Raw genomic sequence first — 49,127 nt, 5'->3', positions numbered from 1 at the left:
CGGACAGAACAACGCGAAGACAGCCCAGCAGGGCGTCAGTCAGTGCCCGGGTCACGACCACCGGAACCCGAGTATCAGCATCAATGTCAGTGCCCTGTCCTAGAGTTCCCGTCACTTGATCACTGCGGTGCTGGGGAGGCACGTATGGGGTGGGTCCGGGCGGGCGACTACGAGGTCGCCCTCGACGGCGGAAAGGTGGTGTGCCGCAACGCGGCCGGACGGCGGCTGAAGTCCGTCCCCGCCAAGCTCGCCGACGATCCGGCGGTGGTGGGGCTGCGGCAGCTCGCCGAGTGGCTCGAGCGGCACGAGCGGCGGTGCCTGGCCGACGTCGAGCGGTGGATGGTCCGCTCGCTTCCGGTGCCCCTCGCCGTCCTCGCCCGGGTGTGGCCGGACCCCGCCTGGCAGGCCGCCCTGCGCGACCTCGTCGTCACGGGCGCCGACGGCGCGGTCGCGGGATTCCTGCGGGACGCCGACCCAGAACGCGGACTGGGCCTGGTCGACCTCGACGGCGACACCGTGCGCGTGGCCCCCGACCTCGTCCGCATCCCGCACCCGGTACTCCTGGACGACCTGGCGGAGCTGCGGGAGTTCGCCGTCGAACTCGGCCTGGAACAGCGGGCCCAGCAGCTCTTCCGCGAGGTGTTCCCCCGCCCGGCCGCCGTCGACACCGAGGGCACGCAGGTCGAGGAGTACGCGGGCGGCTCGTTCAAGGAGCTGCGCTTCCTGCACGGCCGGGCCACCCAGCTGGGCTACCGCGTGCGCGGGGGCAACTGCGTGTGTTCCGTGCTGGAGGACGGCCGGGGGGTCGAGGCCCGGGTGTGGATCGGCGACTACGAGGGCTACGAGGAGACCGAGACCGGACCGCTGATGTGGACCGACACCGGCGGCAAGGTACTGAAGCTCGGTCAGGTCGGGCCGGTGGCCTGGTCGGAGGGCATGCGCATGGCGGCCGCGCTGTACGCCGGACGCGACATCGAGGACGAGGAGCGGGCGGCATGACGGCCACGACGACGTACGACGAGACCACCGCGGCGGCGCTGCTCGACGCGGGGGCCGTCCTGCCCCCGGGCACCACCGGCCGCGACGACGCCGACACGCTCACCGTCCGCACCTACACCCACCCGGCGCTGGACGACCGGCGCGTGGTCCGGCTCGTGCCGGGCACCCTCGGCGAGGCCGAGGACCTGGCGCTGGAGTTCCTCGGCCTGGAGCGCGAGTCCGAGACTCCCGAGGTCGGGCAGGTGCGCCGGGAGACGCTGGGCTTCCCCGCCTGGGCGCTGGTCAACGACCCGGCGAACGGGCACCACGCGCTGGCCCTGGTCAAGGACGTCGAGCGGCTCGCCCGCCAGGCCAAGGCCCGCCCGGGCAACGCCAAGGACGGCTTCGAGGCGCTCGGCGTGCGGCTGGGCCGGGCCGTGCCGCACTTCCTGCCGACGTTCTACGAACAGGCCGCCCGGGTCTTCCTCCAGCACGAGAACACCACCTACGCCGCCGCCTTCTTCGGCAAGGCCCGGGAGGCCGAGCGGGTGCACGCGCTGGCCGTCGACGAGGAGCGGCAGCGGGCGGTGTTCCTGGAGTTCGCCTTCGCCGGGGCGCTGACGGTCAAAGCCCTCAAGGAGCATGTGAAGGACCTCGCACGGCGCCTCGACCCGGCCGAGGCGTGGGCGCAGTTCCGGCAGCTGACGGTGGAGCGCTGCGCGGCCGGGATGCCGCCGTACGCCTCGCTGCCGCAGGACGCGCGCGGCCTGATCAAGGCGGCCGGTCTGAACCGGGTCACCGAGGAGTGCGCCCTTCTCGCCGACCTGCTCGCCTCCCCCGCGGCCGTCCGCGCGCCCGCATCCTTCTGGACCGCCTACCGCGCCACCCTCGCGGTGCTCGCCGAGGAGCGGCCGGCGGTGCGGGTCCGGCTGCTGGAGATCATGCCGGCCGGGCTGGGCCGCGAGGTGGAGGACGACGAGTTCTGGCTGACGCTGCTCGCGGAGAGCGGCGCGGACCGGCTGCTGACCGGTGAGGACCACGAGGAGCACGGTGTCGACGCCGCCGACTGGCTGAGCCGCTGGGCGCTGCACCGCAAGCACGGCAGTGCCTACTCCAGGCCGTCCGCGGCCACCCTGGCGCTGGTGGAGCGGATGGCGCCGGGGCTGCGCGCCGCCGGCCGGCCCGTAGGCCTCTTCACCGGCCGCTGGCACGCCGGTGCCGACCTCGATCTGCTGGACCTGTGCGTGGCGGAGGGCATCCCGCTGACGGTGCCCGCCCCGGACGTGGACGTGTATCTGGCCCTGGAGCGCTGGCTGCCCGACACCCGGCCGGGCCGGCGCGATCTGGTCGCCACCGCGGCGGACCCGCGCCTGCGGCGCCTGCTGCACCGGGCCATCGGCACGCTGGGGAACGGACAGCGGGTGACGTTCGAGGCACTGGCCGCCCTCGCCGTCCACCCCGTACTCGGCGACGTGCTGCGCGAATGGCTGGACGAGGCGGCCGAGGAGTACATCCGCGCGGTCGGCCTGCCCGGCGCCCGCGCGGCCCTCGACCGGCTGCGCCCCTTCCGTACGATCGCCCGCGAGGTCAACCCCGGTGCCGTCGCCCGGGTCGCGGAGCACGCGGTCGCGCCGCTGCTCGGCCGTACGCTGCGCGCCGGCATCCTGGACGAACTGGGCTGGCCCGCCCTGGAGGAGGCGCTGCGGCTGCTCGACGCCAAGCCCCGCAAGGGCGAGGACAACACGCTGACCGTCACCGAGGCCTGGCCCGCGCTGATCCTCGCCCGGCCGTACAAGGCGGTCGTCGTCGGCCCGGAGGGGATCCTCCTCGAACACGAGCTGCGCCTCCCCGGTGACCTCGACCGCTGGCAGCGCCCCCGGTTCCGCTACACCGACGGGGAACTGCTGGTGATGTGGCGGCAGGGCAGCAAGCAGTTCGGCTACTGGTCCGCCCGGCCGTCCGAGGTCTTCCCCCTCACCGGCGAGCAGCTCCCCGGCTACTGGGCCGGCAACGACACCGGCACGCCCTCGATCCCGCTGCCCGGCGGCGGCCGGGCCACCGGTGGCCGCACGCTGCACGCCGGGGACACCGTCCTGCCGCCCAGCCGTGCCGTCATCGGCGACGGCACGACGTACTGGCGGCAGGGCAGGCAGGGCCGGCAGACGGTGTGGCTCGAGTACGACCCGGCCAGTGGCACGCACGGCCGTGCCTCGCTGCCCGCCTTCCTCCAGTCGGGCATCCGCGAGGACGCTTCCCTGCTGCCCGCGCACTGTGACGTCCTGCCGCTGCAACCCGGTCTGGAGAGCAGCCCGTTCGGCACCGACGGGAGGGTGCTCGGCCGCTGGGTGCGTACCGAAGGGGAGGGCACCGAGGCGGTGATGACCGCGGGGACTCCGGACGGCCGGACCGTCACGCTGCCCGCCGAGCAGGGGCACGGGCGCCGCGTTCCGCTGGGCGCGCTGCGGCTGCCCGGTGGGGCGGAGCCCGTCGTCGCGCAGTCCCATCTGACGGTGTTCCTGTACGCCGGCGAGGGTCCCTCCGCCGCCGGAGTGCTCGGCCGGGTCGTGGTGCACGAGCAGGGCGGCGAGTTCGCCGCCGGCACCCGGTTCGTACCGCCGGTCGCCTTCTGGCACGCCCTGCGGCCCCGCGACGAGGGGTCGTCGGCCGTGCTGCGGGCCCTGACCGACGAGCAGGTCACCGAGGTGCTGCGGGTCACGGCCGGGGCGCTGGCCGAGCGGCAGCGGCAGGAGGCGGCCGCCCGGGCGAGCGGTTCGGGCGGCGCGGGCGGGTCCGGCGCCGACGGCAGGCCCGCCGTGCCGACCGCCGACGAGGTCGCCCGGCTCGCCGTGTCCCGCGCCCTGCCCCGCCTCACCCACGAGCGGCTGCTCACCGGCGTCGCCACCCTCGTCCGTACGGCCCTGCGCGTCGCCGAGTCGGCCGCCGCCTTCGCGGCACCGCCCGCCGAGCGGCCGCGGCCGGACCACCGCCGGACCAAGGGCATGTTCGCCGACTACTGCCCCGAGTCCGGCGAGGACCGCGCGCTGAACACGGCCACCGCCGGGCTCGCCCAGCTGAGCGGATGGTGGGGCGGCGAGCGGTGGAGCGCGCTGCGGCAGATCCGGTCCGTGAACCACGTACTGTCCGGGAAGCCCGCCGACGGCAAGCCGCTGCCCGACTCCGAGCGGCTCGCCGCGCTGGGCGACGGCTGGCGCAGCGACGAGTTCACCATCCCCGGCATCGGCATGGTGTGGCCGCCCCTGCTGTCCGCGGTACGGCAGCTCGCCTACCGCGCCGCCTCGCCCGCCGTACCCGAGGCCGAACGGGAGGCGCTGCTGCTGCTGTTCGAGGCTCTCACCGAAGGGCCGCTCCTCGCTCCGGGAGGCGCGCTCCGCCAGATCGTGCTCAGCGAGCCGCACGACAAGCAGCAGCGGGCGGGTCAGGTGCTGCGCCGCGAGGGCCGCACGGTGGTCGTCCTCGGCTGCCAGCGCATCGACGGCCCGCGCGACCGCGTCGACTGGCTGGCCCTGGACCACGACCCGACCGGAGCCTTCGGCGCGATCGCCCACTTCACACTGGACGAGGAGATCCGGCACACGCCGGACCTGCCCGCCGGCCAACTGGCCGCCCTCACCCGGCTGATCCGGGACAAGGGCGCCGCGCCCTGGCGGCCCGAGGCCCCCGCCGCGCTCACGGCCGCGACCCGGGACGGCCTCGGCCCGGCCCAGGCCGCCGTCCTGCTCGCCGGTCTGCCGCACCACACCGACGCCGGGGCACTCGCCATGATCGGGCTGAAGCCCCGGCAGAAGGACTTCGGCGACGTGATGCTCCGGTCCCTGGACGCGGACGACCGGGCCGCGCTCGCCGGGGCCCTGCTGCCCGCCGACCCGGCCGGCCTGTGGACGACGGGACCGGACACCGAGGCCGCGGGCCGGGTGTGGGCCGAGCGGCTCGGCTCGCTCGTCCGGCTGCCCGAGGACATCGCCGCCGATCTCCCCATGGACGCAGGCGCGGCCGAGGCGGTGCTGAATCCGGGGCGCACGCCCTGGCTCAGCCGCACCAGCGTCCTGCGGCCGGACAAGGACGGCGACCTGGTCTGGGCGGACCCGGCGGCGATACCCGGGCGGCACGACCTGCCCGGCGCCGTCGCCGCCCTGGCCGCGCTCGCCTACAGCCTGCCGTACGGGCATCCGCTGCGCGCCGCCCTGCCGGACGGCCTTGCCGCGCTGCGCCGCCGCCTCACCGACCCGGAACTGCTCCTCGAACTCGACGTGTCCTGGGCGGAGAAGGGCGGTCCGACCGCCGTCGAGGTCCGCAAGGCGTACGGGCTGCCCGCCACCGGCGGGGCCGACGCGCACGGGCTGACGCGGGCCGGCGAGGCGCTCGTCCTGCGTCCCTCGTACGGCGACAGCGAGAACGTCCTGGTCCGCCCGGCCGCGCTCACCGGTCCGGACGACGATGTCCTCCTGCTCCTCGAAGGCCTGGTCGGCCCCCACCGCGGCGACGGCCTGCGGGCCCTGCGGACGATCCTCGGCGACGAGCTCGCCCGGGCCCTCACGACACGCACCGACGCCGAAGGACCGGCGGGCCACGCCCAGGACCCGGCCGTCAGCGTGCCCGCGCTGGTCGCCGAGGTCGCCGCGGCGCACGGCCTGAGCGAGGACGCGGCGGCGCTCTACCTGCAACTGCTGGCCCTCCCCGACCCCACGGACCGCAACCGCGCCCGGTGGACCGGCTGGAAGCCCGCCCGGTCGAAGAAGGCCCGTGCCGAACTGGCCGCGACCGGCCTGGTCGTGGAAGCCAAGCGCCCGCGTGCCGGGCGCACCCTGTTCCTGCCGTGCGGCTGGTACGACCTGAAGGCCCCGGCGCTGCCGGTGGAGACCTGGAAGGAGGGGCTCTACCCCGTTGCCGGCCACCACCGCGCCGTACCGCCGCTGCCGGTGCCCGAACTGTTCACCCGCGCCTGGGACCGGGTACGCGCGGGCGACGCGCCGGCCTACGAGGAGCTGACCACGCGGGCCACGCGGAAGGGACGCCGCCGATGAACACCGCCCGCGTGACGGGCCCGCGTGACTGCGCGGGCCACCGCCGATGACCACCACCCGCACCACCGCACCGAAGGACCACCGCCGATGACCACCACCCTCGTCCCCGACGCCACCCGGCAGATCGTGCCGCCCGAGGACCGGTACGCCACCGAGCTGGCCTTCCTCGCCGCGTACGACGGCGGGCCTCGTCCCCCCGCCTGGCGGCTGACCCCACGTGCCGTCGTCACGTTCGTCATGGGCAGCGGCGGTCAGGCGCTGCGGCTGCCCGACGACGCCGAGGTGCCCGAGGGCGTCCCGCGCCGGCTGGTGGTCGAGGGCAAGTTCGTCGGCGACCGGGCGCTGGTCGAGCGGTGCGTGGTCACGCTCGCCGGTGAGCGCGGACTGCTGCTCGTCGGCGAGCCCGGCACCGCCAAGTCCATGCTGTCGGAGCTGCTGTCGGCCGCCGTGTGCGGAACCAGCGGCCTGGTGGTGCAGGGCACGGCGGGTACGACGGAGGACCAGCTCAAGTACGGCTGGAACTACGCCCTGTTGCTCGCCAAGGGGCCCAGCCGTGAGGCGCTCGTGCCCTCTCCCGTTCTCGCCGCGATGCGCCGGGGTGCCGTCGCCCGGGTCGAGGAAGTGACCCGGTGCCTGCCCGAGGTGCAGGACTCGCTGGTGTCGCTGCTGTCCGAGCGGCGCATCGCGGTCCCCGAACTGACGGACACCGAGGACGCCCTGGCACACGCCGCACCCGGCTTCAACGTCATCGCCACCGCCAACCTGCGCGACAAGGGCGTCTCGGAGATGTCCGCCGCCCTCAAGCGGCGCTTCAACTTCGAGACCGTCGGCCCCATCCCGGACCTCGACGCCGAGACCGCGCTGGTGCGCGGCCAGGCGCGGGCCGCCGTCGAGCGGGCCGGGGCGCCCTTCCAGGTGGACGACGCCGTCCTGGAGGCCCTCGTCACCGCCTTCCGTGACCTGCGCGAGGGCCGGTCCGCGGAGGGCTGGGAGGTGGAGCGGCCCTCCACCGTGATGAGTACCGCGGAGGCCGTGTCCGTCGCGGGCGCGCTCGGGCTGGCCGCGGCCTACTTCCCGGGGGACCGCGACGTGCTCGGGCTGCTGCCCGGACATCTCCTCGGCGTGGTCAGAAAGGACGACCCGGCCGACGCGGCCCGGCTGCGCGGCTACTGGGACGGTCCCGTGCGGCGCCGTGCCGAGCAGGGCTCCGCCACCTGGCGCACCCTGTGGGACCTGCGCACGGTCCTGGAGGGCTGACGGCCGTGCCCCTCTCCCCCGACGCGGCCCTCGCGGCCCTCACCGACCCGGCGGCGCCCTACCTCATCGGCGTCCGGCACCACGCGCCCTCGCTGGCCGCGGCCGTACCCGCGCTGCTGGACGCGGCCAGGCCGGACGTGCTGCTCGTCGAGCTCCCCGCCGAGCTGCAGGAGTGGCTGCCCTGGCTCGGCCACGAGGAGACCCGGGCCCCGGTCGCCCTGGCGGCCGCCCCCGGCGACGGCGGCGGAGGGGACGGCCCGGCCTTCTACCCCTTCGCCGACTTCTCGCCCGAACTCGCCGCGGTGCGCTGGGCGATCCGCCACGAGGTCCCGGTCATCGCCTGCGATCTGCCGCTGGCGGACCGGGGACGGGCCGAGGAGCGCAGTGACCAGAGGCGGGCCGCCGGGCTCCCCGGTCTCGCCGCCGCCCTGCGGTCCCGGCTCACCGGCCGCCCCGGCGACGACCTCTGGGACCGGCTCGTCGAGGCCACCGCGCCGGGCTCGCCGCCCGAGGCGCTCCGCCGGGCCGCGCTGCTCGCGGGGTGGGCGCTGCGCGAGGACGCGGCGGCCTCGGGCGGGGTTCCCGAAGTGGACCTGCGGCGCGAGCGGTGGATGCGCGCCTGTCTGGCCGACGCGACCGGGAAGGGGCAGCGGGCCGCCGTGGTCGTCGGCGCCTTCCACGCACCGGCGTTGGTGTCCCCGCCGGGGGAAGCGGGGCCCGAGCCGGCGCCGCGGGCCGCGGCGGCGGGCACCGGCGGGACCGGGCCGGGATCGCCGGGCGCCGGGGCACCGGGGCCGGGTTGCCCCGCCGGCCCCGGCACCCGCCCCACCTGGACGACCTCGCTCATCCCCTACAGCTACGCCCTCCTGGACGAACGCTCCGGCTACCCCGCGGGCATCCGTGACCCGGAGTGGCAGCACCTCGTACTGGAGGCGGCGGGTGATCCGGACGCGCTGGAGGAGGCGCTGACCAGGGCGGCGGTACGGGTGTGCGCGGAGTTGCGGGCCCTCGGTCATCCGTCGGGGCCCGCCGACGCGCGGGAGATCAGCCGGCTCGCCGCAGACCTCGCACGGCTGCGCGGCCTGCCCGCGGCGGGCCGGGGCGAGCTGGTCGAGGCGGTGCAGACGGTGCTGGCGCAGGGTGAACCGTACGGCCGGGGGCGGGCCGTCGCGCGGGCGATGGAGAAGGTGCTCGTCGGTGCGCGCGGTGGACGCCCCGCGCCCGGCGCGCCACGCAGCGGTCTGGCCCCCGCGGTGGAGGCGGAGTTGGCGGCGCTGGGCCTGCCCGGGCCGGAGGCGGGCGTGTCCGGCCCGGCCCGGGACCTGCGCCTGGATCCGCTCCGCTCCGGCCTGGACCGCCGCCGCGAACTCCTGCTGCGCCGGCTGACGGTGTGCGGCGTGCCGTACGGGGAGGCGAAGAAGGTCGTCGGCGCGGGCGGCGCCGAGGCGCTGACCTCTCGCTGGGAGGTGCGCTGGACGCCCGCCACGGCGGCCATGCTGGCCACGGCCGGGATGCGGGGGGTCACCCCGGCCCAGGCCGCCGAAGGCGTGCTGCGCGAGCGGCGGCGCGTGGAGCGGGGCGAGGGCGGGCCCACCGCCGCACAGGCCCTGGGGGGTCTGGAGCAGGCGGCGGAGTGCGGGCTGCCCGCTCTCGCCGACGAGGGGCTCGCCGACACCGCCGAGGTGCTGCCGCAGTCCGGCACGCTGCCCGAACTCCTCGCCGGTCTCGCCCTGCTGGACCGGCTGCGCTCCGGCCACATCGCCGGGCTCGGCGCCGACGACGACCGTACGGCCCGGGGGGCCGCCGTGGCCGAGCTGCTGACCGCCGCCGCGGTGCGCCAGGTGGACGGGCTCACCGGCTCGGAGGATCCCGCCGACGCCCACGCTCTGCTGGACCTCGCCCACCGCGCGGACCAGCTGGGCGGCATCCGGCTCGCCGGCGCCCTGGCCCGCCTGGCCGCCGACGGCTCCCCGCTGATGCGCGGCGCCGCCGGGGCCGTACGCGTCCTGCTCGGGCACGAGGACGCAGGAGTGCTCGGCGGACGCGTCGCCTCCTGGGTGGACACCGCCTGCGACGCGGAGTCCCGGTCCGCGCTGACCGCCCGGCTCACCGGACTGCTGACCGCCGCCGGCCAGCTCCTGGAGGCCGCGCCGCCGGCCCTGGAACCCTTGCTCACCCGGGTGTCGGAGCTGTCCGACCAGGACTTCCTCGACCGGCTGCCCGCACTGCGGGGAGGGTTCGACACGCTCAGTCCGGCCGCCCGTGACCGTCTGCTGGCCGGCGTCGAAGAGCGGCTGGACACCAGCCACTTGGCCGACACGGCAGACGTCGACCCCGTGGCCCTCGCCACCTGGACGCGCGCGGACCTCGCGGCACGGGAGGCCCTGCGGACGATGGGGCTGCTTCCGCCGCCCGCAAGCCAGCCGGAGCAGCCGGGGCCCGCCGCCGACGGAGCCGCCCCCGGCGCAACCGGCGCGTCGGACACATCAGGCGCATCGGGTACATCCGGGGCAGCCGGTGCCGCCTGTGCGGCCGGTACCTTCAGTGCGGCCGGTACGTCCGGCGAGCGACACCGGCTCGCCCCCGCCGACCGCTGGCGCCTGCTGCTCGGCCGCCGCAAGGACCAACTGCCCCGGTCGGCGGACGCCCTGGCCAGCGCGCTGGACGAGCTGTACGGCAGCGGACGCGGCGAGGGCAGCCGGGGTGACCTCACCGGCGGGGGCCGGGGCGGCGGGCGGGAGGCGTCGTTTCCCGGTGTGCGGGAGTGGTCGCAGGAGCTGGCGGCACTGTTCGGGCCGGGCATCCGGGAGGAGGTGCTGGCGGCAGCGGCAGCGGCGGGCCGCAGGGACGTGTTCGCCGAGCTGGACCCGGACAGCGTGCGGCCCTCGGTCGACCTGCTGCGCAGTGTGCTGCGGCATGCGGGCGGGCTGCCCGAGGCCCGGCTGGCGGCACTGCGCCCGCTCGTCCGGCGCCTGGTCGACGCCCTGACCCGGCAGCTGGCCACGCGGCTGCGCCCCGCGCTGCACGGCACGGCCCTGCCCCGGCCCAGCCGGCGCCCGGGCGGCGGCCTCGACCTGCCCCGCACCCTGCGGGCCAACCTGGCTACCGCGCGGCGCGGCCCGGACGGCACGGTCCAGGTCATCCCCGAGCGGCCGGTCTTCCGTGCGCGGGCCCGGCGGGCCGCCGACTGGCGGCTGATCCTGGTCACCGACGTGTCGGGATCCATGGAGGCGTCCACGGTCTGGGCCGCCCTCACGGCCTCGGTGCTGGCCGGGGTGCCCACCCTGTCGACGCACTTCCTGGCCTTCTCCACCGAGGTCATCGACCTCACCGACCACGTCGAGGACCCGCTGTCGCTGCTGCTGGAGGTGAGCGTGGGCGGCGGCACGCACATCGCGGCGGGGCTGCGGCACGCCCGCGAGCTGGTGACCGTACCGTCCCGCACCCTCGTCGTGGTCGTCAGCGACTTCGAGGAGGGCTACCCGCTCGGCGGGCTGCTCGCCGAGGTCCGCGCGCTGGTCGGCGCCGGCTGCCACGTCCTGGGCTGCGCGAGCCTCGACGACACGGGACGGCCCCGGTACTCCACCGGCGTGGCGGGACAGCTCGTCGCCGCGGGGATGCCCGTCGCCGCCCTCAGCCCGCTCGAACTCGCCCGCTGGGTAGGGGAGAAGATCGCATGAACCCGGGCCTCCCTCCGGTCGCCGCGTCCGTGACCGCCGAACTCGTGGGGGCGCTGTCGCCCCGGCTGCGCAAGCGGCTCGACGCGGGCATCACCAAGCTCGCCGCCCGGCCCGCCGTCGTCGACGGCGACACCGTCCGCATCGCCGTCGACGACGACACCCACCTCGAACTCCACGCCCCTGACGGCTCGGTGACCAGCGCGGACGCCATCCGCTGCGGGTGCCTGCTGGCCCCCGACTGCCTGCACCGCGCCGCCGCGGCGTCGGCTGCGCCGATCGCCGACGCCGGAGCTGGGGACGGACCGGCCGACTCCGCCGGAGGAGCACCCTCCGCGACCGGCGAGGAGGAAGAGCCCCCCGTGCAGGCCGAGACGCCGCCCCCCGCACAACGCGCCGCCGCCCGGGCCGTGCACGACGCGGCGGCGGCCGTGCTGGACGCGGGCACGGACGGCGCGGGCGCGGTGCTCCAGGCGGAGCTGCTGCGCGCCGCGCACACCGCGCGCCTGGCGGGCCTGCCCCGGGCCGCCGCCTCGGCGGTCTCCGTGGTCACGGCGGTACGCGCGGCCCGCTCGGCCGATCCGGCGTACCGCCTCGCCGGCCTCGTCGCCGCGCTGCGCGAGGTCCTGTCCGTCGCCCACCGCCTGCCGTCGGCCACCGGCGCAAACCTGGCCGCCCTGCGCGGCACCGTGCGGCAGCCGTACACGCCGGACGGCTCGCTGCGCCTGTACGGCCTGTTCTCCGAACCCGTCCTGACGGCGACCGGCTACGCGGGCGCCGTCTCCTGGACCGCCGACGCCGACGGCCGTCTCTACACGGTCTCCGACGTCGCCCCGGGCGGCTCCGGGCGGGCCGTGGGCGCGGCCGACCGTGCCGTACGCATCGGCGACACGGCCCTGACGCACCGCGAGTTGTCGCGGGCCGGGCTCGCGGTGTCCGGGGCCACCGTCTCGCCGACGGGACGGCTGGGTGCGGGGGCGGGGGTACGTGCGGTCCGCGCGTCCGGCGCCGACTGGAGCGGCGAACCTCTCGACCGGCTCTGGACGGTGCCCGTCGGCGAACAGGTCCGGCGCGCCCTGGACGGCGGCCACGACCTGCTCTTCCTGGACGTCACCCTGACCGGCACGGTGCGCGAGGCGGCGGGCGACTGCCTGCTGGCCGACTGCGACGGACGCACGCTCCGGCTGGCCGCCGCCCACGACCATCCCGCGCTCCCCCACCGCGACAATCTCCGCCTGCTGGCCGCCGCCCGGGGCAGCAGGCTGCGGATCATCGCCCGCCTCGCCCCTGCCCCGCAGCCGCGCGCCCTGCTGCTCGCCACCCGGCACCCCACCGATCCCGGGGCGCGTGTGGACCTCGGCCTCGACCGTCTCCAGCACGCCGACCTGCCCGCCCAGGCACCGCCGCCCGCCGGGCCCGCCGGGCCCGCCCCGGACGAGGCCCCGCTGCACCTGCTGCGCCGCCGCCTCCACCAGGCCGCCTCCGGCGGCCGGCGCGTGCTGGCCTTCTCCGGGGACGGCGGCGACGGACGACGCCTGCGCCGCCAGGGCCTCGCGACCGCGGGTGACCTGCTCGACGAGCTCCGGTCCGCCGCCGCGGACCGCTCCCGCGACCCCTTCGGCCGTCTGCTCCCCGCCGACACGGACCGCTTCGCCCGTGCCTGGCTCGCCGCCGCCCTCTACACAGAGGAGGTGGACCGGGCGCTGTGCGCGGCCGCGTGGGGCGCGTGAGAGCACCCGGGGACCACACTGTGCGGGCCGCCGCTCCCCCGTAACGGCGGCCCGCACAATGGTGGAGGACAGCCGACCGTGCCGGTGTCGCCCGGTTGCAGTCTGGAACAGCGAGGAGCCGTGGGGGTATGGGTACAACTGCGTACGCGGACAACCGGAGAGCAACAGTGGCACAGGGCCTGGGCGGAGCCTACGAACGCATGCTGTCGGTCGCCGTGGCAGCGCTCCACGAACGGGAACCCGAGCGCCTGTGGCCCCTGATGGCCTCCGCCCTGCCCGGCCTGTGCGGTGGAGAGACGCTGATCTACAAGCTCGACGACTGGAGCGAGAGCAAGGGCACGGTCGGCATGTCACCCGGCGTCGCCGCGGCGTTCGACCGGCGCGGGGACGAGGCTCTGGGCCTGTTGCGCGCGGGATACCCGTTCGCGCACCATTACGCGGCCGACGACGACCGGACGCCCGTCACGGCACGCCGGGCGGCGGGCCGCGCATGGCAGTCGAGCCCGACGGCACGGCTCATCGCAGACACCATGGGCGTGGACCACGTGCTGGGGCTCCCCCTGTCGCGGTCCGCCGCGCCCGTCACCGGATGCCTCGTCTACCGCTCCGGTTCGGACTTCACCGACGACCACGTCCGGCTCGCTCAGCGCCTGCAGCCGCTGCTGGCGGCCGTCGACCAGCAGCGACAGCTCCTGGAACGCTGGCGGGCGACGGCCGTCACCCCGCGCGAACCGCCGGAGGCCGGTGCGCTCACGCCCCGCGAGACGACCGTCCTGCTCCTGCTCACCGACGCCCTGACCGCCGCCGCGATCGGCCGCCGCCTCGGCATCTCCTCCCGTACGGTGCACAAACACGTCGAGAACATCTACCGCAAACTCGGCACCCGCGACCGCATCAGCACCGTCCTGCGGGCCCAGCAGCTCGGCCTGGTGGCCACGCCCGGCGGCCTGCCGGACCACGCGCCGTCCGGATAGCGGCCCGGGTCCTCACTTCCGCGACCGCGCGATGGCGGGCACGATCCGGTGGTCCCGCCGACCGCGGGGCCTGAGTTCCTACGACGGCCGGGAGCGGACCGGCGGGGCCGAACTCGGCGCCGGACAACAGGGGGTGCGGCCTGTGGGCCGCCCGCACCGCGGCGGCCGTCCGCTTTCCCACCTGCCGTCGGCCATCAGGACGGGCGCCATCCGGCCAGCCCGGACACGAGGAGCAGGACCGCACAGACCGCGACCAGAGGCGTGAACAGCCGCGAGGGGCGGTACTTCCTCGCGGTGGCGCCGACCGACGCCTCGCACCACCGGCGCAGCGGCTCGGAGAGAGCCACTGCCGGTAACTGCTCGGTCCGGTCCTCTGATGCCTTGTCCACTGCGGTGTTCCCCCAGTCCGTTCCGCCGTGCGCAACCACACGTCCATGCGTGCACAGGGATGCCGCACGGAATGCATCGACCTGCGTGCGCTGATCGTAGTGAAAGCGGTGAATCTTCCTGCAGGTGAAAGCACGGCGGCGATCACGCGCCCGCGGCCCCCACCGTGCCGACCACTTTCGCGTGAGGACGGTGCCCGCCTGCGCCGATACGCCGGGCGGCAGCTGTTGCTGACCCGTCGTCGGCACCCCGGTTCCAGGGAAGGCGTCGGTGCCCATATCACCCGGACGAGTGCGTCTGGCATGTGCCACCACGGTCCTCGCCACGGCGGTGGTGCATACCCCGTTGCCCGCTACCGGCACCATCTCCGACCCGGTCCACGCCCCTCAACTCGACGTCGCACCGACGCCCGCGGCCCGGCCGGCGGCGCGGCCGCGGGCCCGACCTCCGCACCGCTCACCGCGTCCCGGGCCAGAACGTGCAGACCACCGTCGAGGGTCAGCCGGATGGCCTCGGCGTCGATCCGCAGCCGGCACAGTGGGGAAAGACAGGTGATCAGAAACGTGACGGCCGCGAACACGTCGGTGCCCCACGACAGTGCCGTCACGGCGCCCGCCGTCGTGGCACCGCCGCCGCCCAGAACCCAGGCCAGGACGGCGGAGGCCGACGACAGGGCGGCCCGCCCGCGCAGCAGCACGGCAGCCGGGCGGGAGATCAGCCGGCCGGGGACGTTCACCGCTTCCGCCCGTCCGCAGGGCATCGTGGCCGCGCCGTGCCAGCGCTCTCCCGCGTACCGGCGGCACAGGTCGTCGAGGCTCCGTGAGGTCACCGCGAGATACCGCAGATCGAGCACGATGCCCCGTCGTTCCTCCACCCATGCCGGCGGGAGGACCGTGCCCGCGCCGCGCGGACGGTGGCCCCGGCTCGCACGGACCAGCGGCTTCCCCCGGAAGAACTCCCTCCCCGTGACCGACGTCCTCCTCGGCGCCGGGAGCAGGCACAGCCCCTCGACCTCGGCCCAGCGCAGCCGCGTGCGCCGCGTACCGCCGCGCAGCTCCAGGCCCTCCGCGCTCAGGACGAGGGCGATCGGCCTGACGAGTCTGACCAGGAGTACGACGAGAAGCACCGCCCACACGACCACCGCCAGGCCCGCGCCCCGCGACACCTGGAAGCCGTGGGGCTGCGACCGCCAGTGCGCGCCTCCGGAACAGGCCCAGAGTGCGAGCGCCGCGGCGGCCGTCTGGCAGAAAAGCGTGCACAGAGCCTGCGGACTTCTGCCGATCCGGGTCGTGGGCAGGTGCACCTGTCCGGTCCCCGGTTCCACCACCTGCGCCATCGAGCCCCCGTTGCTCTTCCACGTCCGCGGCGCGGGCCGCAACCCCCCGCAGCCAGGGCCGCACACACAGCGGTTCCAGCGTACCGAGCCCCGGTGACGCCGGGTCAGAGCGCGGCGGCGCCGTTCCCGGACCGGTTGTCGGAGGACCTCGCACAGGCAGCGGCCGGCCGAGCCGCCCAGGACGACGCGGTCGTCGTGCGGGTGGAAGGAGCAGGAGGACAGGTGGTTGTCCACGCGCAGTTGACACCCCTCGGCCGCCGACTCGGTGCACCACAGGAAGGCCGAGCCTTCCATGGTGACGGCCGCCAGATGGGCGCCCGTCCCGTGACAGGGCTACGGACCACACCGCCGATCCGTCGCCTTCGGGGAGACAGTGGCCCGTGCCGCCAGGGATGTCGCCCGGCTCCGGCGGCAGTGAGCAGGTAGCGGTTCTGGCTGACGGTGAATCAGGTGAGGCTTGCCGGCCCGCTCCGAGAGCCCCTGTTTCAGCGGTGTGTGCCGTGTCACGCACCCCAAGGACTGTCTAAGTTGTCTGCATCACAGCGGAAATGTCTGTTTAACGTCCATGCTCGAAACGGATACCGACTCCCGAAGTGGAGCTCATCGGCAATCCCTTGGGCGCGAAGTCCCAAAGTGACCCATGACACAGCACTCGTGACATTCCTGCTTGTTTCCCCCGGAAAGGTGCCCCATTATGGCCGCTTACCTCTGTCCTCCTGCCGTGATACACGGCGAACACACCGTGGAGACCAGCCAGATCGTGGCGGAGGTGCGCGACCGGCATCCGCACGCGGCGTGGGCGCCGCGGATCGACGGCATCGCGGCCAGCACGGGCATCGAGACCCGCGGGTGGATGCTGCCGCTGGAGGCCGCCGTCGCGCCCGGCAACGGCGGCGGCCTGCGGGCTGTCGGCATCGGGTCGGCCCAAGAGGCGTTGGCGCGCGACGGGTTCACCCAGCAGGACGTGGACCGCGTGATCGCCGCCCTTGGGGCGATACCCGGGCCGCAGACCGTCCAGGAGCGCACCGCGCCGGCCTGGGAGGCCGTGCAGTCCTACGGGGAGCGTGCGGCGCGCGGGGCCCTGCAGATCGCCGGGCTGGACGCCGCAGACATCGACTGCCTGATCACCAGTCACTCCACCACGCCGGCACTGCCGGGTCTGGACATCGCCCTGGCCAACAAGCTTCCGCTCCGCAACGACGTGATGCTGCTGCCGGCCACGCAGTGGGCCTGTGTCGCGGGGACCCGCTCCCTGGCGTTGGCGGCGGATCTCGTGGCCGCGGACCCCGACCGGGTGGTCCTGGTCGTGATCGCGGAGGCGCTGAGCACGACCTACCAGCCCGCGGACGACACTCTCGAGTCCCTGATCGTCCGGTTGCTGTTCGCGGACACCGCGGTCGCCACGGTGGTCACGGGCCGCCCGCGGCGCGAGTCGGTGCTGCGGCTGGACGCCGCCTGGCACCACACCCTGCCCGGCACCCAGGACCTGCACCGCCTGGACACGCGGGCGGACGGCACCCACTTCGTGATGGACCGGCGCGGGCCGCGCGCCGTACAGGAGACGGTCACCGCGATGTGGAAGTGGCTGCGCGTCCGTTACCAGGACCACCCCGACTCCTGGCACCCCGACGTGCTGCTGGCGCACCCCGGCGGGACCCGGGTGCTGGAGTACATGGAGCAGACGATGCCCGACGCGTGGCCGTCGGGGCTGCTGGACTACAGCCGGGACAGCTACACCAGCGGCAACCGAGGAGGCGCCGCCGTGTTCGACATCCTGCGACGGGCGCACGACGCCGGGCAGAAGCCGGGCAGTCGCGCCGTCCTGTACGCGGCGGCACCGGGCCTCACCGCCACCGCCCTGGAAGGGGAGTGGCTGTAGTGCGAGCCCGCGCCACCCGTACCGGCGAACGGGCCGTCCGCATCACCGGTCACGCCATCGGTACCGCTGAGGGAACCGTCCGTACCGTCGGTGGCGTCGAGTGACGGGTACGCCCCCGTACCATCGCCGCGCTCCCGTACGCCGGCGGCGCCCCGCCCCGCAGCCGCGTCACCTGACTTCCGCCCAGACCACCTTGCCGGTGTCCGTCCACCGCACCCCCCACCGGGTGGTGAGCCTGTGCACGATGTGCAGGCCGCGACCGCCGTCGTCGAGGAGGCCGCCCCGGCTCAGCCGTGGCCTGCCGTTGCCGGTGTCGCCCACCTCGCACAGCAGGCCGTGACCGGCCCTGATCAGCCGTACCGTGATGGGACCGGCGGCGAACCGCACCGCGTTCGTGACCAGCTCGCTGACCAGCAGCAGCACGTTGTCCCGGGTGTCGTCCCTGGTGCGCCATTGCCGCAGCAGCGCGGAGACCTGCGCGCGGGCACGGGCGGGGGCGTCGTCGCGGGCGGCCAGCCGCCAGGTCGCGGTGTCCCCCTTGCGGTAGCCGATCATCCGCGCGAGCAGCAGGGTCACATCGTCGCGCTGGCGCACGGGTGCCAGCGCGGAGACGACGTGCCGTGCGGCCTGCTGCAGGGCTTCCCAGGGGTGCACCCTGGACACGGCGTCCGCCAGCCTGCCGATGCCCTCGTCGATCGACATGGCCGGATCCTCCACCAGGCCGTCGGTGTAGAGGACGAGCAGGGAGCCTGGGGGTGCGCCGAACGTGTGCACGTCGAACGGCTCCCGCAGCGCGAACTCGGCGCCCAGGCCGGGGTGAGGGCGGACCGCAAGCGGCCCGGCGTGCCCGTCCGGAGAGACCAGGACCGGGGGGAGGTGGCCGGCGCTGGACAGCGCCACATGGTGGCTGACCGGGTCGTAGAGGACGATGCAGCAGGTCGACCCGAGGGCGCTGTAGCCGGCCGTCAGCCCGGACTCAGCGTCGTCCAGCAGCGTCACGGTTTCGTCCAGGTGCTCCAACACCTCGTCGGGCGCGAGCCCCGCGGACAGCAGCGCGCGGGCCTCCATGCTCAGCTGGCCCATGGTTGCCGCGGCTCCCAGGCCGTGCCCGACGACGTCACCGACCACCAGCGCGGTACGGCCGTCCGCCAGCGGAAAGCTGTTCACCCAGTCGCCGCCGACGCCCGCGCTGTCGGGCGTGGCGGGCTGGTAGACGCTGGCGATCTCGATGGTGTCGCCGCCGGTCCGGGGCAGCAGCCGGCGCTGCAACGCCAGCACCTGCGTGTGCTCGCGCTGGTGCTGACGGGCCAGGTCGACGTGATGGGCGGTCCTGGCCACCAGTTCCTGCAGGTCCAACAGCTCGCTGTCGCGGAAGGGGCAGTCCGCCCGTCGCCAGACCTCCGCCACGCCCAGCACGACGGGCGGTGTGCCGTCCAGGACCAGCGGTATGCACGCCACACCCGCCGACCGGTCGCCGGGCACCAGGGCACGCATCACTCGGGGACTGCCGAGTACCCGCTCGACCGCCTCCCGGTCGGGTATGACGATGGCCTGCGGGGCGTCGTCCCGCCGTACCGCATGCGCCAGCAGGCGACTCGCGTCGCTGGGAAGATCGTCGCCCGGAGTCACGTAGCCCTCGGGCCACGCCCGGTCCGGTACCAGGGCCGCCCGCCGTAGCCGGATGCGCCCCTGCCCCTGCCCGGTGACTCCCTCGCCCGTCCACACGGCGAAGTCGAGGTCGACGGCGGCCACGTCTCCCCAAGCCAGCAGGGACTGGGCCAGCGACTGCGCGGTGTCGCCGATGTCCAGCGAGGTGCCGATCGCGGTCTCGGCGGCGTACAGGTGCAGCCTCCTGGCCATGGCGATCAGGGAGACGGTCAGGCCCTCCTGAGGCACCGCGGCGGGCAGGATGCTCATCGAGACCACAAGCTCCGACCCGTCGCCGCGCCGCAGACGCTGGATCCGGGCGACGTGCGCCTCACCGGTCTCCAGGACCTGCCGCAACCGCCGTGTGACCGTCGGTACGTCCCCGGGGGGCAGGAGATCGACGAAGGGACTCCCGGCCACGGCGTCCAGACCCCCGAATACGGGGGCGTCCAGATTGCAGCGAGTGATTCTCAGATCACTGTCCAGGTTGACCGCGCCGAGAATCTGGTCCTGACGGCCGGCTGCCGGGTTGTCGGGTACGCGTTGGCGAGTGGTGCGGTCGCCCTGCGCGTCGGCCGGACCGGCGGCCGCTGCCGCTCCGCCGCGTGGGATGTAGCGCTCCAGGGCGCTGCTGACCAGGTCGAACGACGAAGAGGACGAGGGAGAGGGTGTGGAGTCCATGCGGCTCCCTCAGCAATCCCCGGCGCAGCGCCGGGGCCGTACTCGGACCCGTGCGACGGGGCCCCGAGATCCCTGGCCGCACACCTCATTGAATAACACCGGGGGTCGCTTCGCCCACACCAGCGAATCGCGCGGTGAACGCGCACAGTGAGGGAATGCCGCGGCCGGTGGGGCCGTACTCGCCTTGCCGGGGGCCGTCGTCCGCCAGGATGCGACGACCGCCGCAGGACCACCGGGCGTCGGCGCCGTCGGCTCTGACGAGGTCCGGGCACGTACTGCTGGGCCGGGCGATCGGTGCCATGACGTGGTGATCCACGCTGACGCAGCCCCCGCGCCGCACCGGCGCGTCCGCCCGACGCCCTGAGCGGGACTGAGGGCAGGGCGAGACGGTAACGGTGCGGCCGTCCCTCATCGCAAAAGTTGCTCCTCGGGAGGCAGGAAAGTCACCCCAGGAAGCTCAACCGGACCCGACGGTCCGTGTTACTGGTGTTCGTATCCACCAGACACACCGACTGCCACGTCCCCAGTTCCAGCCGCCCGCCGACCACCGGCAGGGTCGCGTGCGGCGGAACGATCGCGGGGAGTACGTGGTCGCGGCCGTGGCCGGGGCTGCCGTGGCGGTGCTGCCAGCGGTCGTCGGCGGGGAGCAGGGTGTGCAGGGCGGCGAGGAGGTCGTCGTCGCTGCCGGCGCCCGTCTCGATGATGGCGATGCCGGCGGTGGCGTGCGGGACGAAGACGTTCAACAGGCCGTCGCGGCCGGCCGCCGCCTCGCCGAGGAAGGCCTCGCAGTCACGGGTGAGGTCGACGACCCGCTCCCGGGAACCGGTGGCGACGTGCAGCACTCGGGTGGTGAAGGCATCTGACATGCCCCCATCCTGACCCATACGCCGGGTTCCACACGTCACCGGCCGACCGTCACGCGATACGGCAGATCCATTCCGCGAGACATCGTCGACCACCGGCTCACCGAGTGGCTGCTTTCGGCCGCATCTTGCGTTCAGCCCTGCTCACCACGCGCGGTCACGCGGACACGGTCGCGGCCGCACAGGCGGCGCCGGGCCGCAGCGAGTCGGTGGGGCGCCAGCGGATGCCGGCCCTGCACGGCGGTTCGCGCGACCGGCTGGAGGTCCACCCCACCTGTGGGCGGGTGCCGGCCTGGTCCGGGGCGGCGCGGGCACCGCTCTGGTCGGCAGCCAAGCCGAGGTGGCCGACCGGACCGAGGAGTACCCCGCGCTGGGTGTCGAGCACTTCGTGCTCTATCCGCACCTGGAGGAGGCGTACTGGTTCGGGGAGGGGGTGATCCCCGAACTGCACGCACGCGGGCTGCTGGACCCCGTGGACAGCGCGAAAGGTGGGCCGCTCCTGGGTGGCGAGCGGGCGCTGAGCCCACGGGAAGATCCCCGGCCGGCTCGGTGTTCGCACCAAGGTGAACACCGCACGTGAGGTCGAAGTGGTCGTCACAGGCGCTGGGCAGGCGGGTCTGTCCAGCGCCTATCACCTGCGGCGCTCCGGCTTCGAGCCGGACCGCGACTTCGTGGTCCTCGACCACGCCCCCGCCCCGGGTGGCGCCTGGCAGTTCCGGTGGCCTTCGCTGACCTACGGCAAGGTGCACGGCATGCACTCCCTGCCCGGGATGGAGCTCACCGACGCCGACTCGGCGCGGCCGTCGGCCGAGGTCATCGGGGAGTACTTCGACACCTACGAGCGGACCTTCGGCCTGCGGGTACGGCGACCGGTCGACGCCCGCGCCGTGCGTGAGGGCGACGGCGGACGGCTGCTCGTGGAGACCTCGGACGGTACGTGGTCGACGCGGGCGCTGATCAACGCCACCGGCACCTGGGACCGGCCGTTCCGGCCGCGCTGCCCCGGGCAGGAGACCTTCCGCGGGCGGCAGTTGCACACCGCTCGGTACGCGGGGCCCGAGGAGTTCGCCGGGCAGCGCGTGGTCGTGGTGGGCGGGGGTGCGTCCGGCACCCAGCACCTGCTGGAGATCGCCCCGTACGCGGCCGCCACCACCTGGGTCACCCGGCGGCCCCCCGTCTTCCGTGAGGGGCCGTTCGACGAGGGCGCGGGCCGGGCCGCGGTCGCGCTGGTGGAGGAGCGGGTGCGGCAGGGGCTGCCGCCCAGGAGTGTGGTCTCGGTCACGGGGCTGCCGCTCAACGACGCGATCCGGCAGGGGCTGCGGGACGGAGTGCTGGACCGGCAGCCGATGTTCGACCGCGTCACCCCGGACGGGGTGGAGTGGCGGGACGGCCGGCGGGTGGCCGCCGACGTCATCCTGTGGGCGACCGGCTTCCGGGCCGCCCTCGGCCATCTGGCGCCGCTGCGGCTGCGGGAGCCGGGCGGCGGGATCCGGGTCGAGGCCACGCGCGCGGTCGCCGATCCGCGCGTCCACCTGGTCGGGTACGGGCCCTCGGCCAGCACCGTCGGCGCCAACCGGGCGGGGCGCGCGGCCGTGCGGGACATCAGGCGGCTGCTGCTGGCGCCCCGACAGGCACTGACCACGGAGCCCGCCGCCGCCTGAGGTGCCGGCCGCTCATCTCGGCGGCTGGGTCACCTGCGGCTGACTCTGCGACTGCTGCGGGCTCCGGCCCGGCTGCTGCCCCTTGCTCTGCTGAAGGGCGTTGAATTCGGCCACGTTGCGCTGGTGCTCGGTGTAGTCGGCGGTGAAGCGGGTGTCGCCGGGCTTGACCGTGACGAAGTAAAGCCAGTCGCCCGGCACCGGGTTGACCGCGGCGCGCATCGCCTCCTCGCCCGGGTTGTCGATCGGTGTGGGCGGCAGGCCCATGCGCTGGTAGGAGTTGTAGGGGCTTTCGATCCGGGTGTCGTCCGTGGTGGTCCGGATCGTGTCGCGGTTCAGGGCGTAGTTGATGGTGCAGTCCATCTGCAGCGGCATGCCGCGCTGAAGCCGGTTGATGATGACCCGGGCCACCTTTCCCATGTCGGCCTTCGAGGTGGCCTCGGCCTGGATGATGCTGGCGATGGTGACCGCCTGGTAGAGGTTCATCGCGTTGCGCTGGGCGCCCGCCGCGACCGGCGCCCCGTTGAACTTCTGGTTCGCGGTGTCGACCATGAACCGCAGCAGTGACTCCGGGGTCGCCTTCTCGTCGATCGGGTACGTCGCCGGGTAGAGGTAGCCCTCCGGGTTGCCCCGGGCCTCGTTGGGCAGCTTCAGGGCGGCCTTGCCGAGGGACTTCCCGGTCGTGCCCGCGGGCAGGGCGAGGGCCTTGTCGACGGCCTCGTAGACCTGCCTCGCGCGCCAGCCCTCAGGGATCACCAGGGTCCTGGGCCGGGTGTCCTCGTCGTCCCCCAGGGTCAGCAGCGGCACCGCCACGGCGGTGCCGGTCAGGACGGCGCCGGTCACGACGAGGGCGAGACGGCCCCGGCGTGTCAGTCGGACCGTTCTCCGTGGCGGAGTGTTCGTCTGCATGCGGGCACGGTAACCCGCATAACGTCACATTTCCGGCATATCACCCTCGATGCGGGTATCTCTTCATCTTGTCGGTTCCAGTTGCGCGTCCCGGCGGACCAGGGCCGCGTACCGCCCGTCCAGTTCCAGCAGTTCCTCGTGCGTCCCCCGCTCGGCCACGCGCCCGGAGTCGAGTACCACGATCTGGTCGGCACTGCGGACGGTGGACAGGCGGTGCGCGATGGTGAGCGTCGTGCGGTTGGCCGACAGGGCGTCGATGGCGTCCTGGACGGCGGCTTCGGTACGGGTGTCCAGGGCGCTGGTCGCCTCGTCGAGGATGAGGACGGGCGGGTCGCGCAGGATGGTGCGGGCGATGGCCAGGCGCTGCTTCTCGCCGCCGGAGAAGCGGTGGCCGCGCTCGCCGACGACCGTGTCGTAGCCGTCGGGCAGCGCGGCGATGTGATGGTGGATCTGGGCCGCCCGGGCCGCCTCGTGCAGTTCCTCGTCGGTGGCGTCCGGCTTGGCGAAGCGGAGGTTGTCGGCGACCGAGGCGTGGAAGAGGTACGTCTCCTGCGAGACGACGCCGACCGCGCGGGCCAGGGTGTCGAAGTCGAGGTCGCGGACGTCGACGCCGTCGATGGTCACGCGGCCGCCGGTGACGTCGTACAGCCGGGGCACCAGATAGCCGAGCGAGGACTTGCCCGCGCCGGTCGGGCCGACGATCGCGAGGCTGCTGCCCGCCGGGACGGTGACGTCGATGCCGTCGAGGACCGGGCGGGCCCTGTCGTCGTTGTCGTAGCGGAACTCGACGCCCTCGAAACGGACCTCGCCCTTCACACGGTCGAGGCGGACGGGGTTCTCCCGTTCGGTGATGTCGATGGGCAGGTCGAGGTACTCGAAGATGCGCTGGAAGAGCGCGAGCGAGGTCTGGATCTGCACGCCGGTCGCCAGCAGGCTGACGGCCGGGCGGAACAGGCCCTGCTGGAGCGAGACGAAGGCGACGATCGTGCCGAGCGAGGCCTGCGGGCCGCCCAGTCGGAGGGCCGTCCCGGCGGTCCAGTAGATGACGGCGGGCATGGCGGCCATGACGATGGTGATGACGGCCATGCGCCAGCGGCCGGCCATGTTGGACTTCACCTCGAGGTCGACCAGCCGCTCGGACTCCTCGGCGAAGGACGCCGTCAGCGACTCGGCCCGGCCCATGGTGCGGCCGAGCAGGATGCCGCTGACGGAGAGCGACTCGGTGACCGTGGCGGCCATCGCGGCCATCTGCTTCTGGCGCTGGGTGGTGATCTTCTTGCGTTCGTTGCCGACCCGGCGGCTGATCCACACGAACGCCGGCAGCAACAGCAGCGAGACGACCGTCAGCCGCCAGTCGAGGGCGACCATCGCGACGATCGTGGCGACCACGCTGGTGAGGTTGGAGACCAGCGAGGTGGCGGTGGAGGTGACGGTGGCCTGCATGCCGCCGATGTCGTTGGCGATGCGGGACTGCACCTCGCCGGTGCGGGTGCGGGTGAAGAAGGCGAGCGACATGCGCTGCAGGCGGCCGTAGACGGCGGTGCGCAGGTCGTGCATGACGCGCTGGCCGACGGTGGTGGAGATCAGCGTCTGCAGCACACCGAAGACGCTGGAGAGCACGGCGCTGAGGATCATGCCGAGCGCGAGCAGGCTCAGCAGGCCGGTGCGTCCCTCGGGGATCGCGACGTCGAGGGTCTCCTTGAGGAGGAACGGCGTGGCGACCGAGACCAGGGACGCGGCGCCGACCAGCAGACCGACGATCGCGAGGCGGCCGCGGTAGGGACGGAAGAGCCTCAGGATGCGGCGCACCTGCCGGGGCTGTTCCTTGTTGTCGGCAGGTGGGGTCCAGGAGGTTTCACGGTCGGGATGCATGGGCTCCTACGGAGGTGAGCGGGCGCCGGCGCCGAGGCCGGCCGACGATGACTGACGGATCCTAGCTCGTTGTTACCTATGCTCACAATGAACAAGGTCCTGATATTGTTCCCGCATGACCACCCCCGATTCCGAGGGCCTGCTCGCGGAGCAGCTGCTGCGGCTCACCCGCCGGGTGCACCGCATCCAGAAGCGCCATCTGGAACAGCGTGACCTGGGCATCACTCCGGCCCAGTCCCGGCTGCTGCGCACCCTCGCCCACTACGGCTCGCCGCCGCGCATGGCCGACCTCGCCGAGCGGCTGGAGGTGGTGCCGCGCGCGGTGACCACCCTGGTCGACGGGCTGGAGGCGAGCGGCAGGGTGCGCCGGGTGCCCGATCCGACGAACCGGCGGGTGACACGGATCGAGCTGACGGACGAGGGGCGCGAGACACTCGGGGAGCTGCGCGGCGCGCGCCGGGCGGCGGCGAAGGAGATCCTCGCGCCGCTCACCGAGGAGCAACGCGAGGTGCTCGGCGGGCTGCTGGACACGCTGATCGACGGGGAGACCGTCAAGCGCTGCTGAACCGCTTCCACCCGCTTCAGCGGCGGCTGTCGTCCCCGGTGAGCACCCCCTGAACCGTGGTCAGCGAACGGTCGTAGCAGCCGTCCGAGCCGTACAGCCGGTAGCGCTCTCTCGTCGTGCCGACGGCGTGGCGCTGGTCGCGCGGGACGTTGAGGGTGTACGTGGCGTCGCCGGTGTAGGTGTCGTCGAGCCGCGACCACGCCGTCCGCCTGCCGTCCCTTGTCCCGACGGCCGCCGCCCGGTCGCCGAGCGTCAGCACCGTGCGCAGCCGGTCGTCGGTGCCGATGGTGGTGGTGCCGTCCATCGTGTACGTGCGGTGCGTGTGCGTCGTCCGGGCGGGCCCCCGTCCGTCGACCGTGACCGACACGTCGTCCGTCCAGGTGGCGTCGAGTCCGTCCGTCGTCTCGCCGTCGGTCCAGCGGTGTACGGAGGTAGTGGCGAGCGTCCGCCTGACGGTGGTCGTCACCCGTCCGTGCGAGGTGTCGACGTATCCGGCGACGGTCAGCCGGCGGCCGGCGCGGGTGTCCACGCGGTGCTCCGAACCGGGCGTGTAGACCGAGGAGTTGGTGAGGCCACTCGCCTTGTGCACGGTGAGCCCACCGGTGACGTGCGCCCGCCCCGCGTCCTGCCAGACCAGGACGTTCACCCGAGTGCTCCAGCCCGTCTGCCCCTCGGGAACGCCGAGCACGGACACCTCGACGCGGTGCGGGCGGCCGTCGTTGAGGATTCCGGCGAAGGGCGTCAGGTCGTACTCGACCGGGCGCGCGTCGAAGGCGCGCGGGGCCGGAATGACGTACCAGAGGAAGGGATTGGACCATCCGCCGGTCCACACGTTCGGGAAGGGGGCGGCGATTCCCGCGAGTCGGCCGTCGACCTTGACCTGCACCTCGCGGTAGGGGCCGCCGGCGGCCTTGCAGGAGTACGGCGCCGGGTCCGGGGCGGCCAGGTACCAGAACTCCTCGCAGCCGCCGCCGGATCCGGTGGCGTACACCTCGGCGACGACGCGTTCACTGTTGCGCGGAGTGGTGAGGGTGGTACCGGCGGACGTGTCGGTGAGGGTGAGGACGCGGTCCGGAGCGGTGGCGGCGGGGCGGCCCGCGTAGAAGGTCAGCGTTGCCCTGACGTCGATGACGCCCGTGTACGTGTCGTCGACGACGTTCCCGATGAGCATCTCGACGCCCTGCGGGCTGCGGAAGGTGGCGCTGTAGCGGGTGACGTCCTTCTCCAACGACCACTCGATGCCGTCGGGCGACGGCTCCGGCGTCGACGTACGCAGGACCTCGACGCCGCCGACGTGCAGATAGCCGAGCCGGTCGTACTGGCGGCCCTTCACCTTGCCGTCGAGACGCAGCACGACCTTGCTCCAGCGGTCGCCGCACCCCTGCGGGGGCGTGTAGGCGCCCTGGTACGGCGTGAAGTCCCGGAACTGCGCCTCGGCCAGAGTGACCCGGCAGGACGTGGAGTGCGGCCTGGCGACGGGCGGGGCGGCGGTCACGGGGTCGTGCCAGTCGGTGCCGAACTCTGCGGGGACGCCGGCCGACCGAGCGGGAGCAGCTCCCAGGAGGGTGCTCGCCAGGAGCGAGACCCCGGCAAGCATGGACATGACTATCCGGCTTCTCATGGCCGGTGTTCTACGGGGAGTTGGGCGTTGCCGCAATGACGCCTCGGCGGATCAGGCTCTCAGATGAGCCCTGTCCCCCATGACGATGACGGGATGCCGGCCCGGGTCGAGCGTGCGCAGCAGGTACTCCATGGCCTCCTGCGAGACGCTGACGCAGGCCGACGTACCGCTGCCGTGGTCCATGTGCAGCCAGATACCGCCGCCCTTCTCCACGCCCTCCGGACGGGTCGGGTCGTCCGGCGGGGTGCCCTTGACACGGTTGTAGTCGATGGCGATGACGTAGTCGAAGTCGTGCCAGTGCGACGCGGGCCATTCGCGCGGAGCCGCGAACGACGCGTCCTGCGTGTACGGCAGTTCGGCACCGGGGTCGTCGAGCACGCCGCCCGCGTCGGACAGCGTGTAGACGCCGACGGGGCTGCGCTCGTCACCCATGTGGTGGCCGGTGGTCCACCCCTTCCTGCCGTTGTGCGCCGGCCAGCTGCGCGTCCGCTCCCAGGCGGTGCCGCGCCGGGTGTACAGCACGAGCGTGGCGGCGGCCGAGTCCTCGCCGCGTCCGTAGACGGCCACCACCTGCCCGGAGTCGGCGGGAATCCGCCCGTGCAGCCGGTCGCCGACGCCCGGTACGCGGGTCGGGTCGACGGTGGCGGGGCGGCCGGCTCCGGACCGGCCGGAGGCTCCCCGCTCGTCCACGGTGCGCGCGCCGTCACCTCCCGCGGAGCCGCACGCGGTCAGGGTCGTCAGCAAGGATCCGAGGGCCGCCACCACGACCGTCACCCGCCACACGCCGTTCATCCGCACCGGACCAGGGTGGCACCACGTACCAGCGGATCGCGGAAGGTTCCGGACATCACCCCCGGATCGGTGGACAACGGATCCGGTGCAGACTCGCCGCGGGACAGCCGGTTCCGTGCGCCCGCCTGGAAAACCGTTTGCTTTTGACCACGCTGCGACGCGAACCTTTCACGGTTTGTTGCCGCCTCTCCCTCCCTGACACGAGCCACTGGGACCTCAATCGTCATGCAGATCCAAGACCTTCCGTATCCCGACCCGGGTGTGCCGGACGCCCGTTCGGGCCCCCGATTCCTGTGGTGGCTGGGGCGGAACCAGCTGGGCGGGCAGGTCAAGTCGCTGGCCTGGGGCCTGCTGCACTTCGTCTCCGTCTCCGCGCTGCCGTTTTGCGTAGGACTCGCCGTGCAGGCCGTCGTCGACCGCTCCGGCAGGCGCCTCGCCCTGACGGGCGCGCTGATGGCGCTGTGCGGGGCGGGCATCGCCGTCGGCGACACCTTCCTGCACCGGGCCGCCGTCACCAACTGGATCACGGCGGCCGCCCGCGTCCAGCAACTGCTGGCCCGCAAGGCCGCGCAACTGGGCTCGGCGCTGACCCGGCGGGTCGCGGCCGGTGAGGTGGTGGCCGTCTCGACGGGGGACGTGGAGAAGATCGGCTGGTTCGTCGAGGCGGTCTCGCGCTTCACCGCGGCAGCGGTGACCGTGGTCGTGGTCTGTGTCGGCCTCCTCGTCTATCAGCCGGCGCTCGGCGTGGTCGTCGCGGTGGGCCTGCCCGTGGTGGCGCTCGCCGTGCTGCCCCTGCTGCCCCGGGCGACCCGGCGCGCCGACGTCCAGCGCGAGAAGGCGGGCCGGGCCACCGAACTCGCCTCGGACACCGTCGCCGGCCTGCGCGTGCTGCGCGGCATCGGCGGCGAGGAACTGTTCCTCGACCGCTACCGCAGCGCCTCCCAGGAGGTACGGCGCGCAGCCGTGCGCAGCGCCCGCATGTGGTCGCTGATCGCCGCGATCCAGGTGCTGCTGCCCGGGCTGCTGCTGATCGCGGTCGTCTGGCACGGCGTCCACCTCGCCCGCCAGGGCCGGATCAGCGTCGGCGAACTGGTCACCGCCTACAGCTCGGTCATGATCCTCGCCTATCCGCTGCGCCACTTCGAAGAGATCGCGATGGCCTACTCCTTCTCCCGCCCGTCGGCCAAACGGGCCGCCCGCGTGCTGTCCCTGGAACGCACCACGGACGCCGGGGGGTCGCGCGCCGAGGCGCCGGGCGGCGACCTGTACGACCCTGCCACCGGACTGCTCGCGCCCGCCGGCCGGTTGACCGCCGTGGTCTGCGGCGACCCGGACGCGGCCGGGCGGCTCGCGGAACGGCTCGGCGGACACCCCGCCGAGCCGGGCCCGTCGGTGCTGCTCGGCGGGGTTCCGCTGGACGAACTGCCCCTCGACGGCGCCCGCACGGCTGTCCTCGTGCAGGACAAGGACCCGGTGCTGCTGTCCGGTTCGCTGCGCGAACTGCTCGACGTGCCCGCGTCCGGCGCCCTCCCGGCGGAGGACGCTCTGGCGGCCGCCCAGTGCGGAGACGTCCTGGAGGCGCTCGCCCAGGGGTCGTTGGACGCCGCCGGCCCGATGGACGCCCGCATCACCGAGCGCGGACGCTCCCTGTCCGGCGGCCAGCGCCAGCGGCTCGCGCTGGCCCGGTCCCTGATCACCGACCCCGAGGTACTGGTCCTGGACGAGCCGACCTCCGCCGTCGACTCCCACACCGAGGCGCGGATCGCGGAAGGGGTACGGCAGCTGCGGGCCGGCCGCACGACGGTGGTGTTCACCTCGTCCCCGCTGCTCCTGGACCGCGCGGACCGGGTCGTCCTCGTGCACGACGGCGAGGTCCTGGCGGTCGGCGTGCACCGGGAACTGGTGCACAGCGAGCCCCGGTACCGGGCGGTCGTGACCCGGGAGACCGACGACGGGGCCGCCCTTCGCGGCACGCCGGCGGAGCACGGCGAAGGTCCGCTCCCGGACGCGCCGGCGGAGCACGGCAAGGACGTCCTGCGGGACGCACTGGAAGCCGACGACGAGGCTGCCGCCCTCCGGGGCGCACTGGAAGAGATCGAGGAGAGCGCATGATCGGCGTCGCGCCACCGGCCTACGACCCGGCGGCCCCGACCACGGCCACCACCCTGCCCGTCGGCGCCGCAGCGACCGTACGCGCCTACGTGGCCGAACTGTTCCGTCGCCACCGCCGGTCCTTCCTCATCCTGATCGCCGTCAACACGGTCGCCGTGGTGGCCTCCATGGCGAGTCCCTATCTGCTGGGCGGACTGGTGGAGCGGGTCTCCGACGGGGCGCGGGAACTGCATCTGGGCCCGACCGCAGGGCTGTTCGTGCTCGCGCTCGTCGTACAGGCCGTGTTCGTCCGCGAAGTACGGCTGCGCGGGGCGATGCTCGGTGAGCGGATGCTGGCCGACCTGCGCGAGGACTTCCTCGTGCGGTCGGTCGGGCTGCCGCCGGGGGTGCTGGAGCGGGCCGGGACCGGCGACCTGCTGTCCCGCATCACCACGGACATCGACCGGCTCGCCAACGCCATGCGCGAGGCCGTGCCGCAGCTGGCGATCGGTGTCGTGTGGGTCGCGCTGCTGCTCGGCGGGCTCGTGGTCACCGCGCCGCCGCTGGCGGCCGCCGTGCTGCTCGCGGTGCCGCTGCTGGTGGCGGGCTGCCGCTGGTACTTCAGGCGGGCGCCGTCCGGCTACCGCTCGGAGGCCGCCGGATACGCCGCCGTGGCCGCCGCGCTCGCCGAGACCGTGGACGCCGGCCGCACCGTCGAGGCCCACCGCCTCAGCGGCCGGCGCATCGCCCTGTCGGAGCGCCGGATCAAGGAATGGACGGCCTGGGAGCGCTACACGCTCTGGCTGCGGTCCGTGCTCTTCCCCGTCATCAACGCCACCCATGTGACGGTCCTCGGTTCGGTCCTCATGGTCGGCGGGGTCTTCGTGCTGCGCGGCTGGATCGGGGTGGGCCAGCTCACCACGGGCGCGCTCATCGCTCAGATGCTCGTCGACCCGGTCAACCTGATCCTGCGCTGGTACGACGAGGTGCAGGTCGCCCAGGTGTCGCTGGCCCGCCTGGTCGGCGTGCGCGACATCGAGCCGGACGCCGGGGACGCCGCGCTGGCCCCGGACGGACGTGACGTGCGCGCGGAGCGGGTGCGCTTCGGCTACCGCGAGGGCGTCGACGTCCTGCGCAAGGTGTCCCTGGAGGTCGCGCCCGGCACCCGGCTGGCCCTGGTCGGACCCTCGGGGGCGGGCAAGTCGACGCTCGGCCGGCTGCTGGCCGGCATCTACGCTCCCCGGGACGGCCGGATCACCCTGGGCGGTGCCGAACTCTCCCGGATGCCCGCCGAGCGGGTCCGCTCGCACGTCGCCCTGGTCAACCAGGAGCACCACGTGTTCGTGGGCTCCCTGCGCGACAACCTCCTGCTGGCCAGCACCGGTGCCACCGACGCCGAGCTGTGGGCGGCGCTGGGCGCGGTCGACGCCGACGGGTGGGCGCGGGCGCTGGACGACGGCCTGGACTCCGAGGTCGGCTCGGGCGGGCTGACGCTCACCCCGGCGCAGGCCCAGCAGATCGCGCTGGCCCGGCTGGTGCTGGCCGACCCGCACACGCTGGTCCTGGACGAGGCGACCTCGCTCCTCGACCCGCGCGCGGCACGTCACCTCGAGCGCTCCCTGGCCCGCGTGCTGGACGGCCGCACCGTGGTCGCCATCGCCCACCGCCTGCACACCGCCCACGACGCCGACGTCATCGCCGTCGTGGAGAACGGCCGCATCAGCGAGCTGGGCAGCCACGACCAGCTGGTCGCGGCGGGCGGCGCGTACGCGGCGCTGTGGCGGTCCTGGCACGGGTGACCCCGCGGGAGGCCGGGCGACCAGGGGCGGGGCCGAAGGGGGCATGCGTCCTCCCGGCAGCCCGACTCGGGGCGGCCGGCGCCGGTCCCGGGCACAGTCCCCGGCTGCCTGACCGGCGGCCGGGCCACGCCTGACCGGGGCGGGGACGCCCGCTCCCGGCATCCGGACGCCGGGCGGGCGGCCCCGGGCCGGGGCCGGGATGCGCGCTCCCCGCGGCAGGCCCCGGAGGGAACGGCGCCGCAGCCGGACAGGGGTGCGCGACCCCGGCGCAGGGCTGTGCGGCAGGTGATGCCGGACAGGTACGGGAGCGTGCACTCTCGGACCAGGGCCCGTGCCGTTGCGCGGTGACGAACCGGGGTGGAAGGCTGGAAACTGGCACCGGCTCGGGGAGCGCCCGGGAACCGCCCGGTTACCGTCCGGTTCGCGCCGGGTGACACCTGTGCCCCGCATCCCGGCGGACCGCCGCCGACCGCGGTGAGAACGGGCCGTGCCCAGCACCTGGAGGTAGCCGTGGACAGCGCCGACGGATGGGGAGATGACGTCTACCAGCCCGATGCGTCCGAGATCCAGGACGACGCGGGACTGCTCGACGCGGAGGACACGCTCGTCGACGACGGTGTCGACGATCCCCTCGACCGCGGCTGGTCCCCTCCCGAGCGGCCGTGGGCGGTGGAGCACGCGGGCGTGACGGCGGCCGAGCGCCGGCAGGGCGAGACCCTGGACGAGCGCCTCGCCGAGGAGCTGCCCGACCTCGTCGCCCCCGACGGCGACGGCATCGGCGACAGCCAGGACACCGACGGCGAACCCCTGGACAAGGAGGTCGGTGCCCTGCGCTCCGGCCGCCTCGTGGCCCCCGACGAAGGGGCGCACGAGGACGAGGAAGCCGCTCTCGTCGCCACCGACGTCGGCATCGACGGCGCGGCCGCCTCCGCCGAGGAGGCCGCGGTGCACATCGTGGACGAGGACTCCCTGTACGGCTGACCCCGACGCCGCCCGCCCGCCGACCGCCCCGTACGAGGAGCCGCCATGCAGCAGGACAAGCACCCCGGCTACCACCCGGTCGTCTTCCGGGACCGCGCCGCCGGATACGCCTTCCTGACCCGGTCCACCGCGACCAGCGAGCAGACCATCGAGTGGGACGACGGGGAGACGTACCCGGTCGTCGATGTGGAGATCTCCTCGGAGAGCCACCCCTTCTACACGGGCAAGGCGCGCACGGTCGACACGGAGGGCCGCATCGCCCGGTTCGAGCGCCGGTACGGTGGGGCGGACTCCGGGGAGTCCGCCTCCGGCGGGGGCGACGAGACGGCCTGAGCCCGGCCCGTCCGTCAGATGACGTTGAGCGCGGCCGCGCAGCCCACTCCGCCGAGCAGCATGAACGTCGGCATGAGAACCTTCAGCTCGACCCAGCTGCCCGCCCGGAACCGCATCGCCTTCGGCGGACCCAGCGGGTACCAGCGCTTGCGGCCCACGGGGATCGGCCACAGGATCGGGCAGCCCGAGACGGTCAGCGCGTCCCCGATGTCGTGCACCAGCGCCCCCAGCACGACGGGCAGCCCCAGCCACAGGTACTCCTGCCCGGGCGCGGTGAACAGCCAGTGGGAGCCGTTGCCCGGCTTGTCCAGGATGCCGGCGAGGATCCATGCGCTGGTCGCGGCCAGCAGCCAGACCAGGACGTCGCTGCTTGACCCCCGGGCCGCCCGCCACAGCAGGCCCTCGATCGCCAGCACCATGTGTGCGAACAGGATCGCCAGCACCGCCCAGCGGCCCCCGGTGATCGCCGCGGCGGAGCACCCCGCGCCGATCAGGACCGCCCACAGCCAGGTGTGCGTCAGCGTGCGGTGCCCGCCGGAGCGCCGCGGGTCGCCCTGCTTCCTGGTCGCCTTGTAGACGGCGTACGACAGCTTGTCCACGATCTCGCAGATCCAGCGCGACAGCGGTCCGAAGGCGCGCGAGATGGTGGCCGCCTTGTGGTCGAGGTCGGGGGCGAGCGCGGCGCCGGCGCAGATCAGCGCGCCGACCAGAAGCACCGGCCAGGGCATCGGGTGCCCGGCCGCGGCGGCGGCCGCTCCGACGCCGAGCCAGGCGGCGGCCCCCGACAGTGAGTGTGCTGGTCCCATCATGGCCGTTGCCCGCCCCATTCCTCATATGCCGCTGTCCAGTTGACCGGGTGCGTTGACGCTCCGTCGGCGACACAGCGTAGCTGCCGTGATCTTCGGGCCCGCAGCCGATTCCCCCATCGGCGGGGAGGCCAGGCAAGATGGGTGCGTGACCCTCATCGATCAGCTGCCGCCGACCGCCGACCCCGACGCACTCTACGAAGCCTTCGAGTCGTGGGCCCAGGAGCGCGGTCTCACGCTCTACCCCCACCAGGAGGAGGCGCTGATCGAGGTGGTCTCGGGTGCGAACGTGATCGTGTCGACACCCACCGGCTCGGGCAAGTCCATGATCGCCGCGGGCGCGCACTTCGCCGCGCTGGCCCGGGACGAGGTCACCTTCTACACGGCCCCGATCAAGGCGCTGGTGTCGGAGAAGTTCTTCGAGCTGTGCAAGCTCTTCGGCACCGAGAACGTCGGCATGCTCACCGGCGACGCCTCGGTGAACGCCGACGCGCCCGTCATCTGCTGCACCGCCGAGGTGCTCGCGTCCATCGCGCTGCGCGACGGCAAGGCCGCGGACGTCGGCCAGGTCGTCATGGACGAGTTCCACTTCTATGCGGAGGGTGACCGCGGCTGGGCTTGGCAGATCCCGCTGCTCGAACTGCCCCAGGCCCAGTTCGTCCTGATGTCGGCCACGCTCGGTGACGTCTCGTTCTTCGAGAAGGACCTCACCCGCCGCACCGGCCGTCCCACCTCGGTGGTCCGCTCGGCGACCCGCCCGGTCCCCCTCTCCTACGAGTACAGGCTCACCCCGCTCACGGAGACGCTCACCGACCTGCTGGAGACGAAGCAGGCGCCCGTCTACATCGTGCACTTCACCCAGGCGCAGGCCGTGGAGCGGGCGCAGGCGCTGATGAGCATCAACATGTGCTCGCGCGAGGAGAAGGACCGGATCGCCGAGCTGATCGGCAACTTCCGCTTCACCACCAAGTTCGGCCGCAACCTCTCCCGGTACGTGCGGCACGGCATCGGCGTCCATCACGCCGGCATGCTGCCCAAGTACCGGCGCCTGGTGGAGAAGCTGGCGCAGGCCGGTCTGCTGAAGGTCATCTGCGGCACGGACACCCTCGGCGTCGGTGTCAACGTGCCCATCCGCACGGTGCTGTTCACGGCTCTGACCAAGTACGACGGCAGCCGCGTGCGCACCCTGCGTGCCCGTGAGTTCCACCAGATCGCGGGCCGGGCCGGCCGGGCCGGCTTCGACACGGCCGGTCTCGTGGTCGCGCAGGCGCCCGAGCACGTCATCGAGAACGAGAAGGCCCTCGCCAAGGCGGGCGACGACCCGAAGAAGCGCCGCAAGGTGGTCCGCAAGAAGGCGCCCGAGGGCTTCGTCGGCTGGACGGAGAACACCTTCGAGAAGCTGATCACCTCCGAGCCGGAGCCGCTGACGTCCCGGTTCCGGGTGACGCACACGATGCTGTTGTCGGTGATCGCCCGGCCCGGCAACGCTTTCGAGGCGATGCGCCACCTGCTGGAGGACAACCACGAGCCGCGCAAGCAGCAGCTCAGGCACATCCGGCGCGCGATCGCCATCTACCGCTCGCTGCTGGACGGCGGCATCGTCGAGAAGCTGGACCAGCCGGACCCAACGGGCCGCATCGTCCGCCTCACGGTCGACCTCCAGCAGGACTTCGCGCTCAACCAGCCGCTGTCCACGTTCGCGCTCGCCGCGTTCGAACTGCTGGACCCGGAGTCGCCGTCCTACGCCCTGGACATGCTGTCGGTCGTGGAGTCCACCCTGGACGACCCGCGGCAGATCCTCGTCGCCCAGCAGAACAAGGCGCGCGGTGAGGCCGTGGCCGCGATGAAGGCGGACGGCGTCGAGTACGAGGAGCGCATGGAGCGTCTCCAGGACATCACCTACCCGAAGCCACTGGAAGAGCTCCTCTTCCATGCGTACAACACCTACCGCAAGAGCCACCCCTGGGTCGGCGACCATCCGCTGTCGCCGAAGTCCGTCGTCCGCGACATGTACGAACGGGCGCTGTCCTTCACGGAGTTGGTTTCCTTCTACGAGCTGGCCCGCACCGAGGGCATCGTGCTGCGCTACCTCGCCAGCGCCTACAAGACCCTGGACCACACCATTCCGGACGACCTCAAGTCGGAGGATCTGCAGGACCTGATCGAATGGCTCGGCGAGATGGTGCGCCAGGTCGACTCCAGCCTGCTGGACGAGTGGGAGCAGCTGGCCAACCCGGAGGAGATGACCGCCGAGGAGGCCCAGGAGAAGGCCGACGAGGTCAAGCCGGTCACCACCAACGCGCGTGCCTTCCGGGTGCTGGTCCGCAACGCGATGTTCCGCCGCGTGGAGCTCGCCGCCCTCGACCAGGTCGACGAACTGGGCGAGCTGGACGCCGAGTCCGGCTGGGACGCGCAGGCCTGGGGCGAGGCGATGGACACGTACTGGGACGAGTACGACGACCTCGGCACCGGTCCCGACGCCCGCGGTCCCAAGCTGCTGGTGATCCAGGAGGAGCCGCAGAACGGACTCTGGCGCGTCCGCCAGATCTTCGACGACCCCAAGGGCGACCACGACTGGGGCATCAGCGCGGAGGTCGACCTCGCGGCCTCCGACGCGGAGGGCCGTGCGGTCGTCCGCGTCACCGACGTCGGCCAGCTGTGAGCACAGGAGCATCCCACCCATGACGAATCCGGCCGAGAGGCTCGTCGACCTGCTCGACCTGGAGCAGATCGAGGTCAACATATTCCGTGGCCTGAGCCCGCAGGAATCCCTCCAGCGGGTCTTCGGCGGCCAGGTGGCGGGCCAGGCACTGGTCGCCGCCGGGCGCACCACGGAGAGCGACCGCCCGGTGCACTCGCTGCACGCGTACTTCCTGCGCCCGGGCCGCCCGGGCGTGCCGATCGTGTACCAGGTGGAACGGGTCCGGGACGGGCGGTCGTTCACGACCCGCCGGGTCACCGCCGTGCAGCAGGGCCGCACGATCTTCAATCTCACCGCCTCCTTTCACAAGCCTGAGGAAGGACCTTTCGAGCACCAGCTGCCGCCGGCCCGCGAGGTGCCGGACCCGGAATCACTGCCGACGGTCACGGAGGAGATCCGCAAGCACCTGGGCGCACTGCCCGAGCAACTGGAGCGGATGGCGCGCCGCCAGCCCTTCGACATCCGTTACGCCGAACGGCTCCGCTGGAACGCCGAGGAGGTCAAGGACGCCGAGCCGCGCAGCGCGGTGTGGATGCGCGCGGTCGGTCCACTGGGCGACGATCCGCTGGTGCACACCTGCGCGCTCACCTACGCCAGCGACATGACCCTGCTGGACGCGGTCCGCATTCCGGTCGAACCGCTGTGGGGTCCGCGGAACTTCGACATGGCATCGCTCGACCACGCGATGTGGTTCCACCGGCCGTTCCGCGCGGACGAGTGGTTCCTGTACGACCAGGAGTCCCCGATCGCGACGGGCGGCCGTGGTCTGGCCCGCGGGCGGATCTACGACCTGCGGGGGCGTCTGCTCGTGTCGGTCGTCCAGGAGGGGCTGTTCAGGGCGTTGTAGTCGCTGCTCAGTGTCCTGCGGGCCGGGGACTTCTGCGGAGCAGCCGGCCCAGCAGTCCGCGTGACGGCTCCTGCTGGGGCGCGGGTGGGGCCCGGTGTGCTGCGGGCGCCGGGTGTGATGCGGGCGTGGCATGGCGCGGTGCGGGACGCGGAGCGGGCCGGTGTGCGCGCGCCTCCCGCACCGCCCGTGCCAGGTCGCTGCGGAGCCGGCCGATCTCGTCCGGGTCGTCCGCCGTCATGATCCGCTCGGCGAGGTCCGCGGAGGGCGAGCCGGGGGCGCCAAGGGCGGGCGGCCCCGGCCGGAACCGGTTCACATGGGCGCGTTCGTAGGGGTCCTCGACGACGTCAGCGATGTGGACGGGGTCGAGGAAGGCGGCCACGGCCCCGGCGCGCTCCCATGGATCGCCGGCCTGCCGCAGCAGGAATCCGAGGTGACGTCCGCGCCAGGTACGGCCGCGCAGATCCAGGCCCTCCCCCAGCCGGTCGCGCAGCGCCTCGGGCGTACGCCCGGTCAGCAGGAGGGAGTTGCGCTCGTCCGCCGCGAACTGCCGCAGCTCCTCGGCCAGATAGAGCCAGACGACGGCTCGGTAACGGTTGAGGTATAAGTTCACCGGCACCACCAGGCCGAGGCGCGCGAGGCGGGTGAACCTGGTGGGCGGCACCTCCATGAGGGCCGCGCCCTGCGTGGTGCCCACGGCCCTCACACTCTCCCGGAGTGATTCCGGGAATCCGTCCTGGCCGCGCAGACGCTCGATCTCGGCACGGTCGACACGGCGGCCCCCGCCACCTCCCTCGTCGGGTACGGTCCGGATCCGTCCGAGGTGTACGGCGAGGTCGAACTCGCCGCGCTTGAGCCCGAGTTCACGAGCGGCACGGCTCGGCGCGTAGGTCAGTTGGCGAGGTGCCGCGACGGTGTTGCCCGACATGGTCGTCTCCCCCGTGGAGTCGATGGCTCACGCCGTCTGCGCTCGCCGTGAAAAAAACCGTAACCGGTTGGGCGAATCTCGTGGCGGGCCTGTGGATAACTCCATGGGGAACGATGAATGTGCAGGTCAGATGTCTTTCGCGGGTGAGCGCTCGGGGTGTCGGGCGTCCACGCCGAGGTGTTCGCCGACCCGGTTGACGAGCAGCGTCATCTCGTAGGCGATCTGGCCGATGTCGGCCTCCGCGCCGCTGAACACACACAGGCAGCTGCCACTGCCGGCGGCGGTGACGAAGAGCACGGCGTCGTCGTACTCGATCATCGTCTGGCGCACCGTGCCCGCGCCGAAGTGGCGTCCCGAACCCTTGGCCAGGCTGTTCAGTCCGGACGCGACGGCGGCGAGATGCTCCGCGTCCTCGCGGCGGAGGCCGGTGCTCGCGCCCGTCACCAGGCCGTCGTTCGACAGGACCAGCGCGTGCCGTACGTGTTCCACGCGCTCGGTCAGGTCGTCCAGGAGCCACCCGAGTCCCTGGTTCTGCGCCATCTTCCGTCTCCCCGTGTGATGTCTCCCCCTGGCTGGAGGAACTCCCGCCAGCCTTCCCCACGGCCGCCGTCCGGGCAAGGAGGATGGGGGCATGGCACAGAAGATGACCGACGAGGAATGGCGGGCGTTCGTCTCCGAGGGCACCCGCACCGGCAAGCTGTCCTCCGTGCGGGCCGACGGCAGTCCGCACGTGGCACCGATCTGGTTCCTGCTGGACGGCGACGAGGTGGTGTTCAACACCGGCAAGGAGACCGTGAAGGGGCGCAATCTCGCCCGTGACGGACGGGTCGCGCTGTGCGTGGACGACGACCGGCCACCCTTCCACTTCGTGGTGCTCAACGGCCGCGCCCGGCTGTCCGAGGATCTCGGCGAGGTCCGGCACTGGGCGACCCGGATCGCCGCGCGGTACATGGGCGAAGAACGAGCCGAGGAGTACGGCGCCCGCAACGGCGTTCCCGGCGAACTCCTCGTCCGCGTCCGCGTCGACCAGGTGGTGGCGGTGAAGGACCTGGCGGACTGAGGACCGCCGTCCGCCGGTCAGCCCACCGAGTCGAGCAGCCGGGCGGTGTGCATCCGCCCGGCGTACTCGACGAGACGGATCAGCACCTCCTTTCCCGAGTCCCGGTCGCGGGCGTCGCACAGGACCACGGGTGTTCCCCGGTCGAGGTCGAGGGCGCGGCAGACGTCGTGGACGCCGTAGGTGCGTGCGCCGGCGAAGCAGTTCACGGCCACGACGAACGGGATGTGGCGGTGCTCGAAGTAGTCCACCGCGGGGAAGCAGTCCTCCAGCCGCCGGGTGTCCGCGAGGACCACGGCTCCGAGGGCGCCCTGCGACAACTCGTCCCACAGGAACCAGAACCGGTCCTGGCCCGGAGTGCCGAAGAGGTACAGGGACAGGCCGGAGCGGATGGTGATGCGTCCGAAGTCCATGGCCACGGTCGTGGTGACCTTCTGGTCCACACCGTCGGTGTCGTCGACCAACTGCCCGGCCTCGCTGAGCAGTTCCTCGGTACGCAGCGGACGGATCTCGCTGACCGCGCCGACCAGGGTGGTCTTGCCCACGCCGAATCCGCCGGCGACCAGAATCTTCAGCGCCAGGGCGGACGTCTCGCCGTCCGTGGTGTCGGAGTACTCGGAGACCATGATCACTTCTCTCGGGAGTGCGGGTTGCGGTCGACGGGGCGGCGTGGTTCCGGTGGGTGGTGAACGGTCATCTACAGCGCCCGCAGTCCCGCGATGACCTCGCGCAGAATCCGTTCGTCGGGCAACTGCGCGGGAGGCACCGGACGGCTGACCGTGACGCAGCCCAGGTCCAGCAGGTCGCCCAGCAGGACCCTGACCACCCCCACGGGGAGGTCCGCGCCGGCGGCGAGTTCGGCGACCGACTGGGTTTCCGTGCGGCACAGGTCGACCAGCGCTTGGTGCTCGGGCCCGAGCGCGGGGTCGCCGTCCGTCAGAAGGCCGCCGGGGTCGAGCGTGACGAGTGCGATCAGGTCGAAGCACACTCCGGTGGGGCCGGGTCTGGTGCGGCCGCCGGTCATGGCATACGGGCGGACCAGAGGCCCGGCCTCGCCGTCGTACCACTGGCTGCCCTGCTCCCGCGGGGCGCCTGTGCCGTCCTCGGTCATGGGTGCCGACCGCCCTCTCGGCTCATCCGGCGGCAGGCGGTCGCGCGGCGACCCGGGGGGCCGTGTAGAGGTGCTCGCCGACCCGCTTGACCAGCCGGGCCATCTCATACGCGACGAGTCCGATGTCGGCGGTGACGGCGGTGAGGACGGCGAGGCACGAGCCGTCTCCGGCGGCGGCCACGAAGAGGAAGGCGTCGTCCATCTCCACCATGGTCTGACGGACACCTCCGACTCCGAAGTGCCGTCCGGTGCCCTTGGCGAGGCTGTGGAAGCCGGAGGCCACGGCGGCGAGGTGCTCGGCGTCCGCGCGCTCGAGGCCGGTCGAGGCGCCCACGGCCAGGCCGTCGTTGGACAGCACCACGGCGTGCCGTACGTCGCTCACGCGGGTCACCAGGTCGTCCAGCAGCCAGTCGAGTTCGCCGGATCGCTGGGCGGCCCTCATGCTCGAGTCCTGGATCATGCGGGGTCTCCTTCACTGCGGTCGCTGCCCGCTTCGGTGGCCGGGGTGGCATCACGGCCGGGTTGCCTGCCGCCGCCGCGCGTCCAGCCGTCGCGGTAGGCCGCCATGCGGTCCCTGACCAGTTCGGGGGTGCGGTGGTCGTCGCTCCGCGCGTCCGGTGCCGAGGGCGGCTCCTCCGGGCGGTGTTGGCGCAGTTGGGGCGCCAGACTCGCCTGCCGTACCCGGCGCGGGAGGTCGTCGGAGCCCTCGGAGTCGTTCGGTGGGCGGTGCAGCCGCAAGGTGGTGACTCCCGGGGGTGGGGTTTCGGTCGCGGGTTCCGCCGACGGCCGGGCGGTGGCCGCGAGGGCGGGCCGGTCGGCGGATGCGGCCACGGCCTCCTGGGGCGAGCGGGCGCCGGGCACGCGCGCGTACGCCTGCCGCTCGGCGCGCTCCGGCTCCGCCGCCGCACGGGCGGCGGGTTCCGCCGGGCCGCTGTGCAGCAGGGCTGTGGGCAGCAGGACCACGGCGGTGGTGCCGCCGAAGGGCGAGGTCCGCAGGTGCACCTTGATGCTGTGGCGTGCGGCGAGCCTGCTGACCACGAAGAGGCCCAGGCGATCGCTGTCGAACAGGTCGAGCGCCTCGGACTGCCCGATGCGCCGATTGGCCTCGGTGAGGGTTTCCGGGCCCATGCCCAGGCCGCGGTCCTCGATCTCCAGTGCGTAGCCGTTGCCCACGGGTTCGCCGGTGACGCGTACACGCGTGTGGGGTGGTGAGAACTGGGCGGCGTTCTCGACGAGTTCGGCCAGCAGGTGAGTGAGGTCGGCGACGGCGGCGCCGACGACGGACGCCTCGGGGAGCTGCCGTACCTCCACGCGCGCGTAGTCCTCGACTTCGGAGACGGCGGCGCGGACCACGTTGGTGAGGGACACGGGCATGCGCCAGGCCCGGCCGGGTGCCGCCCCGGAGAGGATGATCAGGCTCTCCGCGTGGCGTCGCATCCGGGTCGTGAGGTGGTCGAGCCGGAAGAGGTCGCCGAGCTCGTTGGGGTCCTCGGAGCGGCGTTCCATGCTGTCGAGCAGGCTCAGCTGGCGGTGCACCAGGACCTGGCTGCGGCGGGCGAGGTTGACGAAGACCCCGGAGATGCCGCTGGCGAGCTCGGCGCGCTCGACGGCGGCCCGCAGGGCGGCCCGGTGCACGGTGCCGAGGGCCTCGGCGACCTGGCCGGTCTCGTCCTCCGCCGGCGGTCCCGGCGGTGCCTCCGCCCGGATGTCGATCTCCTCCCCGGCGCGCAGTCTCTCCATCGCCTCGGGAAGTTTGCGGCGGGCGATCTCCAGGGCGTCGTTGCGCAGGCTGACCAGTTCGACGACGAGGGCGCGTCCGATGCGTACGGAGATGACGAGCGAGGCGGCGACGGCGGCGAGGCCGAAAAGGACGGCGGCGCCGGCCGGGGTGAGCAGGCCTCGGGTGTACGGGTCGGCCCGGCCGGCGACGGCACCGGCCGCTTCCGCTCCGACGGCCCGCATTCCGTCCCGCACGCGCGCGTGGGCCGTCTCCCAGGTGGCCGCGGGGGCCGCGTCGACCGCGCGGGTGCCCGTGTCCGCGGCGAGCACCTTGTCCTCGACGGTGCCCACGGCGGTGTAGGCGGCGCTCTCGGCGAGGCCGCGCCAGGCGGCGCGCTGGGCGCCGGGCAGGTCGGCGACGGCGGTCTCGGTGAGCGTGCGGCGCGTGTCGACGGCGCCGGTGAACAGCCGTAGCCGCTCGCCCGCGAGGCCGCCGGCGAGACGGGCCCCGGCGAGCACCGCGTCCTCCTGCGCCAGCGCTTCCTGCGCGCGGGAGAACTCCAGCACCACACGTGCGTCGGAACCCAGGTCGGCCTGCTGGATGCCGGTGAGGGCGCCGTCCACTTCGAAGGCGGTGGCGATGGTCCGCGTGTACTGCCCGTACGCCTCGTCCCAGCCGGCGCGGCGGTCGAGCACCGCCGTACGCAATGTGCGCAGACGCTCGGCCCCGGTGACGAAGGTCTCCAGGCGCTGCGCGACACCGGAGGGCAGTTCCTCGCTGTCGGCCACGGTGTGGTCGTCGCCCAGCCGTAGCCGGGCCACGGCCCGGTCGGTGCGGGCGGCGAGGCCACGGAGGTCGCCGCCCTGTCCGGCGGCCGGGTCGGAGGCGTGGCGCACCGCGGCCGTGCGCTCGGCCTGCAGTGCGGTGACGGCGCGGGCGAGCGGAGCACGCAGTTCGGCGTCCACCCGCTGCGACTGGCGCAGCCGGGACACGTCCTGGGCGGTGCTGACGGTGGCGTACGCCCACAGGGCGAGCAGGGAGACGACGGGCACCATCAGCAGGCAGACGACCTTGGCCCGCACGGTCCGGGGCCGGATCCGGCGGCGTCCCGCGCGCGCGGGCGCGTCGTCGGGGGCCGGGCCGGCGGTGTCGTCGGTGCCTTCATCGGCGGGTGGTCCGGCATGTGCGCGACGGCCGCGCACGGGCGGCGGGGACGGCGTCCTGGCGCCTGCTGTGGTCCTACGCGGTGTACGCATGGCCTCATCGCTCGGAAGTGGTCGGGGCACGTTGTGCCGGGCGGGGCGCCGGTCAGCGGGCCGGGCTCCGCACCGGACGCTGCGCGGAGGCGGACGCCTCGCGCTCCCCCGCCGTCGGCGAGAGCGCGACGAAGGCCGAGGTGAGGAACAGGTAGGACCCGAGGCCGACGGCGAGGGGGAAGATGAACTGCATCGCCGTGGCCCCGGGAAGAACCTCGCCGGAGGGGGTGACGTGCACGCGGACCGCGAACATGCCGGTGTAGTGCATGCTGCTGACGGCCGCTCCCATGACGAGGGAGGCGACGGTGACCGCGACGGGCGACTTGATGTTGAGCCCCGCCCAGAGGGCTGCGGTCGCGGCGACCACGGCGATCAGGATGGAGACCCCGACGAGCACCGGGTCGTAGGTCACGTCGCCGTGCAGCCGCACCGCCGCCATGCCCAGGTAGTGCATGCTCGCCACGCCCAGCCCGGTGGTGAGGCCGCCGAGGAGGAGGGCCCGGGTGCGGTCGCGGCTGTAGCCGACGGCGAAGACGCCGACGGAGACGACGAGCATGGCGACCAGGAGGCTGAGGATGGTCAGCGGCACGTCGTAGCGGATGTCGGTGCCGCCGACGCTGAAGCCGAGCATGGCCACGAAGTGCATGGTCCAGATGCCGGTGCCGATGGCGGAGGCCGCGGTGACGAGCCAGTTGCGGCGCGCCCGGCCGGTGGTGCCGAGCGCGCGGACGGTGCAGCGCAGTCCCAGAGCGGCGCCGATGCAGGCCATCACGTACGACAGCGCGGGCGTCAGCCAGCCGAGGGAGGCGTGGTCCAGGTGTCCCATGGCCCCGGGACGCTAGTGCGGGCAGGGGCGTACAAACGGGGCACATTCGAAAGGTGTTGGAATCTGGCGCAGACGTGCGCCGGAACGATCGCGTCACGCTCGAACGTGTGCACAGGATGTCCTCCCCGCCGGTGAGAGATCATGCGGAGCATGAGCGACGACCACACACACGTCCAGGAGTTCTTCACCGCCCGGGCGGACGACTGGGACAGCAAGTTCCCCGAGGACGGCCCTGCCTTCGCGGCCGCCGTCGCCGGCCTCGGGCTCCGCACGGGGGACCGCGTGCTCGACGCCGGCTGTGGCACGGGACGCGCCCTGCCGCCGCTGCGTGCGGCCGTGGGGCCGTCCGGCGTGGTCATCGGGGTCGACCTGACCCCGGCGATGCTGCGGGCCGCCGTACGGGCGGGGCGGGACCGGGAGGGGCGGCTGCTGCTCGCCGACGTCGCCGCGCTTCCGCTGCGGTCCCGGTCGCTCGACGCCGTGTTCGGAGCCGGCCTGATCGCGCACCTGCCCCACCCGGCGGAGAACCTTCGGGAGCTGGCGCGCGTGGTCCGTCCCGGCGGCACCCTGGCCCTCTTCCACCCGATCGGCAGGGCCGCGCTGGCGGCACGCCAGGGCCGTCGGATCACCCCGGACGACCTGCGCGCGGAGGCCAACCTCGGCCCGCTCCTGGCCGGTTCCGGGTGGCGCATGACGTCGTACGTCGACGAGGATGCCCGCTTCCTGGCGCTGGCGGTCCGCGAGGGCTGAGGGCGGGGGCGGGGACGGGACGCGGGCTCGGGGCGGGGCGCGAGGGCTGCTTCACGCCCGCGACCGCCGTCACGAACGCGTCGGGGTTTGCGAACATGACGTTGTGCCCAGCGCCGGGCACCGTGAGCACGCGGACCCGGCCGTCTCCAGCCGCTGTCTGCCGGGCAGTTCACCGCTGAGCTCGCCCTGGAGGTACACGCGGTCGATCGCCAGCTCCTCCAGGAGGGTGCGCATGACAGGGTCCGAGCCCCTCCGCAGACCGACGGCGGTGCGGTGCATCCGGCGCGGGTCTGCCGGCCGCATGGTCGCCGCCCACAAGGGGGCCGGCCTTCTCCAGCACGCGCGCGTACCCGCCCGCCACGAACTCCTCCTCCCGTAGGAGGCGATTCCGCTGCTGCCCGCGGCGGGCGGCGGGAAGGCGTCGAGACCCGTTCCGGCGGGGCATCCTCACCGTCGCCCGGGCCACGAGCCGGGCGGAGCTTGCCTGGCTGCGCGAGACCCTTGCCTCACTCGACGGGGTCGGCCGCTGAGGCGCCGGTGTGCCGCACCGGGCAGCCGAGCCGGCCGGGGACCGGACGAGTGCCCAGGCCGGCCAGCCGGTAGCCGTTGGTGTAGCCCTTGACCTCCGGGTTCTGCCGTGCGTAGTGGGGGGCGCGACGCGGCGGGAGCAGGCGGACGAGACGCCCCCGCGTCCGCACCGCGCGCCGTACGAGCGCGGAGGTGACGGGGCCGGGCGGCTCGTAGTGGAAGGCCCGCAGCAGCGGTTCGTCGAGGAGGGCGAGCGTCGCGGTGCGCAGCAGGGGCGCCAGCGGCCGGGGATACCAGGAGGCCATGAGGTCGAGCGTGGCGTCGGAGACCCGCCGCGCCCGCTCGTCCCAGGCGAAATGGGCCTCCTCGTAGGCGACCAGGCAGGCTTCGAACTCCTCGTAGGACTCGGGTACGTCCGCGATGCCCATGTGCCGGCCGAGCGTGCGGTAGTAGACGGCGGAGGCGACGATCTCGTGCCGGGACATCCGGCGCCAGCCATAGGCGTCGATCCATCGCTTGGGTATCACGACGAAGGTGCACAGCACGTAGCGCATGTCATCGTTGCTGATGTCGTAGCTGTGGTGCATCTGGTTGATGCGGCGGATCGCCGTGCGGCCCTGCACGGAGGCGAAGCCGTGCTCGACGACTGCGTCGAGGAGCAGCACGGTGTCGTCGTAACGCTTCTGCGTACGGTCGGTGAGCTCGGCCGTCTCGGCGAGCAGCCGACCGATGCTCGGGACGGCGTAGGTGCGGTACAGGGCCAGTTCCAGAGCCCGGGCGAAGTCCCAGGGGAATTCGAACGCGGCGCTGAGGCGGTATATCTCCACGGCGTCCGCCACCGGATCCATCCGGCGTATCCGCTCGAGCCTCTCGAAACGCTTCACAGCATCGTCCCCCTTCTGCCGCCGGGGCTCCAACTCTACGTTGAGTAGCAGCAGGTGGACGATCAGCAGGAGAAGTCGCGCAGGGGAAGGTGATCCGTATGTGGGGCAGGATCCGCGAGAGGCTCACCGGGCCGGCCGTCTCCGCGCGCGCGGAGAGGGGCGGCGGCCGTGAAAAGCGTACGCACAACTTGTTCGAAGCCGCGGCCGCCTATGTGTCGGCCTGCGCCGAGGACGACCAGGACCGGATCGACGAGGCGGCGGCCTGGGTGTCACCGGAGGCGCTGTCGTTCGGGGTGAGTGAGCTGGCGTGCCGAGCCGTGATCGCGCTGGCGCGGGAACGCGACGAGTCACCGCGGAAGGTGGCCCGTGACCTGCTCGGGCTGCCCGTGGCCTGACCGGTGTCCGGCGAGCGGCTTTTCGCCCCGTCCAGGCGGAAAGCTGCAGCTCCGCGTGTGGTGGGAGTCGTGACAACCGCCTTCCGCTCGCACTAGGGTGCGCGCCGTTGGACGAACCACTGGGGAGGCTGGGATGGCAGAGACGGACGAGGAGGCCGTCGCCGCCGCGGACGATGCGCTGTACGTGCTGACGGCGGTACTGCTGACGCCGGCGCAGTATCCGAGCGTGCTGGGCGACGACTATCCGGAGGCGTGCGCGGCGCTCGACCTCGCGCCGCGCGCCGACGGCTACGGCCTGGTGCTCGGACAGGACGGTGAGGGCGCCCGCTGGACGGTCGTGATCGACGACGTCTCACTGGTCGCCGTCGCCATCGCGTCCTGGGACTGCGGCATGGAGTACGAGCTGTCGCCCGACGAGCGCACGGTCGTGGCCGCCCTGCCGGGCTGGCCCCTCGCGGTCGCCGTGGCCGCTCCGGGCGTGCCCGCGCCGCACGACCCCGGCCCCGAAATCGCGGACCGCCCGCCGCTGGCGCCGCCGGACACCACCTCCTGGGGGCCGGCCCAGCGGCGGCTGGGCGCCGACGAGATCGCGTCGCAGTGGGCGATGTGGCGGGGGCAGATCGACGACGTCGGCTTCCCGGCGCCGGGTGGCTCGACACCGGCACCCGACGATGCCGCGGACGCGCCGCGGGGTCACCGCGGCATCCGGCGCGTGCTGGCCGAGGCCCGCGCGTACGTGGACGCTCCGCCGCCCCTCGGCCGGGTCCGCTCGTCGTTCGCCCCGGGGGACGCCCGGACACTGCGGGCCGACGGTCCGGGCTGGTCGATGGTGGCCCGCACCGACGACATCGCGTTCGTGCTGCTCGACGAGGAACCCGGCGAAGTCCTGCCGGTGGGCCGGGGCCCGGAGCTGCCCGGCCTGCTGGAGGCGCTCGACAAGCTGGCCGTACGGCCCAGCTGACGCCGCCGTGCCCCGCGCGGGCGGCCGAGCGGGTCACCTGCTCCTGCCGGGTCGACCAGGAGGTCCTCCAGGGCGGTGCCCGGGTCCTCCTGGGCCCGCAGCGCCTCCAGTTCGGCCCGCCACGGCTGCGCCCAGTCCGTTCCGCGGCCGCCGGCCCGCACCAGGGCCAGGGCCAGGGCCAGGGCGAGCATCCCGGACACGGCCGTCGCACGGGCGCGCACGCCTGCGGGCCGCGGAGAGCAGGGGCACGCGCGTGGATGGCCCCACAGAACCACGGGCACGTAGTCGGTGGTCGTCGGGATGCGCTTCCGGGGCGGCTGCGCACAGCCGCGCCAACCTCTCCCACCGGTGCCCGTCGTGGAGTCGCTGGGCGTCCTTTTTACGGTCATGGCCGTCATGGGTGGTGCTGCGGCGATCAACCGTGCACGCGAATTCGGCGCGGCAGGCGGCGGCCCTGTTCACCGGCCTGATGCCCCGGAGGCCGTCATACGCCTGTCCCGAGGCCGCCGGGGGGAGCCAGGCACCCCGCCGCCCCCGGATCGTCGGCAGGCCCGCGCGCGGCGAAGTGGCCGGCTCCCGCCCCTTGTCCGGGGACACGGGGAACGCAGGGAAGGCAGGGAAGGCACCAGGGCGGTAGCGCCTCAGCGGCCGAGCTCCTTGCGCGCGACGCGGCGCAGCCTGCGCCGCTGCGAGGGATCCAGCGTGAGGTACGCGGCCGCGGGAACTCCCAGGACGATCAGGAACGAGACCCACCAGGGCAGCCATATCAGCAGGATGAGCCCGACCGCCACACCTCCTGCGGCGATCTTCGCGGTATTCGACATGAGCGTCGCCTCCTTCGCGGCCACTGCCGCTCTCTGATGTGAAAACGCGTCCGCGCTTCCGGCGGTTCCGGACCGCTACCCTGAGCCGCCCCTGAGGCGCGACCCTTACGTGCCCCTGAGTGGCGACGTCTCCCCGGCCTTTCCTCGCATCGGACAGCCTCCGAAGTGGCTCAGGTCACAGCCTAACCATTCCGGGCCGGTCGTCGATGTGCTGTAACCTCGGCGACTCCGCCCGCAGTAGTCAAATTTGAGGAGTGCGGCAGAGTCGTGCAGAGGATCCCCCCGGCACCACCCTCCGAGATGTCCGAACTGGCCCGCTGCAGCGCCGTGTTCCTGCCGGCCGACCCGGCCCGCACCGGCAGCGTCGCCTTCTGGCGGCCCGACGCCACCGCCCCTCCGGCCGTCGCGTCGGGCGCCGCCGCGGACCTGGCCGTCGCGCTGCCCGGCGCGCAGGGTGTCGAGCA

At 73.6% G+C, this 49,127-nt stretch carries 38 protein-coding genes and 3 pseudogenes (1 of these 41 only partly in view); 22 read left to right on the top strand and 19 right to left on the bottom strand.

All coding sequences use genetic code 11. From position 1 onward, the window contains the following. Window positions 1-144: 144 nt before the first annotated feature. The 6 genes from ACIBBH_RS34885 (at window position 145) to ACIBBH_RS34860 (ending at window position 13,658) form a co-directional block, all read left to right on the top strand. Window positions 145-999, top strand: a complete 855-nt coding sequence (locus ACIBBH_RS34885; RefSeq protein ID WP_399411684.1) for a DUF4132 domain-containing protein — start codon at window positions 145-147, stop codon at window positions 997-999. Beyond that, window positions 996-6,020, top strand: coding sequence for a hypothetical protein (locus tag ACIBBH_RS34880; protein WP_399411682.1), 5,025 nt, complete (start codon window positions 996-998; stop codon window positions 6,018-6,020). The genes ACIBBH_RS34885 and ACIBBH_RS34880 overlap by 4 nt, the downstream gene beginning before the upstream one ends. An 87-nt stretch (window positions 6,021-6,107) precedes the next feature. Continuing rightward, entirely contained in the window at window positions 6,108-7,277 is a 1,170-nt protein-coding gene (locus ACIBBH_RS34875; protein ID WP_399411680.1) for an AAA family ATPase, read from the top strand. Between the two features lie 5 nt (window positions 7,278-7,282). Then, window positions 7,283-10,957 carry a DUF5682 family protein gene (locus ACIBBH_RS34870; protein WP_399411678.1) on the top strand — a complete coding sequence of 1,225 codons (3,675 nt, stop codon included), beginning with the start codon at window positions 7,283-7,285 and terminating at the stop codon, window positions 10,955-10,957. Continuing rightward, complete coding sequence (locus tag ACIBBH_RS34865; protein WP_399411676.1) at window positions 10,954-12,684, top strand: hypothetical protein; 1,731 nt, start codon at window positions 10,954-10,956, stop codon at window positions 12,682-12,684. The genes ACIBBH_RS34870 and ACIBBH_RS34865 overlap by 4 nt, the downstream gene beginning before the upstream one ends. A gap of 128 nt (window positions 12,685-12,812) precedes the next feature. Continuing rightward, window positions 12,813-13,658: a LuxR C-terminal-related transcriptional regulator gene (locus tag ACIBBH_RS34860; protein WP_399411674.1), complete on the top strand. Its 846-nt coding sequence runs from the start codon at window positions 12,813-12,815 to the stop codon at window positions 13,656-13,658. 194 nt (window positions 13,659-13,852) lie between these two features. Here ACIBBH_RS34860 and ACIBBH_RS34855 read toward each other — a convergent pair whose 3' ends face one another. Beyond that, the gene (locus tag ACIBBH_RS34855; RefSeq protein ID WP_399411672.1) at window positions 13,853-14,047 is read right to left on the bottom strand and encodes a hypothetical protein; all 195 of its coding nucleotides are present in this window, start codon (window positions 14,045-14,047) and stop codon (window positions 13,853-13,855) included. Between the two features lie 350 nt (window positions 14,048-14,397). After that, window positions 14,398-15,675: a hypothetical protein gene (locus tag ACIBBH_RS34850; RefSeq protein ID WP_399411670.1), complete on the bottom strand. Its 1,278-nt coding sequence runs from the start codon at window positions 15,673-15,675 to the stop codon at window positions 14,398-14,400. 400 nt (window positions 15,676-16,075) lie between these two features. On the opposite strand from ACIBBH_RS34850, the gene ACIBBH_RS34845 reads away from it, so the two are divergent. Further along, a complete protein-coding gene (locus ACIBBH_RS34845) occupies window positions 16,076-17,260 on the top strand; it encodes a type III polyketide synthase (RefSeq protein ID WP_399411668.1) in 1,185 nt (394 codons plus the stop codon). Window positions 17,261-17,428: 168 nt separating this feature from the next. Here the strand turns inward: ACIBBH_RS34845 and ACIBBH_RS34840 are convergent, their stop codons facing one another. Together ACIBBH_RS34840 and ACIBBH_RS34835 are read right to left on the bottom strand one after the other, a co-directional pair. Next, window positions 17,429-19,588, bottom strand: a complete 2,160-nt coding sequence (locus ACIBBH_RS34840; protein ID WP_399411666.1) for a SpoIIE family protein phosphatase — start codon at window positions 19,586-19,588, stop codon at window positions 17,429-17,431. Between the two features lie 443 nt (window positions 19,589-20,031). Next, on the bottom strand, window positions 20,032-20,454 hold the full coding sequence (locus tag ACIBBH_RS34835; protein ID WP_399411664.1) for a secondary thiamine-phosphate synthase enzyme YjbQ: 423 nt from the start codon (window positions 20,452-20,454) through the stop codon (window positions 20,032-20,034). Between the two features lie 158 nt (window positions 20,455-20,612). Here ACIBBH_RS34835 and ACIBBH_RS34830 point away from each other — a divergent pair. Together ACIBBH_RS34830 and ACIBBH_RS34825 are read left to right on the top strand one after the other, a co-directional pair. Beyond that, window positions 20,613-21,031, top strand: a pseudogene (locus ACIBBH_RS34830) (alkanesulfonate monooxygenase); the annotation flags it as partial. Then, complete coding sequence (locus ACIBBH_RS34825) at window positions 21,015-22,112, top strand: NAD(P)-binding domain-containing protein (protein WP_399411662.1); 1,098 nt, start codon at window positions 21,015-21,017, stop codon at window positions 22,110-22,112. The pseudogene ACIBBH_RS34830 and the gene ACIBBH_RS34825, both read left to right, overlap by 17 nt. A 12-nt stretch (window positions 22,113-22,124) precedes the next feature. Here ACIBBH_RS34825 and mltG read toward each other — a convergent pair whose 3' ends face one another. Together mltG and ACIBBH_RS34815 are read right to left on the bottom strand one after the other, a co-directional pair. Further along, window positions 22,125-23,018 (bottom strand): endolytic transglycosylase MltG, encoded by an 894-nt coding sequence (gene mltG / locus ACIBBH_RS34820; protein ID WP_399411660.1) that lies wholly within the window; start codon window positions 23,016-23,018, stop codon window positions 22,125-22,127. A 63-nt stretch (window positions 23,019-23,081) separates the two neighbouring features. Next, window positions 23,082-24,890 (bottom strand): ABC transporter ATP-binding protein, encoded by a 1,809-nt coding sequence (locus ACIBBH_RS34815; RefSeq protein ID WP_399411658.1) that lies wholly within the window; start codon window positions 24,888-24,890, stop codon window positions 23,082-23,084. Window positions 24,891-25,005: 115 nt separating this feature from the next. On the opposite strand from ACIBBH_RS34815, the gene ACIBBH_RS34810 reads away from it, so the two are divergent. Then, entirely contained in the window at window positions 25,006-25,455 is a 450-nt protein-coding gene (locus tag ACIBBH_RS34810; RefSeq protein ID WP_399411656.1) for a MarR family winged helix-turn-helix transcriptional regulator, read from the top strand. A gap of 16 nt (window positions 25,456-25,471) precedes the next feature. Here the strand turns inward: ACIBBH_RS34810 and ACIBBH_RS34805 are convergent, their stop codons facing one another. Together ACIBBH_RS34805 and ACIBBH_RS34800 are read right to left on the bottom strand one after the other, a co-directional pair. Then, entirely contained in the window at window positions 25,472-27,076 is a 1,605-nt protein-coding gene (locus tag ACIBBH_RS34805) for a peptide-N4-asparagine amidase (protein ID WP_399411654.1), read from the bottom strand. Between the two features lie 51 nt (window positions 27,077-27,127). Beyond that, a complete protein-coding gene (locus ACIBBH_RS34800; RefSeq protein ID WP_399411689.1) occupies window positions 27,128-27,868 on the bottom strand; it encodes a L,D-transpeptidase family protein in 741 nt (246 codons plus the stop codon). Between the two features lie 225 nt (window positions 27,869-28,093). Between ACIBBH_RS34800 and ACIBBH_RS34795 the strand changes: the two genes are divergently transcribed. The 4 genes from ACIBBH_RS34795 to ACIBBH_RS34780 all read left to right on the top strand — a co-directional run bounded on the left by ACIBBH_RS34795 (window position 28,094) and on the right by ACIBBH_RS34780 (window position 33,072). After that, window positions 28,094-29,980, top strand: coding sequence for an ABC transporter transmembrane domain-containing protein (locus tag ACIBBH_RS34795; protein WP_399411652.1), 1,887 nt, complete (start codon window positions 28,094-28,096; stop codon window positions 29,978-29,980). Then, window positions 29,977-31,758, top strand: a complete 1,782-nt coding sequence (locus tag ACIBBH_RS34790) for an ABC transporter ATP-binding protein (protein WP_399411650.1) — start codon at window positions 29,977-29,979, stop codon at window positions 31,756-31,758. Before ACIBBH_RS34795 ends, ACIBBH_RS34790 begins: the two co-directional genes overlap by 4 nt. A gap of 510 nt (window positions 31,759-32,268) precedes the next feature. Beyond that, window positions 32,269-32,739 carry a DUF5709 domain-containing protein gene (locus ACIBBH_RS34785; RefSeq protein WP_399411648.1) on the top strand — a complete coding sequence of 157 codons (471 nt, stop codon included), beginning with the start codon at window positions 32,269-32,271 and terminating at the stop codon, window positions 32,737-32,739. 45 nt (window positions 32,740-32,784) lie between these two features. Continuing rightward, the gene (locus ACIBBH_RS34780) at window positions 32,785-33,072 is read left to right on the top strand and encodes a type B 50S ribosomal protein L31 (protein WP_399411646.1); all 288 of its coding nucleotides are present in this window, start codon (window positions 32,785-32,787) and stop codon (window positions 33,070-33,072) included. Window positions 33,073-33,086: 14 nt separating this feature from the next. On the opposite strand, the gene ACIBBH_RS34775 is transcribed toward ACIBBH_RS34780, so the two are convergent. Then, window positions 33,087-33,881, bottom strand: coding sequence for a metal-dependent hydrolase (locus ACIBBH_RS34775; RefSeq protein WP_399411644.1), 795 nt, complete (start codon window positions 33,879-33,881; stop codon window positions 33,087-33,089). A gap of 145 nt (window positions 33,882-34,026) precedes the next feature. Here ACIBBH_RS34775 and ACIBBH_RS34770 point away from each other — a divergent pair, with 145 nt between their 5' ends. Next, window positions 34,027-36,540, top strand: coding sequence for a DEAD/DEAH box helicase (locus tag ACIBBH_RS34770; protein ID WP_399411642.1), 2,514 nt, complete (start codon window positions 34,027-34,029; stop codon window positions 36,538-36,540). Between the two features lie 19 nt (window positions 36,541-36,559). Further along, on the top strand, window positions 36,560-37,426 hold the full coding sequence (locus tag ACIBBH_RS34765; protein ID WP_399411640.1) for an acyl-CoA thioesterase: 867 nt from the start codon (window positions 36,560-36,562) through the stop codon (window positions 37,424-37,426). A gap of 7 nt (window positions 37,427-37,433) precedes the next feature. Here the strand turns inward: ACIBBH_RS34765 and ACIBBH_RS34760 are convergent, their stop codons facing one another. Continuing rightward, a complete protein-coding gene (locus tag ACIBBH_RS34760) occupies window positions 37,434-38,351 on the bottom strand; it encodes a DUF6397 family protein (protein WP_399411638.1) in 918 nt (305 codons plus the stop codon). A gap of 126 nt (window positions 38,352-38,477) precedes the next feature. After that, window positions 38,478-38,891 carry a roadblock/LC7 domain-containing protein gene (locus tag ACIBBH_RS34755; RefSeq protein ID WP_399411635.1) on the bottom strand — a complete coding sequence of 138 codons (414 nt, stop codon included), beginning with the start codon at window positions 38,889-38,891 and terminating at the stop codon, window positions 38,478-38,480. 91 nt (window positions 38,892-38,982) lie between these two features. On the opposite strand from ACIBBH_RS34755, the gene ACIBBH_RS34750 reads away from it, so the two are divergent. Further along, the gene (locus tag ACIBBH_RS34750; protein WP_399411633.1) at window positions 38,983-39,411 is read left to right on the top strand and encodes a PPOX class F420-dependent oxidoreductase; all 429 of its coding nucleotides are present in this window, start codon (window positions 38,983-38,985) and stop codon (window positions 39,409-39,411) included. Between the two features lie 17 nt (window positions 39,412-39,428). Here the strand turns inward: ACIBBH_RS34750 and ACIBBH_RS34745 are convergent, their stop codons facing one another. The 5 genes from ACIBBH_RS34745 to ACIBBH_RS34725 form a co-directional block, all read right to left on the bottom strand. Then, window positions 39,429-40,034, bottom strand: coding sequence for a GTP-binding protein (locus ACIBBH_RS34745; protein WP_399411631.1), 606 nt, complete (start codon window positions 40,032-40,034; stop codon window positions 39,429-39,431). A gap of 71 nt (window positions 40,035-40,105) precedes the next feature. Continuing rightward, a complete protein-coding gene (locus tag ACIBBH_RS34740; RefSeq protein ID WP_399411629.1) occupies window positions 40,106-40,519 on the bottom strand; it encodes a DUF742 domain-containing protein in 414 nt (137 codons plus the stop codon). Window positions 40,520-40,541: 22 nt separating this feature from the next. Beyond that, window positions 40,542-40,979 carry a roadblock/LC7 domain-containing protein gene (locus ACIBBH_RS34735; protein ID WP_399411627.1) on the bottom strand — a complete coding sequence of 146 codons (438 nt, stop codon included), beginning with the start codon at window positions 40,977-40,979 and terminating at the stop codon, window positions 40,542-40,544. Continuing rightward, entirely contained in the window at window positions 40,976-43,495 is a 2,520-nt protein-coding gene (locus ACIBBH_RS34730) for a nitrate- and nitrite sensing domain-containing protein (protein ID WP_399411625.1), read from the bottom strand. The genes ACIBBH_RS34735 and ACIBBH_RS34730 overlap by 4 nt, the downstream gene beginning before the upstream one ends. 52 nt (window positions 43,496-43,547) lie before the next feature. After that, on the bottom strand, window positions 43,548-44,321 hold the full coding sequence (locus tag ACIBBH_RS34725; RefSeq protein ID WP_399411623.1) for an MHYT domain-containing protein: 774 nt from the start codon (window positions 44,319-44,321) through the stop codon (window positions 43,548-43,550). A 150-nt stretch (window positions 44,322-44,471) separates the two neighbouring features. Between ACIBBH_RS34725 and ACIBBH_RS34720 the strand changes: the two genes are divergently transcribed. Further along, the gene (locus ACIBBH_RS34720) at window positions 44,472-45,071 is read left to right on the top strand and encodes a class I SAM-dependent methyltransferase (protein ID WP_399411621.1); all 600 of its coding nucleotides are present in this window, start codon (window positions 44,472-44,474) and stop codon (window positions 45,069-45,071) included. 55 nt (window positions 45,072-45,126) lie between these two features. Here the strand turns inward: ACIBBH_RS34720 and ACIBBH_RS34715 are convergent. Then, window positions 45,127-45,497, bottom strand: a pseudogene (locus ACIBBH_RS34715) (alpha/beta fold hydrolase); the annotation flags it as partial. On the opposite strand from ACIBBH_RS34715, the pseudogene ACIBBH_RS34710 reads away from it, so the two are divergent. Continuing rightward, window positions 45,497-45,601, top strand: a pseudogene (locus ACIBBH_RS34710) (PadR family transcriptional regulator); the annotation flags it as partial. The pseudogenes ACIBBH_RS34715 and ACIBBH_RS34710 overlap by 1 nt on opposite strands. On the opposite strand, the gene ACIBBH_RS34705 reads toward ACIBBH_RS34710, so the two are convergent. Further along, window positions 45,578-46,483: an oxygenase MpaB family protein gene (locus tag ACIBBH_RS34705; RefSeq protein WP_399411619.1), complete on the bottom strand. Its 906-nt coding sequence runs from the start codon at window positions 46,481-46,483 to the stop codon at window positions 45,578-45,580. The pseudogene ACIBBH_RS34710 and the gene ACIBBH_RS34705 sit on opposite strands and share 24 nt — an antisense overlap. A gap of 98 nt (window positions 46,484-46,581) precedes the next feature. On the opposite strand from ACIBBH_RS34705, the gene ACIBBH_RS34700 reads away from it, so the two are divergent. Beyond that, on the top strand, window positions 46,582-46,878 hold the full coding sequence (locus ACIBBH_RS34700) for a hypothetical protein (protein WP_399411617.1): 297 nt from the start codon (window positions 46,582-46,584) through the stop codon (window positions 46,876-46,878). A gap of 133 nt (window positions 46,879-47,011) precedes the next feature. After that, window positions 47,012-47,839, top strand: a complete 828-nt coding sequence (locus tag ACIBBH_RS34695) for a hypothetical protein (protein ID WP_399411615.1) — start codon at window positions 47,012-47,014, stop codon at window positions 47,837-47,839. A 641-nt stretch (window positions 47,840-48,480) separates the two neighbouring features. Here ACIBBH_RS34695 and ACIBBH_RS34690 read toward each other — a convergent pair. Then, window positions 48,481-48,663: a hypothetical protein gene (locus ACIBBH_RS34690; RefSeq protein WP_399411613.1), complete on the bottom strand. Its 183-nt coding sequence runs from the start codon at window positions 48,661-48,663 to the stop codon at window positions 48,481-48,483. Between the two features lie 267 nt (window positions 48,664-48,930). Between ACIBBH_RS34690 and ACIBBH_RS34685 the strand changes: the two genes are divergently transcribed. After that, window positions 48,931-49,127, top strand: partial view of an SNF2-related protein gene (locus ACIBBH_RS34685; RefSeq protein WP_399411611.1) — the 5' portion only. The gene runs 2,668 nt beyond the window's last position; the window shows 197 of its 2,865 coding nt (coding positions 1-197); it begins with the start codon at window positions 48,931-48,933; its stop codon lies beyond the right edge, outside the window.

The organism is Streptomyces sp. NPDC051636 (assembly GCF_044453765.1).
Lineage (GTDB): Bacteria > Actinomycetota > Actinomycetes > Streptomycetales > Streptomycetaceae > Streptomyces.
This window is presented reverse-complemented; position numbering and strand designations above follow the sequence as displayed.

Coding starts and splice junctions, on each gene's coding strand:
- ACIBBH_RS34850 (WP_399411670.1), bottom strand. CDS start 15,675: ATGGAAGGCTCGGCCTTCCTGTGGTGCACCGAGTCGGCGGCCGAGGGG.
- ACIBBH_RS34750 (WP_399411633.1), top strand. CDS start 38,983: ATGGCACAGAAGATGACCGACGAGGAATGGCGGGCGTTCGTCTCCGAG.
- ACIBBH_RS34745 (WP_399411631.1), bottom strand. CDS start 40,034: ATGGTCTCCGAGTACTCCGACACCACGGACGGCGAGACGTCCGCCCTG.
- ACIBBH_RS34840 (WP_399411666.1), bottom strand. CDS start 19,588: ATGGACTCCACACCCTCTCCCTCGTCCTCTTCGTCGTTCGACCTGGTC.
- ACIBBH_RS34845 (WP_399411668.1), top strand. CDS start 16,076: ATGGCCGCTTACCTCTGTCCTCCTGCCGTGATACACGGCGAACACACC.
- mltG (WP_399411660.1), bottom strand. CDS start 23,018: ATGCAGACGAACACTCCGCCACGGAGAACGGTCCGACTGACACGCCGG.
- ACIBBH_RS34880 (WP_399411682.1), top strand. CDS start 996: ATGACGGCCACGACGACGTACGACGAGACCACCGCGGCGGCGCTGCTC.
- ACIBBH_RS34765 (WP_399411640.1), top strand. CDS start 36,560: ATGACGAATCCGGCCGAGAGGCTCGTCGACCTGCTCGACCTGGAGCAG.
- ACIBBH_RS34810 (WP_399411656.1), top strand. CDS start 25,006: ATGACCACCCCCGATTCCGAGGGCCTGCTCGCGGAGCAGCTGCTGCGG.
- ACIBBH_RS34755 (WP_399411635.1), bottom strand. CDS start 38,891: ATGGCGCAGAACCAGGGACTCGGGTGGCTCCTGGACGACCTGACCGAG.
- ACIBBH_RS34860 (WP_399411674.1), top strand. CDS start 12,813: ATGGGTACAACTGCGTACGCGGACAACCGGAGAGCAACAGTGGCACAG.
- ACIBBH_RS34775 (WP_399411644.1), bottom strand. CDS start 33,881: ATGATGGGACCAGCACACTCACTGTCGGGGGCCGCCGCCTGGCTCGGC.
- ACIBBH_RS34815 (WP_399411658.1), bottom strand. CDS start 24,890: ATGCATCCCGACCGTGAAACCTCCTGGACCCCACCTGCCGACAACAAG.
- ACIBBH_RS34730 (WP_399411625.1), bottom strand. CDS start 43,495: ATGCGTACACCGCGTAGGACCACAGCAGGCGCCAGGACGCCGTCCCCG.
- ACIBBH_RS34790 (WP_399411650.1), top strand. CDS start 29,977: ATGATCGGCGTCGCGCCACCGGCCTACGACCCGGCGGCCCCGACCACG.
- ACIBBH_RS34760 (WP_399411638.1), bottom strand. CDS start 38,351: ATGTCGGGCAACACCGTCGCGGCACCTCGCCAACTGACCTACGCGCCG.
- ACIBBH_RS34805 (WP_399411654.1), bottom strand. CDS start 27,076: ATGAGAAGCCGGATAGTCATGTCCATGCTTGCCGGGGTCTCGCTCCTG.
- ACIBBH_RS34695 (WP_399411615.1), top strand. CDS start 47,012: ATGGCAGAGACGGACGAGGAGGCCGTCGCCGCCGCGGACGATGCGCTG.
- ACIBBH_RS34780 (WP_399411646.1), top strand. CDS start 32,785: ATGCAGCAGGACAAGCACCCCGGCTACCACCCGGTCGTCTTCCGGGAC.
- ACIBBH_RS34835 (WP_399411664.1), bottom strand. CDS start 20,454: ATGTCAGATGCCTTCACCACCCGAGTGCTGCACGTCGCCACCGGTTCC.
- ACIBBH_RS34885 (WP_399411684.1), top strand. CDS start 145: ATGGGGTGGGTCCGGGCGGGCGACTACGAGGTCGCCCTCGACGGCGGA.
- ACIBBH_RS34735 (WP_399411627.1), bottom strand. CDS start 40,979: ATGATCCAGGACTCGAGCATGAGGGCCGCCCAGCGATCCGGCGAACTC.
- ACIBBH_RS34690 (WP_399411613.1), bottom strand. CDS start 48,663: ATGTCGAATACCGCGAAGATCGCCGCAGGAGGTGTGGCGGTCGGGCTC.
- ACIBBH_RS34720 (WP_399411621.1), top strand. CDS start 44,472: ATGAGCGACGACCACACACACGTCCAGGAGTTCTTCACCGCCCGGGCG.
- ACIBBH_RS34875 (WP_399411680.1), top strand. CDS start 6,108: ATGACCACCACCCTCGTCCCCGACGCCACCCGGCAGATCGTGCCGCCC.
- ACIBBH_RS34800 (WP_399411689.1), bottom strand. CDS start 27,868: ATGAACGGCGTGTGGCGGGTGACGGTCGTGGTGGCGGCCCTCGGATCC.
- ACIBBH_RS34865 (WP_399411676.1), top strand. CDS start 10,954: ATGAACCCGGGCCTCCCTCCGGTCGCCGCGTCCGTGACCGCCGAACTC.
- ACIBBH_RS34700 (WP_399411617.1), top strand. CDS start 46,582: ATGTGGGGCAGGATCCGCGAGAGGCTCACCGGGCCGGCCGTCTCCGCG.
- ACIBBH_RS34795 (WP_399411652.1), top strand. CDS start 28,094: ATGCAGATCCAAGACCTTCCGTATCCCGACCCGGGTGTGCCGGACGCC.
- ACIBBH_RS34725 (WP_399411623.1), bottom strand. CDS start 44,321: ATGGGACACCTGGACCACGCCTCCCTCGGCTGGCTGACGCCCGCGCTG.
- ACIBBH_RS34740 (WP_399411629.1), bottom strand. CDS start 40,519: ATGACCGAGGACGGCACAGGCGCCCCGCGGGAGCAGGGCAGCCAGTGG.